The organism is Streptomyces sp. NPDC006430 (genome assembly GCF_040612395.1).
Classification (GTDB): domain Bacteria; phylum Actinomycetota; class Actinomycetes; order Streptomycetales; family Streptomycetaceae; genus Streptomyces.
On the sequence record NZ_JBEXQA010000023.1, the window covers coordinates 56,430 to 114,100 of the forward strand.

General features: G+C 71.6%; 43 protein-coding genes and 1 pseudogene (1 of these 44 only partly in view). 15 read left to right on the plus strand and 29 right to left on the minus strand.

Annotated features, from left to right (window positions below; genetic code table 11):
• From ABZZ20_RS26800 to ABZZ20_RS26810, 3 genes and pseudogenes are all read right to left on the minus strand, one after another.
• Positions 1 to 580, minus strand: the 5' portion of a protein-coding gene (locus tag ABZZ20_RS26800) for a cytochrome d ubiquinol oxidase subunit II (RefSeq protein ID WP_356873805.1). Its footprint begins 464 nt before the window's first position; the window shows 580 of its 1,044 coding nt (coding positions 1–580); it begins with the start codon at positions 578 to 580; the stop codon falls past the left edge of the window.
• Entirely contained in the window at positions 577 to 2,061 is a 1,485-nt protein-coding gene (locus tag ABZZ20_RS26805) for a cytochrome ubiquinol oxidase subunit I (RefSeq protein ID WP_356873807.1), read from the minus strand. The genes ABZZ20_RS26800 and ABZZ20_RS26805 overlap by 4 nt, the downstream gene beginning before the upstream one ends.
• Before the next feature lie 147 nt (positions 2,062 to 2,208).
• Positions 2,209 to 2,361 (minus strand): annotated as a pseudogene (locus ABZZ20_RS26810) (sugar dehydrogenase); the annotation flags it as partial.
• A gap of 379 nt (positions 2,362 to 2,740) precedes the next feature.
• Between ABZZ20_RS26810 and ABZZ20_RS26815 the strand changes: the two are divergent.
• On the plus strand, positions 2,741 to 3,034 hold the full coding sequence (locus tag ABZZ20_RS26815) for an SHOCT domain-containing protein (protein WP_356873809.1): 294 nt from the start codon (positions 2,741 to 2,743) through the stop codon (positions 3,032 to 3,034).
• 318 nt (positions 3,035 to 3,352) lie between these two features.
• The gene (locus ABZZ20_RS26820; RefSeq protein ID WP_356873811.1) at positions 3,353 to 3,778 is read left to right on the plus strand and encodes a hypothetical protein; all 426 of its coding nucleotides are present in this window, start codon (positions 3,353 to 3,355) and stop codon (positions 3,776 to 3,778) included.
• A 103-nt stretch (positions 3,779 to 3,881) separates the two neighbouring features.
• Here the strand turns inward: ABZZ20_RS26820 and ABZZ20_RS26825 are convergent, their stop codons facing one another.
• The 7 genes from ABZZ20_RS26825 to ABZZ20_RS26855 form a co-directional block, all read right to left on the minus strand.
• Positions 3,882 to 4,823 carry a 5'-nucleotidase gene (locus tag ABZZ20_RS26825; RefSeq protein WP_356873813.1) on the minus strand — a complete coding sequence of 314 codons (942 nt, stop codon included), beginning with the start codon at positions 4,821 to 4,823 and terminating at the stop codon, positions 3,882 to 3,884.
• Positions 4,824 to 4,992: 169 nt separating this feature from the next.
• Entirely contained in the window at positions 4,993 to 5,463 is a 471-nt protein-coding gene (locus ABZZ20_RS26830) for a VOC family protein (RefSeq protein WP_356873815.1), read from the minus strand.
• 22 nt (positions 5,464 to 5,485) lie between these two features.
• Positions 5,486 to 6,550: a histidinol-phosphate transaminase gene (locus ABZZ20_RS26835; protein WP_356873817.1), complete on the minus strand. Its 1,065-nt coding sequence runs from the start codon at positions 6,548 to 6,550 to the stop codon at positions 5,486 to 5,488.
• The gene (locus tag ABZZ20_RS26840) at positions 6,547 to 6,927 is read right to left on the minus strand and encodes a cupin domain-containing protein (protein ID WP_356873819.1); all 381 of its coding nucleotides are present in this window, start codon (positions 6,925 to 6,927) and stop codon (positions 6,547 to 6,549) included. The genes ABZZ20_RS26835 and ABZZ20_RS26840 overlap by 4 nt, the downstream gene beginning before the upstream one ends.
• Entirely contained in the window at positions 6,924 to 7,961 is a 1,038-nt protein-coding gene (locus ABZZ20_RS26845) for a class I SAM-dependent methyltransferase (protein ID WP_356873821.1), read from the minus strand. The genes ABZZ20_RS26840 and ABZZ20_RS26845 overlap by 4 nt, the downstream gene beginning before the upstream one ends.
• A 90-nt stretch (positions 7,962 to 8,051) precedes the next feature.
• On the minus strand, positions 8,052 to 9,179 hold the full coding sequence (locus ABZZ20_RS26850) for an FAD-binding oxidoreductase (protein ID WP_356873823.1): 1,128 nt from the start codon (positions 9,177 to 9,179) through the stop codon (positions 8,052 to 8,054).
• Positions 9,172 to 10,197, minus strand: coding sequence for a hypothetical protein (locus ABZZ20_RS26855; RefSeq protein WP_356873825.1), 1,026 nt, complete (start codon positions 10,195 to 10,197; stop codon positions 9,172 to 9,174). The genes ABZZ20_RS26850 and ABZZ20_RS26855 overlap by 8 nt, the downstream gene beginning before the upstream one ends.
• A gap of 376 nt (positions 10,198 to 10,573) precedes the next feature.
• Here ABZZ20_RS26855 and ABZZ20_RS26860 point away from each other — a divergent pair, with 376 nt between their 5' ends.
• Complete coding sequence (locus ABZZ20_RS26860; RefSeq protein ID WP_356873827.1) at positions 10,574 to 10,945, plus strand: hypothetical protein; 372 nt, start codon at positions 10,574 to 10,576, stop codon at positions 10,943 to 10,945.
• 422 nt (positions 10,946 to 11,367) lie between these two features.
• Here the strand turns inward: ABZZ20_RS26860 and ABZZ20_RS26865 are convergent, their stop codons facing one another.
• From ABZZ20_RS26865 to ABZZ20_RS26875, 3 genes are all read right to left on the minus strand, one after another.
• Positions 11,368 to 12,513, minus strand: coding sequence for an FAD-binding oxidoreductase (locus ABZZ20_RS26865; RefSeq protein ID WP_356873829.1), 1,146 nt, complete (start codon positions 12,511 to 12,513; stop codon positions 11,368 to 11,370).
• A gap of 257 nt (positions 12,514 to 12,770) precedes the next feature.
• A complete protein-coding gene (locus ABZZ20_RS26870; RefSeq protein ID WP_356873831.1) occupies positions 12,771 to 13,115 on the minus strand; it encodes a VOC family protein in 345 nt (114 codons plus the stop codon).
• Complete coding sequence (locus ABZZ20_RS26875) at positions 13,112 to 13,282, minus strand: ribbon-helix-helix domain-containing protein (protein WP_356873833.1); 171 nt, start codon at positions 13,280 to 13,282, stop codon at positions 13,112 to 13,114. The genes ABZZ20_RS26870 and ABZZ20_RS26875 overlap by 4 nt, the downstream gene beginning before the upstream one ends.
• Positions 13,283 to 13,361: 79 nt before the next feature.
• Here ABZZ20_RS26875 and ABZZ20_RS26880 point away from each other — a divergent pair, with 79 nt between their 5' ends.
• Positions 13,362 to 14,927 carry an MFS transporter gene (locus tag ABZZ20_RS26880; RefSeq protein ID WP_356873835.1) on the plus strand — a complete coding sequence of 522 codons (1,566 nt, stop codon included), beginning with the start codon at positions 13,362 to 13,364 and terminating at the stop codon, positions 14,925 to 14,927.
• Between the two features lie 143 nt (positions 14,928 to 15,070).
• Here ABZZ20_RS26880 and ABZZ20_RS26885 read toward each other — a convergent pair whose 3' ends face one another.
• The 11 genes from ABZZ20_RS26885 to eccD form a co-directional block, all read right to left on the minus strand.
• Positions 15,071 to 16,549 carry a hypothetical protein gene (locus tag ABZZ20_RS26885; protein ID WP_356873837.1) on the minus strand — a complete coding sequence of 493 codons (1,479 nt, stop codon included), beginning with the start codon at positions 16,547 to 16,549 and terminating at the stop codon, positions 15,071 to 15,073.
• Positions 16,546 to 19,419: a hypothetical protein gene (locus tag ABZZ20_RS26890; protein ID WP_356873839.1), complete on the minus strand. Its 2,874-nt coding sequence runs from the start codon at positions 19,417 to 19,419 to the stop codon at positions 16,546 to 16,548. Before ABZZ20_RS26890 ends, ABZZ20_RS26885 begins: the two co-directional genes overlap by 4 nt.
• Positions 19,420 to 19,489: 70 nt before the next feature.
• Positions 19,490 to 28,108 (minus strand): toxin glutamine deamidase domain-containing protein, encoded by an 8,619-nt coding sequence (locus ABZZ20_RS26895; RefSeq protein ID WP_356873841.1) that lies wholly within the window; start codon positions 28,106 to 28,108, stop codon positions 19,490 to 19,492.
• A 6-nt stretch (positions 28,109 to 28,114) separates the two neighbouring features.
• On the minus strand, positions 28,115 to 28,435 hold the full coding sequence (locus ABZZ20_RS26900; protein WP_356873843.1) for a hypothetical protein: 321 nt from the start codon (positions 28,433 to 28,435) through the stop codon (positions 28,115 to 28,117).
• Positions 28,432 to 28,896, minus strand: coding sequence for a YbaB/EbfC family nucleoid-associated protein (locus ABZZ20_RS26905; protein ID WP_356873845.1), 465 nt, complete (start codon positions 28,894 to 28,896; stop codon positions 28,432 to 28,434). Before ABZZ20_RS26905 ends, ABZZ20_RS26900 begins: the two co-directional genes overlap by 4 nt.
• 40 nt (positions 28,897 to 28,936) lie before the next feature.
• Positions 28,937 to 31,774, minus strand: a complete 2,838-nt coding sequence (locus ABZZ20_RS26910; protein ID WP_356873847.1) for an AAWKG family protein — start codon at positions 31,772 to 31,774, stop codon at positions 28,937 to 28,939.
• A gap of 61 nt (positions 31,775 to 31,835) precedes the next feature.
• On the minus strand, positions 31,836 to 32,315 hold the full coding sequence (locus tag ABZZ20_RS26915) for a type VII secretion system-associated protein (protein WP_356873849.1): 480 nt from the start codon (positions 32,313 to 32,315) through the stop codon (positions 31,836 to 31,838).
• 100 nt (positions 32,316 to 32,415) lie between these two features.
• Positions 32,416 to 32,736 (minus strand): WXG100 family type VII secretion target, encoded by a 321-nt coding sequence (locus ABZZ20_RS26920; RefSeq protein WP_356873851.1) that lies wholly within the window; start codon positions 32,734 to 32,736, stop codon positions 32,416 to 32,418.
• Between the two features lie 58 nt (positions 32,737 to 32,794).
• Positions 32,795 to 33,145 carry a hypothetical protein gene (locus ABZZ20_RS26925; RefSeq protein WP_356873853.1) on the minus strand — a complete coding sequence of 117 codons (351 nt, stop codon included), beginning with the start codon at positions 33,143 to 33,145 and terminating at the stop codon, positions 32,795 to 32,797.
• A 173-nt stretch (positions 33,146 to 33,318) separates the two neighbouring features.
• A complete protein-coding gene (gene eccB, locus ABZZ20_RS26930; RefSeq protein WP_356873855.1) occupies positions 33,319 to 34,824 on the minus strand; it encodes a type VII secretion protein EccB in 1,506 nt (501 codons plus the stop codon).
• A 26-nt stretch (positions 34,825 to 34,850) separates the two neighbouring features.
• On the minus strand, positions 34,851 to 36,254 hold the full coding sequence (gene eccD, locus ABZZ20_RS26935; protein ID WP_356873857.1) for a type VII secretion integral membrane protein EccD: 1,404 nt from the start codon (positions 36,252 to 36,254) through the stop codon (positions 34,851 to 34,853).
• Between the two features lie 315 nt (positions 36,255 to 36,569).
• Between eccD and eccCa the strand changes: the two genes are divergently transcribed.
• Positions 36,570 to 40,553 (plus strand): type VII secretion protein EccCa, encoded by a 3,984-nt coding sequence (eccCa, locus tag ABZZ20_RS26940; protein WP_356873859.1) that lies wholly within the window; start codon positions 36,570 to 36,572, stop codon positions 40,551 to 40,553.
• Positions 40,554 to 40,595: 42 nt separating this feature from the next.
• On the opposite strand, the gene ABZZ20_RS26945 is transcribed toward eccCa, so the two are convergent.
• Both ABZZ20_RS26945 and ABZZ20_RS26950 read right to left on the minus strand, forming a co-directional pair.
• Complete coding sequence (locus ABZZ20_RS26945; RefSeq protein ID WP_356873861.1) at positions 40,596 to 41,834, minus strand: S8 family serine peptidase; 1,239 nt, start codon at positions 41,832 to 41,834, stop codon at positions 40,596 to 40,598.
• 198 nt (positions 41,835 to 42,032) lie between these two features.
• Positions 42,033 to 45,359 carry a right-handed parallel beta-helix repeat-containing protein gene (locus ABZZ20_RS26950; RefSeq protein WP_356873863.1) on the minus strand — a complete coding sequence of 1,109 codons (3,327 nt, stop codon included), beginning with the start codon at positions 45,357 to 45,359 and terminating at the stop codon, positions 42,033 to 42,035.
• Positions 45,360 to 45,734: 375 nt separating this feature from the next.
• Between ABZZ20_RS26950 and ABZZ20_RS26955 the strand changes: the two genes are divergently transcribed.
• The 5 genes from ABZZ20_RS26955 to ABZZ20_RS26975 all read left to right on the plus strand — a co-directional run bounded on the left by ABZZ20_RS26955 (position 45,735) and on the right by ABZZ20_RS26975 (position 47,575).
• Positions 45,735 to 46,469: a carbonic anhydrase gene (locus ABZZ20_RS26955; protein WP_356873865.1), complete on the plus strand. Its 735-nt coding sequence runs from the start codon at positions 45,735 to 45,737 to the stop codon at positions 46,467 to 46,469.
• 96 nt (positions 46,470 to 46,565) lie between these two features.
• Positions 46,566 to 46,739, plus strand: a complete 174-nt coding sequence (locus ABZZ20_RS26960; RefSeq protein WP_356873867.1) for a hypothetical protein — start codon at positions 46,566 to 46,568, stop codon at positions 46,737 to 46,739.
• Positions 46,693 to 47,226, plus strand: a complete 534-nt coding sequence (locus tag ABZZ20_RS26965) for an ATP-binding protein (protein WP_356873869.1) — start codon at positions 46,693 to 46,695, stop codon at positions 47,224 to 47,226. Before ABZZ20_RS26960 ends, ABZZ20_RS26965 begins: the two co-directional genes overlap by 47 nt.
• Positions 47,223 to 47,417, plus strand: a complete 195-nt coding sequence (locus ABZZ20_RS26970) for a hypothetical protein (protein WP_356873871.1) — start codon at positions 47,223 to 47,225, stop codon at positions 47,415 to 47,417. Before ABZZ20_RS26965 ends, ABZZ20_RS26970 begins: the two co-directional genes overlap by 4 nt.
• Positions 47,417 to 47,575: a DUF6126 family protein gene (locus ABZZ20_RS26975; RefSeq protein WP_356873873.1), complete on the plus strand. Its 159-nt coding sequence runs from the start codon at positions 47,417 to 47,419 to the stop codon at positions 47,573 to 47,575. Before ABZZ20_RS26970 ends, ABZZ20_RS26975 begins: the two co-directional genes overlap by 1 nt.
• Before the next feature lie 99 nt (positions 47,576 to 47,674).
• Here the strand turns inward: ABZZ20_RS26975 and ABZZ20_RS26980 are convergent, their stop codons facing one another.
• The gene (locus ABZZ20_RS26980; protein WP_356873899.1) at positions 47,675 to 48,709 is read right to left on the minus strand and encodes a DUF6745 domain-containing protein; all 1,035 of its coding nucleotides are present in this window, start codon (positions 48,707 to 48,709) and stop codon (positions 47,675 to 47,677) included.
• Between the two features lie 102 nt (positions 48,710 to 48,811).
• Positions 48,812 to 49,138, minus strand: coding sequence for a hypothetical protein (locus ABZZ20_RS26985; RefSeq protein WP_356873875.1), 327 nt, complete (start codon positions 49,136 to 49,138; stop codon positions 48,812 to 48,814).
• A 190-nt stretch (positions 49,139 to 49,328) separates the two neighbouring features.
• On the opposite strand from ABZZ20_RS26985, the gene ABZZ20_RS26990 reads away from it, so the two are divergent.
• Genes ABZZ20_RS26990 through ABZZ20_RS27010 form a run of 5 tightly spaced genes read left to right on the plus strand, consistent with a single transcriptional unit; the run spans position 49,329 to position 54,713 of the window.
• Complete coding sequence (locus tag ABZZ20_RS26990; RefSeq protein ID WP_356873877.1) at positions 49,329 to 50,291, plus strand: STM4015 family protein; 963 nt, start codon at positions 49,329 to 49,331, stop codon at positions 50,289 to 50,291.
• A gap of 10 nt (positions 50,292 to 50,301) precedes the next feature.
• Positions 50,302 to 51,456 carry an STM4014 family protein gene (locus tag ABZZ20_RS26995; RefSeq protein ID WP_356873879.1) on the plus strand — a complete coding sequence of 385 codons (1,155 nt, stop codon included), beginning with the start codon at positions 50,302 to 50,304 and terminating at the stop codon, positions 51,454 to 51,456.
• 49 nt (positions 51,457 to 51,505) lie between these two features.
• Positions 51,506 to 52,312, plus strand: coding sequence for an STM4013/SEN3800 family hydrolase (locus ABZZ20_RS27000; RefSeq protein WP_356873901.1), 807 nt, complete (start codon positions 51,506 to 51,508; stop codon positions 52,310 to 52,312).
• Positions 52,309 to 53,745: an STM4012 family radical SAM protein gene (locus ABZZ20_RS27005; RefSeq protein ID WP_356873881.1), complete on the plus strand. Its 1,437-nt coding sequence runs from the start codon at positions 52,309 to 52,311 to the stop codon at positions 53,743 to 53,745. Before ABZZ20_RS27000 ends, ABZZ20_RS27005 begins: the two co-directional genes overlap by 4 nt.
• Before the next feature lie 5 nt (positions 53,746 to 53,750).
• Positions 53,751 to 54,713 carry an STM4011 family radical SAM protein gene (locus tag ABZZ20_RS27010; RefSeq protein WP_356873883.1) on the plus strand — a complete coding sequence of 321 codons (963 nt, stop codon included), beginning with the start codon at positions 53,751 to 53,753 and terminating at the stop codon, positions 54,711 to 54,713.
• A gap of 265 nt (positions 54,714 to 54,978) precedes the next feature.
• Here the strand turns inward: ABZZ20_RS27010 and ABZZ20_RS27015 are convergent, their stop codons facing one another.
• Positions 54,979 to 57,651 (minus strand): LuxR C-terminal-related transcriptional regulator, encoded by a 2,673-nt coding sequence (locus tag ABZZ20_RS27015; protein ID WP_356873885.1) that lies wholly within the window; start codon positions 57,649 to 57,651, stop codon positions 54,979 to 54,981.
• Between the last annotated feature and the right edge of the window lie 20 nt (positions 57,652 to 57,671).

Below are 57,671 nucleotides of genomic sequence, written 5' to 3' on the forward strand. Positions count from 1 at the left end.
AGTCGACGAGGTCCGCCGCGTCGAACCGTCGGGCGTCGGAACACAGGAACACCGCCCCGAGGAACGCGGTGGCCGCGATGGCCAGCAGACCCACCAGGATCGAGGTCGGGTTGGCCCAGGCGTCCGCGGAGGCCGGAGTACCGACCGCCACCCGACCGGAGGCGATGCCGCCGAGCACCGCCCCGAGGAAGAACGGCGTGAGCAGCGAGGCGACGGCGAACACCGCGCCGTAGACGCGTCGCCTGGCCAGTCGCCGGGTCGGCTTGCGCAGGGCGAACCCCGCGCCCCGCAGCACCTGGCCCACCGCTGCGAGGGCCAGCGGCAGCCACAGGGCGGCGAAGACGGCTTGGAAGAACGTCGGAAAGCCGGTCCACATCACGACGAAGACGAAGATCAGCCAGACGTTGTTGACCTCCCACACGGGCGCCATGGCGTGGTCGATCAGCCACCGGGGGCGTGCGCCCCGCTCCGCGCCCCCCGCGGTGAGGTCCCAGAACCCGGCGCCGTAGTCGGTTCCCCCACCGCAGGCGTACGCGGCGACGGCGAGCACCATGACCCAGGCGATGAGGTCGGCCATCATCGCGCACCCCCGGTGGTGCGGTCCGGTCCGTCACCGGGCGCCGTCCCGGAGACCGTGGCCGCGGGCTCGCTCCTGGGCCCGTAGGGTGTGTCGGCCTCGGGCCGCAGGGCTCCGAGCACGTCCTCGGAGCCCTCGTCGGCCGCTCTCCACCGGGTGCGCATCTTCAGTACGACGGCGAGGAACGCTCCGAACACGGCCACGTACACGACCACGACGATGCCGAGCATCGCCCACAGCGCTCCCGCCCGGGTACCCGTCACGGCCTCCGAGACCCGCATCTGCTGGTAGACGATCCAGGGCTGGCGGCCGACTTCCGTGGTGATCCAGCCGCATTCCACGGTGATCAGGCAGGCGACCCCGGCAGCGGCGGCGCAGCGGAAGAACCAGGTGCTGCGCGGCAGGTCCCGGCGGCGCAGCCAGCACCAGCCGTACCACAGCGCCAGCAGGATCAGCAGACTGCCGATGGTCACCATGATGTCGAAGGCCCAGTGGGCGATGGTCGCCTGAAGGGCGGTGGGTCGGTCCGAGGCGGGCACGGACGTCAGCCCGATCACCCGGGTGCTGGGTTTGAAGCCGGCGAGGATCGAGTCCAGTTGGGGGATCTTCAGCCCGCCGGAGATCGTCCCGTCGCTGTTCAACCGCCCGAACATGTACTCCGGCACGTGCGTGTCGGTGTTCCAGACGATCTCCGTGGCGGCGAACTTGATCGGTTGCTTGTGGAAGACGGCACGCGCGGTGGAGTCGCCGATCACGAATTGGACGGGCGTGAGGACCGCGGCGACGGTGAACGGCAGGGTGAAGCCGAGCCGGTGGTAGCGGTCCCGCCGGCCGCGCAGCCAGCCGGCCGCGTACACGCCGGCGACGACGTAGCCGGCCGTCATGAACATCGCGACGACGAAGTGCCAGTATTCCGGTCCGAACATCGGGGTGAAGATGGACTGCCGTACGTCGACCTCGACCACGCGCCCCTGGGCATCGAGGGTGAAGCCCTGCGGCGTGTTCATCCACGAGTTGGCCGCGATGATGCCGAACGCCCCCATGAGGGCCGCGAGCGGCAGCGGCACGCCCAGCCAGAAGTGCGTCCAGGGCTTCAGTCGGCGCCATCCGTACAGATAGATGGCGATCAGCACCGCCTCCAGGAAGAAGGCCCACGCCTCGACGCCGAACCCCAGACCGAAGACGTCGCCCCAGCGCCCCATCATCCCGGGCCACAACAGACCGAACTCGAACGACAACACGGTTCCGGTGACCACCCCGATGGCGAACTGCACGGCCATCACCGCCGACCAGCGCCGGGCGAGCTTGAGGGCAACGGCATCGTTGCGGCGCAGCGCGCGGTGGTGCATGAGCAGCGTGATGAACGGAAGGGCCACCCCGAACGGGACGAGAAGGATGTGCGCGGCCAGGGTGAAGGCCATCAATCCTCGTGCCGGAAGCATCTGGGGCGGGGTGTTCGCCAGTTGGACGGCTGTGCTGAGCATGTGTGCCTCAAGGGTCTGCCACGCCGGGTGGCGGGGTCTGGAGGGGATGCCGCGAGCCGGGGACGGCCGGTCCGGCAGGGCGGCGGGACGCCCTGCCGGGGCACGGTCCCGTACGGGTGTTCAGCCCCCGGTGGCGAAGCCGGGGAAGACGTAGTTGACCACCACGTCCGCTCCGGCCCGGCCGAGGGCGACGGCAGTGGCCAGGCCGATGCCCGAGTCGGCCCCGGTCACCAGCGCCCTCTGTCCCTTGAGAAGCTGCGCGGACGCGACTGCGGAGCCCACGTCGAACGTGCCTGTCACGATCCCTCCTTCGGCATGTGGACTGGGTTGCCGCCCGCGGGAGGTGAGCCGACGGGAAACCGACCGCCGTGTCACGGAGCACCAGACGAAAGCACTCCGGATCCCCCGGCGCGGGCACCGGCACGCCGGGCAGCACCCCTTTCGTACGACCGTGTCACACGCTCGGGCTACCGCCCCGCGCACCCCGCACGGGCCCCGCCGATCCGAGGTGCATGACGTTCTCCCGAATGGTGCAATGGCCGGAGAGATGCGCGAACCGTCGAACACTAGGGCGGATTCCCGTGCAGCCCCTCATGGCCCCCTCGAAACCGACGGGGCCGGGGCCGGTTCCCGGGGCCCTCCTCGGGGGCCCGGCCACGAGACAGGGAAGAGAACACACATGCCTGGTCTAATTCGCGGCGTAGCCCGCACCGCTGTGGTCGCCGGAACGGCAACCGCAGTGTCCAACCGCGTGTCGCGGCGACAGGCCGGCCGGTGGGCCCAGCAGGAGGCCCCGCCGGCCGCGGCGGAGCCGCAGCCGGCACAGGCGAGCCAGGCCGCGCCCCCGCCCCCACCCCCGCCCTCCATGGACAGCAAGATCGCCCAACTGAAGGACCTGGGCGAGCTCAAAGCGCAGGGCGTCCTTTCGGAAGCGGAATTCGAGGCCCAGAAGAGCCGCATCCTCAACTCCTGAGCCGAGCCGGTCATCCGGCCGGTCCCGCAGGCGCGGTACGCGTTCGAGACGATGCACACGTACGCCAGCCCCGAGGGCCTTAGCAGAGGACATCGGTCAGAGCGGCGAGCTACTCGACCACGTCGCGCAGGCGTTCACCCCTCGCTCCCCCACCTCGGCCGCCGGCACTCCCGGCGAAGCCCAGGGACTGACCGCCCGCCCCACGGGGGCGAACGGCCGCCGAGATGCAGAGCGGACCGCGGGGGCCGACATTGGAAGTGGCCCGACCAACTTGCGGGCAACCAGTGGGCATCGGCCCTCAACAGCAAGGAGCACGACATGACGACTCATGCGAACCCCACACAGGGCGGTACAGCCCGGAATTCAACCGGAATCGGCAGCGGCTGGCTGGTCTTCGCCGCCGTCATGATGATCGCCTACGGCTTCATGGCCATCTTCGCGGGGATCGCCGCCATCGCCAAGGACGAGGTGTTCGTCGCGACCCGCAACTACATCTACAACTTCGACCTGACCGGTTGGGGCTGGATCCACCTCATCCTGGGCATCGTCATCCTGCTCGCCGGGTTCGCCCTCTTCAGCGGAGCCACCTGGGCACGGATGGTCGGGGTCGTGCTGGTCGGCCTGGCCATGGTGGCCAACTTCCTGTGGCTCCCCTACACGCCGTTCTGGTCGATCGTGCTCATCGCCATCGACGTCGTCGTCATCTGGGCCCTGTGCAAGGCGCCCGGCCCGTCGGAGATCTGACGCCGCGTACGCCCCGGTTCGCGGCGGGACACGACCAGGGCGCTCACGGGCGCCCTGGAGCCGGTCGGAAGTCGCTCGCGCGGTCGGTCCGGAGCGGGAGGCGTCAGGGCGCGCCGCCCGCGTTCACCTTGCCGAACGGGACGTGCACGCTGGGGGTGTTCCGCGATGCGACGACCAGGTGGCTCATCTGGTCGTCGAAGAAGATGTGCGGCTTGAGGACACCGATGATCGCGCCCTTGTCGACGCCCCCCAGGAAGAAGGCGTCGTTCACCGTCACCCCCCAGTTCTCCAAGCTGCGCACGGCCCGCTCGTGGGCAGGTGCGTTCCGGGCGGTGACCAGGGAGACACGGACCCGGATCCGGTAGTCGGGGTCCTCCCGTCGCCTTTCCTCCTCGCGCTGCTGGACCCTGTTCACACCGGCCAGGAAATCGCGCAGCGGCCCCGGGGCGTGCGGCCTGCGCGCGTTCCTGCTCTCGTGGGAGCGGAAGGTGGCCAGTCCGCCCGTCTGGTAGATCTGTTCGGCGGCGTCGTCGGCGAGGACCCCGTCGAAGTCGAACGCGATCCTCAGGTCCTGGTCCTCGGCGTCGTCCGCGGGGGGCGCCCCCAGGACGTATCCGGCCGGAAGGCCCGCCGCGACGGCCTCGCGGACGTCGCTCTCGTTGGCGGACAGGAACAGCGACATGTTGAGCGCGGGCATGAACCGGTGGGGCGAGCGCCCCTGCATGAAGATGGCGCGGGTGATGGGCAGCCCCTTGGACTGGATGGACCTCATCACCCGCAGTCCGGTGTCCGGGTCGTTGCGCGACAGGACGATCACTTCGACCAGCGGGTCGTCGGCGGGCGTCAGATCGTTCAGCGACAGGAGCCTGCGGATGAACGGGTAGGCCACGCCGGGTGCCAGTGTGTGGTCCAGGTGTTCTTCCTGGTAGGCGCGGTAGCTCGCCTCCCCCTCCTCGCGGAAGACCGCGTCCGCCTCCGCCAGGTCGAACAGGGCGCTGGAGGCAACCCCGACCACGAGGCGGTCAGCGAGATCGTAGGGGGGCACGGCGTCTCCCTCTTCCGGACCGAACAGACGATCCCATTGTCACAGGTACGGAGGGTGTCGACTGCGGGGCGGCCGGAACGCCGGCGGCCAGCCGGCACGGTCGACCCCATGTGCTCCCACGGCGACGTGGGTGGTGGGGTCGACCGTGCGGACCGGCCTTGGCTCGGGCTCATCCACCGCCCACGGTGCGCATGTGCGCGTCGGCGCGGCGTTCGAACTCCTCCGGGGACACGTCCTCGATGTGCGTGGCGATCGTCCACCGGTGACCGAACGGGTCGAGGACCTGCCCTGCCCGGTCGCCGAAGAAGTGGTCCTGGACTTCTCGTTGCTGCTTCGCTCCGGCCCGAAGCGCGCGGGCGAAGGTGGCGTCGACGTCCTCGACGAACAGGTAGAGGGTGACCGGAGTACCGCCGATGGCGTGGGGGCCGAGCAGGCCGGCTTCCCGCAGCTCGTCGGACAGCATGACGATCGTGCTGCCTATCTTGATCTGTGCGTGCATGATCTTGCCGTTGGGAGCGGTGGAACGGGCCAGTTCCTCCGCGCCGAAGGCCTCCGCGTAGAAGGCGATCGCTTCGCTCGCCCCGTCCACGGACAGATAGGCCGTCAGCTCCGCGTATCCGTCCGGAATTGCATTGACCATTCTTTACCTCCCTGATGTTCGATTACTTGCCGGCGGTGAGCCGGTCGAGCGCGTCGAGGAACCGCCGCAGCTCGTCCTCCGTGCCGAGCGAGACGCGCAGGTGGCCGGGAAAACCGAACATGCCGGTGTCCCGTACGAGAATCCCGTGCTCCTTGGCGAGAAGGTTCTGCGCCTCCCCAGAGGCGTCGACCTGGACCGCGACGAAATTCGTCACGGACGGCAGGTAGCGGTATCCGCGCCGCTCCAGTTCGGCGGTGAACCACTGCCGCCGCCGAGCGGTGCCGTTCCTGATCTCGCTCAGGAACGGCTGGTCGGCGAGTGCGGCCAGCGCTGCCGCCTGGGCGACACGGTTGACGCTGAACGGAAGGACGTTCAGGGTCCGGCGGACCTCGGCGATGAGATCGGCTCGGCCGACCGCGTACCCGATCCGCAGGGCCGCCAACCCGTACGCCTTCGAGAAGGTGCGCAACGCGAGCACCGGAGCTTCCAGGTCGAGGAAGTCCCTCGTCTGCGGCAGGCTCGGGTCGCTGAACTCCTGGTACGCCTCGTCGAAGACCAGCGGCACTCCACTGGACTGCGCCGCGGCGATCAGAGTGACGAACGCGTCCCGTGGAAGCGCCGTTCCGGATGGATTGTGCGGATTGCACACATATCCGATGCCGCATCCGGGGAGCTTCTGCGCAAAACCCTCGACGTCGAGTTCGGCACCCCGCAGCGGCAGCGCGGCAGCCCCACGGCCGATGCGTTCGAGGGCTTCCGGGTAGCCGGGAAACGTGCCGGCGGCAACGAGTCCGGGGCGGGAGAGGTCGCCGAGCGTCAGCGCGGTCGCCAGCACCAGTTCGTCGCTGCCGTTGGCCACCGCGATCTGGTCCTCGGAAACGCCCCATTGCTCGGCGAGCGCCTTGACGAGGCCCTCGCGCTGCGGCGCCGGATAGCGGTTGACCCGTTCCAACGCTCCGGTCGCCGCGGCGACGGCCGCGGGGCTCGCACCGAAGGGGCTCTCGCTCAGGTGCAACCGCACCATCGTGTCCGCATCGGGCACGCTGGTGTTGTAGACCTTCGGCTCCGGGCGGTCGGGCGTACTCACAGCTGAGATCCCAACAGGATCCCGAAGCAGTAGCTCCCCACCGCCGCCTCCTTGGTGACGAAGTGGTGCTCGCTGCCCGCCGGAATGCGCATCGCCGCCGGCGAGGTCAGTTCGTGACGTACCCCGTCGAGGTGGACCTCGATGCGCGCCTGACCCGGCAGCGGCGAGACGAGCAGGTAGATCTCGTCGACCTCGTGGGTGTGCGGTGCGGCCACCGGCTTGTCCACGAGCGTGCTGAGCTCACCGCCCGCGATCTGCACCGGCATACCGCCGAACATGTCCGCGGTGAGGTAGAAGGGCGCGGGCTGGTGATGTCCCGCCACCGCGAGTGGAATGGGTAGGTCGGAGACGATTTCGGGGGCGGCCGTACGGCTCACGCTGCCTCCAGCACGAAGAGATAGGTGTGCGGCGCGCCGAAGGGCACCGCGCGACGGAGGCGCATGCCTCCCTTGTCGAAGAGCTCCTCGTACGCCTCACGGGTGTAGATGGGAACACCCATCAGGGCGTGGGCCAGTTCGAAGCCGCTGGAGAAGATCGGCAGGGTGTCCTCGCCGTTCCTCGGCCGCACCGTGGTGTCCCCCAGCAGGAACGTGTGCGCCTTGGGGAAGGCGGCACGCATCCGGGGAATCACCTGGTCCCGACGTTCCGGATCGACCAACAGGTCATGCAGGAACATGAAGCTCATCACGACGTCGGCTTCGTCGGCGCCCTCGACGCGCTGTTCGTTGAAGAGGATGTCCAGTACGTCCGCACACACGGGCTCGACGGTGCCCCCGAGGCCGTACCGTTCGACGGTGTCGGCCCCGAGTTCGGTGGCGGACTTGCTGATGTCGATACCGAGCCCACGACTTCCGGGGCGTGCCTTGACCAGCCGGGAGACCCGCTCGCTGACGCCGGCACCGAGGTCGACGAGCGTGCTGAAGTCGAGCGCGGAGACCTCCTTGTCCAGGATGTTCCGCATGAGCGCGGAGTCCGCCTGCGCCGAACCGAGTGCCACCATCCCCTCGTCGCGGTGGAGGTCGACGCCGAACCGGCGCTCCCCGCGGGCGACGGCGGCGGCGTTCGCGAACACGTCGTGATAGCCGCCGACACCCCAGGTGAAGAAGCCGATCGCCTGACGGACGTCCTCCCCGGTCCGGATCGCCCGGACGAGGTCACCACGCGATTCCAGGTAACCGAAGGATTCCGCGGCCCGGACGAGGGCGTGGAAGACGGCATGGTCCAGCTGGTTGTCCCGGCAGAACGAGGAAACGTCGACGGAACCGTCGTCCTGCAGTTTCCGGAACAGCCCGAGGCGCTCCAGTGCGTGCAACACGTGCGCGCAGATGAAGCCGTTGAAGGCGGTGTCAGGGTTCAGTGGGGTGGGTGCCTCGCCTTGCCAATGTGCAGTTGACGCTTGTACCAGCGACAATGGTCTACACCTCTCAGGAATGCGGCGGACGGGCCGAGAGTGGGCCGCCCGCCGCGAGAATGACCTGGATAGGACCTGGATAGGACCTGGTCAGAAGGCTTCGAGCCGGGCCAGGTTGGTGGCCAGCGAGTACGGGGTGAGGTCGACGCTCGGCTGGTGGCCCTGGTAGAGGTCACGGATGATCTGGCCGGCGACGGGCGCCTGCGCCAGTCCGTGGCCGGTGAAGCCGGCGGCGAAGAAGATCCGCTCGTGCTTGCCGTTGCCCTTGCCGATGATGGCCGACTTCGTCGGCGTGACGTCCAGGCTTCCGGTCCACGCGCTGTAGAGCTTGACGCCCTCCAGCTGCGGGTACCACTTCGGCAGCTCGTCGACGGCCGCCTGGTACCAGATGTCCCGCAGTCCGTCCTGCTTGGATATGCGCTCCAGGCCGACGAGGAAGGCCTTGCCCATTCCCATCGTCTTCAGCCCGGACACGGGGTGGAAGGTGAACGGCGAGTTGTGCACGTCGCGGTCGGTGCGGATGGCGTCAGTGTGCAGCAGTTCGGCGAACTGCCCCCACACCGGCAGGTCCAGGCCGGCCAGCTTGCCGACGTCGCCGCTCCACGGTCCGGCCGCGATGACGATCGCGTCCGCGGTGAAGTCACCCATCGTCGTGTTGACCACGCCGCTGTCGCCGTCCAGCCCGGTCACCGCGACGTTGGAGAACAGTCGTGCACCGTGCTGCTTCGCGCCCTCGGCGTATCCCTGGACGATCTTCTCCGGCTTGACGCGGTACGTGTCCGGGTTCCAGACCGCGGCCTCGATGGTGTCGGGGTCCAACCAGGGGTTGAGCTCGACCGCCTGCGCGGCGGTGAGCATTTCCACTGCCGCTCCGGCCTCACGGTGGTCCGCCAGGTCCGCCTCCAGCTCGGCCGCCTGCTGCGGGCTGGTCAGCACCGTCAGCAGCCCCAGGTTCTCCAGCCCGAGGTCAACACCCGTGGTCGCGGAGAACTGCCTGAATTCGGCGAGGCTGCGCGTCGCCAGCTCGGAGTCGTGCGGCTTGCGGGGGAAATAGGTTCGGAACGCGCGAGCGGTCTGCGACGTGGTCGCGGCACCGAACTGGTTCTTTTCCACCAGGACGACGTCGATGCCCGCCTTGGCCGCGTGATAGGCGATGGACGTGCCGATCACCCCTCCGCCGATGACCAGCATTTCCGCCGTGTTGTTCTGCTCAGACATTCGCACTCCTCGTAACGTTCGGACGGTAGGTCCAGGTGTCGCCCGTCAGGTCCCACGGGAACAGCTGAAGATTCCACGCACCGAGGGCATTGACGTACGTCGCCATCTGCGCCATCAAAGCGACGAAGTCTTCACGGGTGGTGATGACGTCGAGAGCGGCGACCACTTCCTTGGTGATGTCCCACAAGGTGTTCATTCCGCAGTAGCCGAGGAACTCGGTCGGCTTCACCAGAAGGATCTTGGCCAGCTCGATCAGCGACGGGAACGGCATGTCGATCTTCCGACCGGCGCGCACCAGGGTGGTGTAGTTCACGTAGCCCAGCGGGCGGGTCTCGCCGTTCACGGCGACCAGGGTCGTGAGGACCGAGTTCTTCGTCCCGGCGCCGGAGGTGGCCCGGGACTTGCCCTCGTGGATGTCGATCAGTTCATCGGTCGGGTCGACCAACACCCGCTCGGTTTCCGCGGCGATCCTCTCGATCAGCCCCCGGACCTGCTCGGACTCGACGGCAAGGCGCTGCACGCCGTGGCCGGCCGGCTCGTCCACCCGCCGCACCTCGGCGATCACGGGCACACCGTTGCCGTGCACCGATTCCCAGATCAGCTGACCGATCTTCGGCAGCAGGTCCACGTCCTCCGGGACGACCATGCCGATCGGCGAGGTCGGCATCGGCTCCGTGAGCTCGCCGTACTTGATGGTCAGGTGCTGCACGGGGGAAAGGAAAACCGTGCCATTGGGCTGAATCTTGCGATCCACCTTGTAATCCGGAACCGCGTGCAGCAGGTCGTGCGCCGGCGGCACGTGGTACATGCAGTCGCCGGCCACGAGAGCGTGACCCTGAAGGGTCCGGTACGGCAATGCCGCCCACAACGGCTCGACGAGTTCCGCGTTGCGTCCCTCTTCGAGTGTGATCCGAATCTTGGCGTCGATCGCCTCCCAGGCGATCTCAATTTGGCGCATTGTTCTCCTATCTCCTTCTATTTGGCCCCTGTCGCCAACGAGAGCGCATGACAGGTTCAAGGGGAGTCGGGATACCCGCAACGGCTACGCTGCCGTCGCGAACTGAATATATGAATTAAGACATTCGCTCGGTCGACAGGAGCGCGTTTTTTGTCAAATCACTGATTGTTTGTCACTTCGGATCGCTCGCCCGATTCAGGGAATGCAAAATTCCGGCACCGTCGCGACGGTACCGGAATTGTCGACTCAGTTAATCGAAGAACTAGCGGATTTCCCCTCACCACTGGTCACGGGTGGGACGGCCTCGTCCTGACTGGCTCGATCACGACGGTCGGTCTCCGCCGACCACTGCCTGGCCGTCATGCCTGCCGAGCCGGTATGGTCCGCTCTCTGACCAGCCGGTTCAGCGACTTCTGACACCTGGAGAGCGATTCCCATGACCAGCGGGCGCGCAACGACGACCCTGTGGCGCCCGACCGGCCCCAAGGAGCTGGACCTGGTCAGGGAGCTGAACTGGCGTGCTTGGCCGCCCCGTCTACCGGAGCAGCCGATCTTCTACCCGGTGCTCAACGAGGACTACGCCATCAGGATCGCGCGGGACTGGAACGTGAAGCACGACGGGGCCGGCTTCGTCACCCGCTTCGAGGTCGAGTCCGAGTTCCTCAGGCGGTATCCCGTCCAGCAGGCCGGCGGCCGGACCATCCTCGAACTGTGGGTTCCGGCGGAGGAACTCGACGCCTTCAACGCCCACATCGTTGGCGAGATTCAGCTGGTCCACGCGTTCCACCGAGAGGCGCAGGCCCACTGAAGGGGCAGACGGTCACCGTGTGACGTCTCGGTGTCGCTGGGGTGCTCACGGCGTCGGGGCCGCCCCGGACGGTCCCGGTCACCGGGCCGAGCCCGCCACCTTCGGCAGGCCGGCGCCCGTACTGCCGCGGGAAGGCGCGGATGCGTTCCGCTCAGGTCGGCGTGACGTCCCAAGCCCCCTGCTCGGGCACTGCGTTCGCCCTCCTGGTGGGAGCGGCCGGCGGCCGTACGGCCCCGAGGGGAACCCGGAGCCGCAGCCGCAACCGGCCGGACCAGCACGCGTCACCGCGTACGCACACGGAACCGGCACCGACGCCCGTGACCATGCGTACGAGCGTCCACGGCCGCGGCCGGCGTCGTCACGGCCCTGATCGACAACGGGCCGGGCCCGCGGACGCCGGCCCGTTCACTCGGGTCCGCGGGTCACGCCCCGTTGTGCGCCAACGAGAACGGCGTGATGTCGACGCCGGGGTGCCGCCCGAGATGGAGATCGCGGATGATCTTGCCGGTGGCGGGGGCCTGGCTGAGCTCGTGACCGGTGAAGCCCGCAGCGAAGAAGATCCGTTCGTGCCTGCCGTCCGCCCGTCCGATGAGCGCCGACCTCGACGGCGTCACGTCGAGGGTTCCCGTCCATGCGCTGTGCAGCGTGGCGTTCCGCAGTCGTGGGTACCAGTGCCCCACCTCCTCGACGGCCGCCTCGTGCCAGATGTCCCGCATGCCCGGCTGCGTGGAGAAGCGTTCGAGTCCCACCAAGAAGGACGGCCCCATCCCCATCGTCTTCAATCCGGCCGCGGGGTGGAACGTGAACGGCGTTGCGACGTCGGCGTCACCGACCGGATCGGTGCGGAACAGTTCGGCGAACTGGCCCCACACCGGCAGCTTCAAGCCGGCCAGCTCGGCGATGACGCCACTGTCCTGTCCGTCCGCGATGACGATCGACTCCGCGGTGAAGTCCCCCACCGTGGTGCTGACCCGGCCGGTGGACGCGTCCACTCCGGTCACGGAGGCGCCGGTGATCACTCGGGCACCGCGCTTCTGCGCGCCCTCGCCGTAGCCCCGTAGCACCTCGTCCGCCCTGAGGCGGATCATCTGCGGGCACCAGAGCGCCATTTCGACTCCCGCCGGATCCAGCCAGGGATTGCGCTCGACAGCCTGCGCGGCGGTCAGCAGCTCCAGCCGTACGCCGACATCGCGCTGCGCGGGCAACTCCGCTTCCAACTCGGCCGCCTGGTCCGGATCGGTCGCCACTACGAGCATTCCGGTTTCCGTCAGCCCCAGATCGGTGCCCGTGGCGGCTTCGAACGAACGGAAATCGGCCAGGCTGCGCGCCACCAGTTCGGAATCGTACACTCGCCCGGGATAATAGGTACGGAATGCCCCCGCCGTTTGCGTCGCGGTGGCGTCGAGCTGATCCCGTTCCAGCACAACGACGTCAACGCCCGCTTCCGCGCAGTGGTAAGCAACGGACATGGCGATCACCCCGGTACCGATGATCAGCAATTCAGCCGTCTTCTTCTGATCCGACATGCGCAATCTCCCGTGACGTGGCCTACTCGCGTCGGCCCGCACTTCGAACAGCGGAGTGCACTGGTGTTCGTTCGGCCGATGGACCGAATCTTGGGGAGTCGCGGCGGATCAGGTCAAAGAGGAGCAGCGCGGGTACGTCAGGTCAACCTGCGTTGCTCCGAGTTGACAAACGGTCCGTCCCTTCGTCGGCCATTGCGCCGAAGGGACGGACCATGGGGAACATGAGGGCAGCCGCACTACACGCGAGCGTTCCTCGGGTCACGACGACCCGTGGAGCGCCGGTGCCGGCTGCCCCGCGCTCACTTCTTGATCGGCGCCTGCAGGCTCCAGACGCGTCCGTCAGGGTCGCGCACCTTCATCTCCTGCGTTCCGTAGTGGGTGTCCTCGAACGGTGTGACCACCTCCACGGACGGATCGACAGTGAACTCGCCGGCGTCCGCCACCCGCAGCACGACCTGGACCTCGGGCTTCTGGTCCTCGGGAATTTCGGCGAGCAGGAGGTAGGCGCCATCGCCGTTACGGAGCATTCCCGATCCCTCCTCCGTCGAGAACTCGACGTTGTAGCCCAACGACTGGAAGAACTTGGCCGCCTTCCCCCAGTTATGGGTTTCGAGGTACACGCCTTCGATACCTTCGGTGGTCATGCCTGCTTTCCTTTCGGAGGTTCCTGATCGTGAACGGCGAGATACGTGCGCAACGCCTCGGCTACCAGGGCCGAGAGCGACTGCTCGTTCTCGATGGCATGGTGCTTGATCTGCCGGATGAGTTCCACCGGCAAGTAGACGTTGAACTGCTTGACTTCTGCACGCATGCTAGCATGCTAGCATGCGCTTCTTCGTTGAACCACGGTTGAAAAAAGAAGAGTTACGAGCCGAGGAGGGCTCCGAACGATGAAACGCCAATGGTGGACGCTACTGGTCGTGTGCGCAGCGACATTCATGTTGCTGCTCGACGTCACGATCGTCGCAGTCGCGCTCCCGGACATCCAGCACTCGCTGGACGCGAGCTTCAGCGGCCTGCAATGGACGACGGACGCTTATGCGTTAAGCCTGGCGGCGCTCCTGCTCACCTCGGGTTCCCTGGCCGACCAGTACGGTAGGCGGCTCCTGTTCGTCATCGGGTTGGCGATCTTCACCGCCGGATCGCTGCTGTGTGGCATCGCACAGGACCAGGTGACGCTGATCGCGTCCCGTGGGGTGCAGGGAATCGGTGGCGCGATCCTGTTCGCCACCTCACTCGCGCTGCTCGCCGGCACGTTCCAGGGCAGGGAGCGGGGCGCGGCCTTCGGCATCTGGGGAGCCGTCGCGGGTGTCGCCACCGCACTGGGCCCGGTGCTCGGCGGTGTGATCACCAGCGGGATCAGCTGGCGCGGCATCTTCCTGGTGAACCTGCCGATCGGCATCGCCGCGATCATCATCACGCTGCGCATGGTGGACGAGTCCCGTCCGCCACGCGCCTCTCGGATCGACTGGCTGGGCGTCGTACCGCTCACCGCGGGTCTGTTCAGCCTGGTCTACGCCCTGATCCGGGCCAGTGACACGGCGTGGGACGAGCAGGGTGTGCTGATCTGTTTCGGCCTGGCAGCGGTGTTCCTCGTGGCGTTCGCGGTGATCGAGTCGCGCGTGTCCGAGCCCATGTTCGACCTGAAACTGTTGCGGACCCCGACGTTCCTCGGCGGCTCGATCGCAGCGTTCGCGATGAACGCCTCGCTGTTCGCGATGTTCATCTACATCGTGCTCTACCTGCAGAACGATCTCGGTTACAGCGCGATGGGCACCGGCGCCCGACTCCTGGTCAGCTCCGGCTGCACGCTCGTCGCCGCCATGGCGGCGGGCCGGGTGATGAGCCGTGTTCCGACCCGGTGGTTGATCGGCCCGGGCCTGGTCGTGGTGGGCATCGGGCTCCTGCTCATGACGGGCGTCACCGCCGACTCCGACTGGACCCACCTCATCCCGGGGTTCATCGTCACGGGCATCGGCGCCGGAATGGTCAATCCGCCGCTGGCCTCGACCGCGATCGGTGTCGTTCCGGTGTGGCGCGCCGGAATGGCCTCCGGCGTGAACCAGACCTTCCGGCAGGTCGGCATCGCCGTCGGCATCGCCCTGTACGGATCGATGTTCACCGCATCACTGCACGACGCGCTGCAAGGCCGGCTCGCGAGCATCCCCGGGCTCCAGGGACGCACCGAAGAGGTCGCGGGCTCCATCCGCATGGGTGCTCCCGATCAGGCGATCGCCGCGGCCCCGCCGGAGTTCCGTGGACAGGTGGAGAACGCGATCCACGCCAGCTTCGCGACGTCCCTGAACGACTTGCTGTTCGCCAGCGGCATCCTGGCGCTGGTGGGCGGCGTCCTCGCCTTCGCCCTCATCCGCAGCAAGGACTTCGTCGCACCCCAGGGCCCCGGCCAGCCGGCCCGGCCCCAGACGCAGGAGACCGAGGCGCCTCAAGCGCGCTGACCACCCGGCGGCGGGCCACGGCCTCCCGACCGCCGCTCATTTCGATGCCGGCACTGCACACGACGTCTCCCGTCGTGTGCAGTGCTGCGTCCGGCTCCCCGGTGCCCCTCCCCCGCGCTCCCGGTTCCCGCCGCCGCCGATGGTCATCGGCCCTGGCAGTCCACCTTCGTCTGAGCGACGGCCACGTGCCGGTTCGTGTTGCCGCTGCCCCAGTCGATGCCCCGGTTGTCCACGGAGACTTCGATCTGCGGGGACGAGATCTCGTACGAGCCGCCGTTGACCCACCGGCCGGTGTTGGCGTCCTGGTCGATCGTGAAGGAGCCGACCTTCCCGCCCCCGCCCCGGACCGTGTAGTGGGCCGGGTCGCCGCCGACCATGGTCTTGTCGCCGGAGGACGGGATGTAGACGTACACGGTGCACCGGCCCGACTTCACGGCGCCCGTGGAGAAGGCCCACGTGGCGTAGTGGTCGCTGTCCGCCTTGGTGGCGGAGCCGCTCATCGGCATGGCGAGGAAGTCGCCGTCGCAGCCGTCGCCCCGCCACGCGCTGGATCCGTAGCGCCAGCCCTCGTCCCCGTCCTTGTACTGGCCCTTGGCGGTGAACCCGCCGCTGCCGCAGCCCGGGCCGACCAGCTTGCTGAAGACGGGCACGGTCGGCTGGGCCGGTTTGGCGGGCGGGGCGGGCGGCGCAACGGGGGTGTTCGCCTTGCCGGGGTCGGAGCCTGTCTGGGTGCCGCCGTTGTTGCCGGACTGCTGGGGGTTCTGGGGATTCTGGGGGTTCTGGGCAGGCTGCCCGCTGCCGTCGCCCTGGCCGGTGGGGGCATTGCCCTGCACGCCGCCGGACTGCGGTGCGCCGAAGGGCAGGTTGCCGTTGGCGGCGTCCGCAGCCGGGGAGCCGTTGGGCTGGGTGCCCGGCGCGGCGGGTGCGTCCCCGGCCGGGGCGGCCTGCGTACCGGGGACCAGGCCCGGGAGTGCGCCGTCGGGCCCGATGGGGCTGCCGTCGGCCCGGAGCCTGGACCTCGGCCCCGGCCCGTCGTCCGAGCCGGAGACGAGGAACGGTACGGCTATCAGCAGCAGGCCGGCCACCGCCGCGGCCGCCAGCATGGGCTTCCCCGGACGCCCGGGCAACGAGGCCAGCAACCCGCGCGGACCGGAACCGGAACCGTCCGTGGCTGTCGCGGCCGTGGCCGCGGTGACGGCCTCGGCCTCGGACCGGGACTCGGACTCCGTCCCGGCCGTTGCCTCGGACTCGGCCCGTGCCGAGGTGGTGGTCGCGGCGGCCGGTTCCGGTTCCGGTGTGGTCGCGGTCGTGGGCGTGGTCTCCGGGGCGGCCGTTGCCTCGGCTTCCGACTCGGCTTCCGGCTCCGCCTCCGCTACGACGGCAGGAGCCTGAGCCGACCCAGCCGCACCCGTGGCAGGGCCAGGGCTCGGGGCCACCTCGGCCGCCGTCGCAGTGGCCGTCGCAGTGGCCGTCGCAGTGGCCGTCGCAGTGGCGGGGACCGGCCGGGCCGCCGCCGGAAGAGCGCCCGCGCCCGGGTCGGCGCTGACGACGGGCAGCACGGCGGCGTGCAGCACCGGGTCTCCCCCGGTCGTCCCGGGGCGACCGCCTGCGGAAGGTGTCATGACATTGACCTGCTTTCCAGAGAACTGGCGGAAACCGGCACAGCGGCCGGTCCCGCGGGAAGGTACGAGCCGAGCGGGCCCGTGCACTGCTGGAGCCAGGCCGCGGTGGAGGGCGGGACACCGGTCCCGCTGCGTGCCGCGTCCTCCAGCCGGGCGAGCGCCTCGGCCGTGGGGAGGCCTCGGCCGGAGCCCGTCGCACCGGGCGGGGCCTCGTTGAGCAGCACCCGCCCGGGCAGTTCGTCGGTGGCCGGGTGGACGGCGCACACGTGGAGCCGGGTGCCGGGCAGGAGGACGATCCGCTCGGGCTGGCCGGCACCACCCTCCGCGGTGCCCAGGAGCGGGCCCGTACGGCGGCCCGAGGCGGTCCGGACCGCGTACCGGCCGGCCAGCGCGGGGAGCAACCGGTGGGCCGCGGCCGGCGGAAGGGCGGAGACCGGCTCCTGAACCAGGATCCAGCCGCCCGGCTCCTGGTCCGCTGCGGGATCGGTGTGGGGCTCCCAGGCCCGCAGGACCGGGCCGCGGAACACGGGCAGCCGGCGCAGCCCCGCGAACAGGCAGGCCCGGTAGGCCAGCACGGTCGGATCGTCCGACTCCGGTCCGGTGCCCAGGACCGCGGCGGCGAACGGGGCGTCGCCACCGGGGGAAAGGTAGAGGTGCGCAGCCGCCAGCTCGGCCCGGGCAGCCTCCTCGTCCCGCGTCCGAAGCGCGGGCATCTGGATCATGGCCCGGGAGACCGCGCCCGCGTGGCGTTCCCAGCCGGCGCCCATCGCCTCCCGGAAGGTACTCCGGTGGAGGTCCGTGCATTCCGGCACCGCAACCGGCTCCGCCGCTGTCGCCGTGGGCGGGCGCGGTGCGTGCCCCCGCACGGCGACGGGAGCGGCCTCCGGCGCGGGAGCGCTGCTCGTCACGGGCAGCGCGGTGGGCGCCGCTGTCGGTGCGGCAGCGGTGACCTGTTCCCCGTGCGCGCAGAGCTGCGGGGTCGCCAGTGCCTCCGACAGTGGGACACCACCGCGCCGGACAGCGGGCACGGCGCGCACCTCGGCCGCGTCAGCCCTACCCGGCACCGACACGAGCTCGGGCGCCGGGGCAGGAGCCGGCGACGTCGGTGCGGGCGTGGGGGCGGGGTTCGGTACCGGCACCGGGGCAGAGGCCGGGGCAGGAGCCGGGTTCGGCGCAGGGGCCGGGGCAGGGATCGGGGCAGGGATCGGGGCAGGGATCGGCGCGGGGAGTTGAAGGGGGGCCGGCGGGCCGGAAGTGGTGACCGCGGATGAGGTGAGTACGGGCAGGGGCCTCCCGGCCTCCTGGCCCGGTGGCACGGGAGGCCGCTCGCCCGGCCCGGGAGCAGGGGTCGGTGCGGATTCCGTGACCAGGGTGAGCCGACGGCTCGCCGCCAGGCGGCTCAGGGCATGCCGGTCCCGGTCGTCCAACGGCCCCTCGACGGTCAGGACGGTCCGCTCGCGGAAGTCCGGTTCCAGCGCGTCCAGTACATCGGTCAGGGCGGGCCAGAAGGTGGGGTCTTGGCAGGACCCCGCACCCGCACCCGCACCCGCACCCGAAATGACGAGGACCGGCGCAGCGGGGTCCACCGACCGGGGCCGCGGCTGCGGCCGTGACACCGCGGCGTCGGCAGTGCCGAACCACAGGCCCCACCGGGTCAGTTCGAGCTGCCAGCCGTCGCCGAGGTCCAGCCGGGTGTCGCCCGCAGGGCGGGATCCGTGCACCGGCGGTGTGTACCACGCCGTCGGCTCCTCGGGCGGGCGGGAGCCGTCCTCTCGTACCGGTCGGCAGGTCACGGAAGCGACGAAGGGCCGCCAGGCCCGGGAGGCGTCCGGGCCGGAGACCAGCACCTGCGTGCGCCGGGCCGTGATCAGTGGCGGGCCGGTGAGCACTTCGACCGTCCCGTCCAGCAGGTCGGCCACCGCGCGGGCGGACGCGAGCAGGTCGCGGTGGTCGCCGGGGGCCAGCCGCAGGGCACGGCGGGACGCGACGGGCAGGCTGGTGAGGAGAGCGGCGATGTCCCGCGCGGGCACGGGCGGATGGGTCGGGCTGCCGACGAGCAGGGTGGGGCGGATGGGGTCTGCCGGTACGGCGAAGGCCAGGTCACCCGGCTCCGGGGCCGGTGCCCGCCGCGGGCGCAACAGGAGTCCGGCGGGAATCTGTTCGGCGATGCTGTCGCCGAACTCCCGGCTTCCGACTCGGGCGAGGCCGGGCTGCCAGTCCGGGGCGGGGTGCCGCTGACCGAGGGCGGTGGGCGGACGGTCCGGGTCGCACCGCCACCAGCCACCGCCGGGGGTGGCGGGGACGGGAACGAACAACGTGCCGCCCGGGGTGACCACGGCCGCGGCGTCCGGTGCCACGACGGAGATCCGCCAGGCGTCGGCGAGTTGCTGGGCGAGCGAGGACCGGTGCGGGTCGTCCGGAGCGGTGGCTGCCGCAGCGGACATGACGAGCCGCACGACGTCGGCGCCCCCGCACTCGTCCCCGGTATCCCCCTCCTCGCCCGCATCCCCCGGACCCGTCAGTCGGCGCAACTGCGCGCCCAGCGCGGGCCAGAGCGCGTCCGCCGCCGTATCGGGGACCGCGACCAACAGGGTGGGCATGCCGGGTACCGGCTCCACGCGGGCAGCCAGTGCGCGCAGCGCTGCGGTGTGCTCCTCACCGGCCGCGGGGTCAGAGAGCAGCACCGTGTCCCCCACCCGGTGCGTACCGGGCGGCTCGGTGTCGGTGGTAGGCACCTCTGCCCCCTCGGCGCGGCCGGGTCCGTCGGCGCGGCCGGCCCCCGGCGGACGTCCGAGCGAGGCCGGCGGCAGCGTTCCGGCGCGTCCGGCGGAGCCGAACCAGCGGGGCAGTGCGGGGCGCCGCCGGGTCATGCGGGGCCCTCCTGTCCGGCAGGGGCCGTCCGGGTCCCCCGGTTGTCGGTTGCGGAGCACATGGGGGGATTCACACCTCTTCCACCTTGATCACTTCGTAGTACTCCTGCCGGACCACCCCGTTCTTGTCCTTGACGTCCTTGGCGATGACGTCCCGCGAGATGATCTTGAATTCGGCGCCGGGCAGGAACAGGACCTCTTCCTCGGACTCGGTGACGGCGAAGGGATGGATGTCGCGGCCGTGTTGGCCGTTCGGCGTGATGTCGAGGAGCACCTGATGGAACATCATCTGTGAGCGGGTGCTCGCCGAGAAGTTGAGCGCCACCTCCCTCGACCGGCTGGAGCTGGCGAAGAAGTCGTAGGAGAAGCGCTCACCCGAGTAAGTGGAGGGGATGGCCCGCCTGAGCAGGGTCAGGAGGCCGTTCTGGGTCAGGGCTCCGGCCGCCCAGTCGCCGCGCCACAGGGTCGGTCCCGTGTAACCGGGAAGGTTGCGCAATGCCTCACCGAGCATGTCGGCGTGCCAACTGGCTTCCTTGACGATGTCCGGCATCTTCCGGCGGAGCGTGGCGTGGAGCTCCTCCCGGATCTCCGCCATCCGCTCCGGGCCGTTCCCCTTCTTCGCCAGGTTGCGGTACTCCCTGATGGAGTTGCGCACGACGTCGTCGGAGAAGAACAGCTGGACGCCCTTGCTGGTGCCGCCCTCCAGGCGCTTGTCCAGCAGTTCCTTCAGCTTCCCCTCCATCCTTCCCCTGAGCGAGAGGATGGGGGCGGCCTTGCCCAGGGTCGCCTCGACCGCGAGGTTGATGAACTCGTGGTCCGGGCCGGTGTAAGCGCGCAGGGCCAGGGCATGGGCCTCGGAGAACGAGGCACGCAGTGCGGCGGACGTCATGTTGTTGCGGGACATCCAGTCGGAGAGGACCGTGCCCTTGTGCCTGACCCCCTCGTCGAGCTCGTCGAAGACCGTGGCGATGTGATCGAAGTCGTCGTCGCCGAGGACCTGGAACCCGCCCTGTTTCTGCTCGCGGCGGGCGTACTCCCGGTAGACGGTCTCGTGCGGGAGCAGCCCGTGGGCGCCGCGGACGGCGTTCACGTCCTCCCACTGCTTTCGTTCGTCCGCGTCCAGGCCGTTCGGGAGGGGGCGCAGCTCCAGGTCGCCGGTGAGTGAGCGCAGTTCTGCCAGCGAGAACCCCGGCCCCAGGGCGGTCAGGCTGTGGTACATCGAGGCCGCGTCGGTCAGGTCGAACTTCTGTCCGTCCACGCCCTCGAATCCGGCCATCTGCGCTCCGCGCAGGATCTCGTACAGGGAATGGTCGTTGTGCAGACCCATCCATCCGATCAGGCCGATGACGAAGTCGGCCTGGCTGACGCCGGGGACGTCGAGCCACTGGAAGGCGCTGAGCATGCGGGTGGTGGTTCCCGAGATGCCGGCGATCGTACGGTTGCCGCGCTCGGCCATCTCCCGGGACCAGCCGGCGTCGGCGTCGAGGGTGTAGCGTGCGGCGCCTTCGATGAAACGGACCGGGGCGTCCGCGACGTCCGGGGAGAGCGTCGTCGGACGCGTCATCTCGGTGATGACGTGCACCCTCTCGAAGGTGTACAGCTGCTCCCCTGCCTCGGACAGTCCGGACGGCTCTGCCTCGAACTTCACGTCGACCGCGCCGGGCAGTTGCATGAGCGCCTCGACGTCCGGGAGGCCGTTCTCCAGGGTGGGCGCGTCGCCGGCGAGGAACTCCCGGTGGTGGAGGCCGATGATCTCGGAGACCTCCTGGTGTTCCCTGAGGTACGCCAACTCGCGGCTGCTGAGGACGGCCTCGGCGTTCAGTCGGGCCACGGTGAGCTTGTCCGGGGCCCATACCTGGCGGTAGTCGGGACGCGCGGTGCGGTGGGACTGACTCGCGATCATGTCGGTCAGGTCGGAGACGCCGCTGCGGAAGGGGATCAGGTTGCCGAGGGCGAAGGGGTCGCCCTCGACGAGGCGGGCGTACTGCGGACTGAAGAACCGCGCCAAGGTGTGGAAGGCCGACCTCTTCCAGCCGAAGAGGTACTCGCCGTACTCCTCCAGCGCCTCCCTCTTCAGCCCCAGGCGTTCGGCGCGCTCCCAGTCCTTCTGCTGCATGATCTCGATCAGAGCCTTCTTGAGACCCCGGTGTTCCGTGCTGCCGGGCAGGCCTTCCGCGTTGAAGGGCTCGTAGTAGGCCGCGTTGTAGAAGGCGGTGTACTGCTCCCGCGGGTTACCGGAGGCGAGCATGTCCCGGGCGTCCGCGGAGGTGAGCCCCGAATGGTTGATCTGACCGGCGCTGGTGGGATCGTCGTTGAGGAAGGCCTTGAGCCCGGGCGCGATGCCCTCCGTTCCGGGGGCGGGGGCATCGGCGTCCGTGCTGGTGGTGCCGTAGTACGTGTTCAGGACGGTACTGAGCTTCGTGAGCGCTTGTGTGACGGCGTTGTTCGGGCCACCGCTGAGCTCGTAGGCGCGGCGTGCCACCAGCCGCTCGAACCGGGCCGCGGTCTCGTTCCACTCGGGGACGTCCAGGCCCGGCCTGCGGTCGAAGATCCGCCCCAGGCCTTGGCCCTCCGTGCCGGGCAGCATGCCGAACTCGTGGGCGGGGGCGCCCGTTTCGTGATCGTGGTAGAGCGACTCGTCGTAGTGGCCGTCGCCCTTGAGCATTCCGCCGTCGGCGTCGCGGACGTGGGCCCAGACGGAGGCGTCGGCGCCGACCTCGGGAAGGATCTCCGTGGCGGGACCCTGGGCGTCGCGGACGTCGTGCCGTTGCGGGTCGACGAGCTGGAGGCGGCCGTCCGCACCGTGGAGCACCGTCATGGCGTGGCCGACCTCGCCGCCGCGCGCGACGAGGACCAGAGCACGGGTGCCGGGGCCGCCGTCGTGTACCAGGGTGAGGACGGAGTCCAGGCCTTGCGGGCCCGCTCCGTAGTGCCAGGCGGGCCCCTGGGAACGCCCTAGGGCCCAGACGGCGAGCCGCTCGGGGGTGCTGCCGGGCAGGGTGCCGGTGGCACGGGGGTTACCGTCGAGGGTGTCCCACAGCGCGAGGTTGGCTTCGAGGCAGTTCGCGGTGGACTCGGTGGGGTTGATCAGCCCGAGGAGGTCGGTCGTCACCGGCGGGAGTGCGCCCTCGGGCAGGTGCAGGGCGGCCACGTGGTCCGCGACGGCCCGGTGCTGTTCCGGGGTGGGAGGGACGAGGCCGCGGCCGGTCAGGTCCCGGTCGCTCTGGGGTCCGTCGCTGAACGGCCTCTTGTGCCCTGTCGGTTCGCCGTTGTCGGAGGCTTCGTGGACGTCGGGGGCGTCGGTCTCGGCGCGCCGCTTGGTGCCGCCCGGTACGTCCGGTGCGTCCGGCACGGCCGGTCGCGGAGCCGGTGCTCCGCCGCCCGTGATCGTGAGGAAGGCGTCGTCCGCGAGGGAGACGTCTGCGTGGTGCTGCGGCGGGGCGTCGGTGGGCAGCGCCGAGGAAAGGGTGTGCGTGCTCCAGGCGCTGCCCAGCAGTTGGGGCGCCGCCTCCGGGAGCGGGAAGACGCCCATGGACATGGTGGTCAGGTCGGCGTCGGTTTCGAGCCTGCTCTCTTCGGTGGTCCCGCGCTCGAAGCGGGCGGTGCCCGCCCCCCAGCGGTGGACGGAGCGCAGGGCCGCGGCGGTGTCGCTGAGTTCGCTGGAGTCGTTGAACACCGCGATGCCGCCCTCGCGCAGGGCGGAGTTCTTCAGCATCATGCCGTGTGCGACGACGATCTGCAGGTCCGCCCGGGGGAGCGCCGGGAGTGCCTCCGTTTCTCCACGGGCGCGTCCGTTGTGGTGGTCGAGGCAGATCTCCAGGGCGATCCTGCGGCCGCCGACCGTGAACACGGCCGTGTCCGTGACCGATTCTCCGGCGCTGTTGAAGTCCCTCTGAAGCTTGGCGGCCGCGGCTTCGGCGGCGGCCGCCGTCGCCTGGTCGAGGTTCCTGCGCTCTTCGCGGTTGGGCGTGTACCCGGTCACGTCCGATCCCTCGCGCAGTTTGGTCGTCTCGTGGACCAGCCGCCCGTTCAGCGCTGCCGCGGAGCCCGCCTTGAGGACCGTCCCGTTGCCACCCGGTGCGGGCTCGGACCAGACCGTCGATCCGGGGACGATGAGCAGTCCGGGGTGTTCGGCACTCAGCGCGACGGCGGCCGTGACGATCATTTCCTTCTCGCCCCGGGTGAAGGGGATGCCGGGCCGTTTGAAGTACCACTCGGGGGCGGTGAACACGCCGAGGACCGCGTCCGGGTTCTCCTGCCCGGCCAGTTCCGTCCGGAACTCGGCCGCCGCCCTGCTCACTTCCCGACGGAGCATTTCGATGCGGACCTGGGCCTCGGTCGCGTTGGGCATCGTCGCCCGGACCGTCTCGTGGGTCGCCTGTGAATCCCGGGTGAACGCGCCGTTGACGTCGGTCACCGCGCCGGCCGCGTGGACGGACACCCGGTCGTACGCGGTGCCCGGGGGGAGCGGGGTGTCGAAGCCGGGTACGGCCCGCCGCTGTTCCAGGGTCAGGCGCGTGCGCTCGGCATCGATCGACCTGTGCAGGTCCGACACCACGTCCGCGCGTGAGCTCCCCACCGGACCGCCCCTGAAGGGACGCTTGGTGGCCTGCCACTCCTCGATGCCGTGCTGCACCGTGCCGAGCGCCGCCAGGCGGGTCGGACCGCCGGAGTCGTGGTAGGCGGCCAGGGCCTGGTCGATGGCCGCCAGTTCCTGCGACCGGCTGCGGCCGAACTGGCCCGAAGCGTCCTTCCACTGCTTCACGGTGGGCGGGCCCTCGGTCCACCGCTCCCCTCCGGCGCCGAGCCGTGCCGCGTCGCCGGAGAAATCGGGACCGACACTTTCCGACTCGAAATCACCTCGCGTGGGCAGGAGTTCCAGCCGGTCGGGTGCGGAGGCGAGCCGGGCGAGGCCGCCGGTCTGGCCGTCGAGGAAGACCACCCGGTCGCCGTCGTGGACCACGTTGACGACGTGGGCGACCGGGTCGCCGGCCGCGCCGATCACGACCATGCCGCGGGCTCCGGGCCCGGCCTGGTGCATCAGGTCCGTCAGCTGCGCGTACGAGGTCACCGGGAGCGGCGGCCTGCCCTGGTAGTTGGCCAGGTGCTCGGCGGGGCTGGCATCGCTCGGCGGGGCTTGGTGGCCGACCCCCTCGGCCAGTGACAGGTCGGTCGCGATCGCGGTCAGCAGGCAGTTGGTACGGGCTTCGGGGTTGCTGTCGCGGTACGGATTGACCTCCCCGAGCCAGGGGTAGTCGCGGGCCACCAGCTGCGCGTGGGCCTGCTCCTGCGCCGGGTCGTGGAAGACCGCGCCCGGTACGTCGGTGCGACCGCCCGGATGGGCGGTGCCGATCAGCTCGCCGGCCTGGCTGCTGGTGGTGACCGTCGTGGTCGTGGTGGTGGCCGGAACGTCGTCCGGGGTGAACACGAGGCTTCCGTCGAGCGCCCGCTTGAGGACCTCGTGGTAGCCGTCCGCCGCCATGCCGTCGGCGCGCCGGGGGCGGGTGGCCTCGAAGGTCTCCGGGTCGGTGTTCAGTAGCTTGTACGAGCCGTGTTCGGCGAGTCCGTCGAACGCCTCGTTCTTGAAGGCTTCGCCGAACAGCTTCTCCTTGGTCGGCTTGACCCCCAGCGTGGTCAGCGGGTGGAGTTCGACCCGCTCGCTCCACTCCTTGCGCGCGCCGGTGTTGACGTACGCGTCGAGGTCGAGGAGGGAGCGCGGCGCTGCGATCTTCGCGTAGGTGCCCTTGATGTTGTTGCTGTCGATGTCCTGGTGGATGGCGAACGCCTTGACCTTGACGTCCGTCCGTCCGATCGACGTGAAGTACTCGCCCAGCAGTCCCTCGGCGGCGAAGAGCGAGCGGCCGCTCTGGGTGTAGTCGATCAGGACCAGGTCCTTGCCCGGGGGTATCTCGGGGAGGAACTCGGCGAAGTGCTCGAAGAGCATCCGGCGCTGGTCGAAGCTGGGCGGGGCCGCGGGCTCGCCGGTGGGCGAGACGGCCGCGGCGTAGTGGATCCCCGTGAAGTCCGTGGGACCGGGGCGGAAGTCCGACAGCGGCATCGAGGAAGCGCTCACCTCGGGACCGGCCAGTTGGAGCGCCGCGATCACCGCGGCCGGACTGCGGCCCAGCCCGAGGAAGACGTGCTCGGCGGGCGGGTAGCGCCCGGTGATCGTACCGGCCAGCTCGTTGACCGCCTCCAGTACCTTCTGCTGGCCCGCGACGTGCTGTTCGGTGGACCACGCGGCCAGGTCGGCGCGGAACCGCGCGGCCTCGTCGTGGCGGTAGACCAGATCGACGTCGGTCCGGTAGAGGAAGGTGGGGAGGGCGTCGAGGATACCGCCGCGTCTGACCTCGATGCCGGATTCGACGAGCCACTGCTCCGCCGACCGCGGGGTCAGGCCGATCCGGCCCTCCGGCGTGTCCCGGTGGACGTTCGTCGACGGCTCGTACGTCACGAACTCCGTGAGGGTGTCGTTCCAGCGGCCCGAGTTGGTGAGCGGTCTCCGCTCGGGGGGCGCAGCGGCGGGCACCGGGGCGGGCGCGGGCGCGAAGTCGGTCGCTGCACCGAGCAGGGTGCCCGTGGGTGCGGCGGGCGGGTCCGTGGAGGCGGTGACCGTGGCGGTGGCGACCTGGGTCGGGGGCGGGGGTGGGGGCGGGGCCGTGGTGCCGTCGCCCACGTCGAGGTACTGGAGCTCGCCGTCGTCGTCCGTGCCCGTGTCCGTGCCGGTCTCCGTGGGAGTGGGCGTGGGCGTACCGGGGTCCGGAGCCGTGTCCGGGCTCCCCGCCGACTCGGTGGCCGGCCGCTCCGGAACGGGGACGTCCGGTGTGGTGGAGCCGGTGGAGGTCTCGGTCGTCGAGGTGTCCGTCGTCGAGGACGTGTCGGTCGTGGCGACCTTCTGCCCCGGGGTGTCCGTACCGGTCGTGGTGGTGGTGCTGCGGCCGTCGGCCGTGGCGGTGCCCGTACTCGCCGTCGGTGTGGGGGCTGGGCGGGGGCCGCCGGGCGCGGTGGCCGACGGCTGCGCCGCACCGGTCGTGGTCGTGGCGGCGGGCGGGGCCGAGGCGGTGACGACCGCGGTCGGCGCCACGGGGACGGGTCCGGCCGGTGTCCCGGGCGACTCCGGGCTCGCGGCCTCGTCACCGGTGCCGGTGGCGCTGCGGCTGTCGCTCCCGCTGTCGGCGTCCTCGGTACCCCAGTAGGTGTCCCAGTCGGCGTCCGTCACCTCGTCGAGGGGGAGCACGGACAGCGTCTCCTCGACCGTGCTCGGCTCCGCGCCCGCGTCGTCGTCCTTCGTCGCCCCGGCGGGGCCCTCGGCCGTCGCTTCCGTCGTGGCGCCGGTGCCCGCCGTCTTGCCGCCGACGGCTCCCGGGTCGAGCTTGGGGGGTGCGCCGTTCGCTTCCGGGGGCGCGCCGAAGACCTTCTCGCGGAGCCCCAGGCCCATGCGTTCGCCGCCGGCCTCCGCCAGGTGCCCGAGCCGGCCGCCGACGACCCCGGAGCCGAAGGTCAGCCAACTCGTCTCGAAGGCGTGGTCCTCGCTGAAGATGGCGTTGTAGACGCCTTCGGCAAGTACCCCGCTGGCGCCCTCGGTGAGCCCTTGCCCCAGGTGGTTGCCCAGGCCGCGCAGCAGGTCCCGGGCCATGTTGTCGGGCAGCCCCCGGGCGAGGGCCTTCATCAGGTCGGCGCTCAGGATCCCTTCCAGCGGGTCGAGCGCGCCGCGCAGGCTCTTGGTCAGCCCGGGCTTCCCGAAGTTGTCGATCAGTTCCCTGGCCCACTTCTCGCCCGCCTCGCGCGCGAGGGTCTTCTGGGCGCCGGTCCCCACGTGGTCGGCGAACGCCTTGCCGATGTCCTTGACGAGCGTGTTCTTCGCCGCATCGCCGAGCGGGCCGTTCCCCCGGGTCAACGCCCCGCCGAGGACGTCCGCGAGATCCTTGCCGAGGGCCTTGTTGCCGCCGGCCTTGCCGATGACGTCGGCGAGGTCCTTGGTGACGCCCTTGCTGAAGAGGTTCCCGAGTCCCTTGCCGAAGAGACCGCCCAGGCCCCCCATCGGCAGTGAGATGAGGCCCTGGATGGCTCCGAACTTCATCGATTCGAAGAGGGAGTTGGTGTCGAACTCGTCCCGCGTGCCCTCCATGAGCTGGATCCACTGGATCATGCTGTCCATGGCGGCGCCCATGCCGACGCTGATGATCTCGTGCATCACGATCATGCCAATGACGCGGGCGATCAGGCTCTGCATGAAGAACTTGGCGACGGCCTCCCCCGCGAGGTATTCGAGGATCGACGCGCCGCCGGTGAAGAAGGCCAGTGCCAGGGCGATGGCCATCTCCAGCAGCAGTTCGATGCACTGGGCGATGATCATGTACTTCGCGTACTGGATCTGGGTGGCGGTCTCCGAGGTGAACTCGGCGATCATGGCCGCCTGACCCGACATCGCCTTGATGTAGTCGATGCCCTTGCTGTCGATGAAGGGCGCCATGGCGTCCCGGTACTGCTGCGCCGCAGGCCCCGTGAACGAGTTCGCGGTGTAGTTCACGCAGTCGTTCAGGATCTGGGGCAAGGCCTCCAGTCGCTGCGTGAGCTCGTGGTGCACCTGGGCGAGGTGGAACATCTTGTCCTCGTCGCCGTCCGGCATCTTCGAGCCGGTCAGCAACTCCATGAAGGGCACGATGTCCTTGGGTACCTGGATCGCCATGGGGCGTTACTTCTTCCCGCCGTGCTGGCCGATCGTGTGGTTCACGTTGCTCTGGGTCCGCTGGAACTTCTCGGCGCCCTCGAACACGCTCAGGGCGCTCGACTCGACGGCGGTTCCGTAGCTGACGACGCCTTCGGCCAGGAGGACCCCGGCCTTCTCGTACTTCAGACGGAAGGCCTCGCCGATCTCGTCGGTGCCGGCGTACTGCGACCAGCCCCTGGTTCCCTCCCGGAAGTCCGCGATCATGTCGTGGACGTAGGCGGAGACGTCGCTGGTCGTCACGGAGCCCGACTTCATGTGGTACGTCGAGGCGTTGAGCGTGCTCATCGGTTCTCCCTCTCGTCGTCTTCGGTGATCTCGTCGGCCAGCCCGGGGCGGGCGGCCGTGCCCGGCGCGGGCGGACGGACCGGCGGGACCGGTAGTCCCTCCTCCCTGAGCCGGCCGAACAGCCGGTCCCAGTCGAGTCCTTCGCCCTCCCCGATGCTGCGACCGCTCAGCGGCCGGAAGGCCTCCAGCACCTGTCCGCGTACCTGCGCGCGGGCCTCGGCCATGGTCTGCATGAGGACGGCGGCGAGTTCGGCGGGCGGCAGGGAACGGTACTTCGCGTTGAGGAAGCGCAGCCCCGTGACGTTGCCCTGCGCGTCGACGGTCACCTCGACCGACCTGTCCTTGGCGGTGACGGTGACGCTCGTGCTGCGGAACTCGCGCTGCAAGTCCATGATCTGCGCGCGGCGTTCCTCGAACTCGGCCATCGACCGCGCGATGCGGTCCTCCATGGGATTGCCCACGTGGGTACCTCCGGTGGTGTGCTGGGGTGGTGGGAAGGGGTCAGCGGCCGATGACGGCGGGGGCGCCGCCCTCGTCCGTGCCCCAGACGTCCTCGTCGGCCGACAGCCAGGTGACGCGCTCGCGCTCGTCGTTCTGGGCGCCCGCACCGGGCGCGCCGCCCGCGCCGGCGGGCGGCGGCATCATCGGGGCGCCCATCCCGGATCCGGCGGAGGTGGTGGCGGGGCGGGCGCCCGCCGCGAGAGCGGCCTGCTCGGCGGCGGCGAGGGACGTGCCCGGGCGCGGGCTCTGCGTCGCGGTCGAAACCGTACGCCCGGTCGGCAGGGTGCCCGGTTCGGCCAGGGAGCTGCTCAGTCGCTGCCCGGAGACGCCCACGCCGCCCGTGCTGCTGCCCGTACCCCCGATGCCCGCGCCCAGGCTCACCGGGGCGCCGAGCGTGCCGCCGATCCGGTCGGCGCCGAGGGGGTGGGTGCTCAGTCGGGTGGTCAGGGGTCCGCTGGTCGTGACCCGGCCGTCCGGGCCGGTGCTGTAGGTGCTGCCGTCCCGGTAGGTGGTGGTGACCGTGCCGTCGGAGAGCTTCTTGGTGACGGTGCCGTCGGGGTACGTCGTGGTGGTGGAGCCGTCACTGCCGTAGCGGACGTTGGGGCCGCCGGAGCCGCTCTGGCCGTCCGCCTGCCCGAGGTGGGTGGTGGTGTTCCGGCCGGAGGAGTCCTTGGTGGTGAGCGTGCCGTCCTGCTCCAGGACGGTGCTGGATCCGTCCTTGTAGTGGGTGGTGACCTTGCCGTCCTTGCCGACCTCGGCCGTACTGCCGTCGGCGTAGCGGATGGTGGAGGTGCCGTCCCGCAGGTCGGAAACGGTCCTGGTGCCGTCTGGGTCGGTGGTGGTGACGATTCCCTTGTGGGGGTCGACGGTGGTCTTGGTCCCGTTGATGTGGGTGGAGGTGGTGCTGCCGTCGGCGTTGAAGGTGGTGGTGCCGCCGTCCGGGTTGTGGATCACCGTTCCGGGGGCGGGGCGGGTGACGGTGCTGTGTCCGGAGGCGTCGGTGGTGACGAGCTTGCCGTCCTTGGTGTGGGCGGTGCTGCTGCCGTCCTGGAAGTGCGTGGTGGTCGTGCCGTCCTTGGTGACGGTGGTGCGGGTCCCGTCGGGGTAGGTGATGGTTTCGCTGCCGTCCTTGTGCAGCACGGTGGTGCTGCCGTCGGGGTTGGCGGTCGTGGTCGTGCCGTCCTTCTCGACCATGGTGGTGGTGCCGTCGGGGAACTTGGTGCTGCGCGAGCCGTCGGAGGGGTTGTACGTGGTGAGGCTGCCGTCCGGGTTCCGCACCGTACGGGGGCCCCCGCCGGCGCCGCCGCCCGGGCCGAGCGGGTTCGGGGGCATCACCGGGACCTTGGGGCCCGTCACGACCTGGCGCCCGTCCGGGTAGGTCGTCACCACCGTGCCGTCGGGGCGGCGGGTGGTGGTGCTGCCGTCCGGGTTGCGGGTGGTGAGGCTACCGTCGGGGTTGAGCGTCGGCGGGCCGCTGCCGTTCTTGCCGTCCGGGCCCTTGATGCCGTTGCCGAGGCTCGTCTTGGGGCCGGCGCCGCCCCCGTTCCCGCCGATGCCGGGGCCCGCCCCGCCACCGTCCTTCTTCTCCTCCAGCTCCTTCTTCTTCTCGTCGAGCTCGTTCTTCTTATCTTCGAGCTCCTTCTTCTTCTCCTCCGTCTCCCGCTTCTTGGTGTCGTTCTCCACGTCGCTGGTCAGGGAGTTGATCACGGCGGGCTTGAAGCCGGAGGCGGTCGCGGAGGTCTCCGAGATCACCTCCTTCCAGACGGCGTTGAGCTGCTCGAAGAGGGGGCCCATCTTGTTGTCCAGCGAGGCCCTGACGTTCGCCTGCCACTTCTCCACGGCCAGGTTGGCGATGGTCGTCCAGGTGGACATCTCCCCGAGGTTGCCCCACGGGTTGGTGGACTTGAAGTCGGCGGAGCTCGTGTAGGAGATGTAGCTGCCTTCGTTCATGTAAACGGCCTGCTGGGACACCTTCGGGTAGTTGTTGGCCTGGATCCAGGTCAGGATTTCCTGGAGGAGGTACTGGGTCGTGGTGGTCTGGAGGTAGTGAGACTTGCCGTCCCTGTTGTTGATCCAGGCGCTCCAGAGGTCGTGCATCCCCTTGACGCACGCCACCAGGGCGGCCTGTGCCTTGATCAGGGAGTCGCCGTACTGGGTCGTGCTGGTGTACCCGCCCACCCCGGCGCCCGACGCCGTCCAGCCCGCCGGGTGCATCTGCTTCTCGTAGCTCTGGTAGGCCGTGTCCAGGTCGTCGATCAGGTGCCGGAAGAGTCCTGCCGCGTTGCCCTGCCAGATCGCGTCCGGCTCCCCGAGGGACTTCGACCACTCGGCGAGGACGGCCGCGTGCTGCTTGAAGAACTCTCCGGCACGGTCGAAGGCCTTGGCGGTGCGCTCGAAACTCAGGGTGTCCACCTCGTTGCCGGGTTCGACGCGGTAGGTGCCGCGGGTGAATCCGGCCGTGGTGTGCGTGGAGCCGTTGAGCGTTTCCAGGGCGTGGCCGTGGCTCCAGTTGTAGATCCCCGCCATGCCGTCGTCACCGAAGTGCTTGCCGTCGGCGCCGCTGAACGGGAAGTCGATGGTGATGGTGTGCAGCTTGCAGTTGTCGATCCGGTTCCACTCCCCGTCGGGCTCCGAGCAGTACGCGAGTACGAAGGCGTGCCCCCCGACGTCGGCGCCGACCGCCGTGGGGAGGCCAGTGGTGATGGAGACCTTCATCCAGGGGATCTCCGGACTGCCGTAGATCTTGGAGACGTCCTCCCGGGTGGGACCGGAGAAGCCGGTGAGCAGCTTGACCGCGATCTCCCAGTGGCTGGGTTCGCCGGTGAGTTGTTCGGGCATGGGTGCTGTGCTCCAGGGAGGGGGCGGGCGGGCGCGGCGGGGTCCGGGCGGTCCGGTGCGTTCAGGGAGTGACGACGACGGTGGGCGGCTTCTTCGGTGCCTGCCGGGTGAGTTCCTCGTCCACCAGGTCCATGATCTTGAGGAACTCGGCGCTCTCGATGGAATCCAGGCTGGACCCCTGGGTGTTCTTGAGCTTCTGCCAGGTCTCCTTGAGGTCGGTGCCCATCTTGCCGAAGAGGGCTTCCTGGCCCGACAGGACCAGTCCGATGGCCTCGGCCGCCTTCTGGGTGTTGGTCACCATCTGGAGGCCGGCGGCGCCCTTGTCCGCGCGGGCCATGAAGCCGAGGACCAGCGGAGACCCGGCGCTGATCAGCTGGTCCGCCTTGAGGCGCTCGCCCACGTGCTGCATCGACAGGACGACGTCCGGCTCGGTGCCGGTGTCCTTGCCCATGGCCACGAGGTCCGTGTGGAAAGCGGCGACGTCCTTCTCCTGGAAGTCCTGGAGGGCTTGGGCATCGAGGTGCGTCAGATTCGACTGCATGACGTACTCCTGGCAATGGCGGACGGGGAGGGGCAGCGGGGACGGTGCGGGGTGCGGGGTGCCTGAGGCCGCCACGCGGGACGCGGCGGCCTGCGGGGCGTCAGCCGATCTTCACCGAGCTCCAGAGCTGTTCGAGGCCCTGTTCGGTGTACTTGTAGCTGTCGGAGATCTGGCCGAGCAGACCCGCGTGCGAAGTGAGCATCTGCTCCAGCGCCTTGACCGCGTTGTCCCAGGCCTGCTGCTTGGACTCGTAGGCCGCCGCATCGGTGCCGGACCACGTGGTCTTCAGGGAGTTGAGCTCCTGGTCGAGGCTGGCGATGGTCGCCGCGATGGCCTTGGTCTGCTGGACCATGTCGTCGGCGGAGTTGTTCATGGAGTTGTAGTCGACGTGGATGTATCCGTCGGTGGTGTTCCCGGTCATGCGGGCCTCCGTAAGGGGGTGGCGGATCGATTCGGCACGGTCGTAAGGGACACGGACGTCAGCCCGTGATGGCCTTGAAGGCCGCCTCGGCCCGGCCGAACGCCGAGTCGATCTCGGTGTTGGTCGAGCCCTGCTGCTCGTTGTGCTTGGCGAGCGTCTGGTTGAGGGTGTCGACCATGCTGTCGAGGTTGCGCAGGATCACGTCGACCTGCGCGTCCCACGCCGTGAGCAGCTTCTGGAAGCCACCGCCGTCGGAGCCCTGGTAGCCGGAGCCCAGCGCGTGCTGGGTGGAGTTGACGTCGGTGCGGATGCGCATGATGCCACTGAACGCCTGTTCCAGGGCCATGATGCCGTTGCGGGTGGAGGTGACGGACGACTGCTGTCCGTTCACGATGCCCGGGTCTGCCATGGAGGGCTCCTTCACTGCTCGGGGGATCACTCGTGCGACCGGGAAGAGTCCGGAACGTGAGCCCCCGTTCCACTTGGATTCGAGTTTTTTCGTTCAACTGCCATGCAATTCGGTCAAGTTGAACGAACAGTTTCGGCCAGGACGAGGGGTGACCGTTTCGTCCGCCACTCCGGTCAGCTCCGGCACTCGTCCTGGGCGGCCGGAGCCTGCGGGGGCATGACCGTTCGGGCCGCGATCGCCGGGTCCAGGACCGGCCCCGACGGCAGCATCGCCAACAGTCGCGACGGCACTCCCTGGGGCCGGGTCCCCTCGTATCCCAGGGCCCTGACGGACCCGTTGGGCAGCCGGTACTTCACCCCGGTGTCGGTGACCAGGAACAGGGTGCTGCCGATGGTGCCGCCCCCCGCGCCCAGTGCCTGGACCAGGGCCCCGCCACCGGCCCGTACGGACACCTGGTCCACCGGCAGGCAGGCGGGTGCGGTGCCCAGGGCCACCGCGGCGGCCCGTTCCGGGCCGGGGGCCGCAACGGGCCGGTCGAAGGGAACGACCGTCAGCCCGACCCGGGGGTTGGCGCCCTCCGGCTGCACGGTGACGCAGAGACCGTCCCCGGCGCCGGGGACCGTGAGCCGGGGCGGTACGGCGGGCAGCCCGTCCGTGCCACCCGGTCCCGCCACCGCGCCGGCGGCTGCCCCTGCGGCCAGTTGATCGGCGCCCAGCGGCAGGGCGGTCGCGGACTTGCCCCCGTACGCCTGCGCGACGGTGCGGGGGTCGCCCAGCAACAGCGCGGCCGTGGTGGCGGAGACCGGACGCAGCCCGTCACCGGTCATCAGGTGGTACTGCTCCTGCCCGCCGGGCGGCCGGACCGCGAAGACCTGCCCGACCGTGGTGGCGGTGGCGCCCAGCGGACGACCCGCCGTGCCCCGGCCGGGTACGTCGGGCGCGCTCAGGTCGGGCCCCGCGGGCATGCTGTCGAGGAAGGCCCCGCTGACCGGGCGCGCGGTGGCGGACGCGTAGCCGAGTGCCTGGACGCCACCGTTCGCGGTGTCCAGGCGCAGCCTACGGTCGTGCCACAGGATGTGCCGGGTGCCGTCGGGCCCGGACACCAGCACCGCCTCGTCACCCGGGTCGCGGCCGCCCGCCAGCGGATCGGCGCCGTCCGCGGGCGGACCGATCCGCAGCGTGGTGCGGGCCTGGACCGCCCCCGACGGGTCGGGGGCGGTCGTCGCGCAGACCAGCCAGAGTCCCCGGTTGAGGTCCTTGGCGGCGGGCAGGGTGCCCGGGGCGCCCGCGATGCCGATGGGCAGGCCGTGCGGGATGCCGGTCAGCGCGCGGACGGTCACCGACTTCACCTTGGGCTGCTCACCGAGGATCAGCCGGACCGACGCGTAGTCCTGGACGGGCCGCAGCGCGCCCTCCAGGAGCAGGTACCGGTTACCGGTCTCCTTCTCCACGATCACGGCCCGGCCGTCGCGCCAGCTCTGGCCGCCGCCGGGCGAGATCATCCCGTACAGCAGGAAACCGACGGCCAGCAGCAGCGAGACGGCGATGCCGACGCCGAGCCCCCGGGTGGTCCGTCCGGCCGTGCTCTCCGGGGCGTCCGGGTCGGCCCGGAGCATGCCTGCGGTGAGCCTGCCGACGACGAACATGTGCGCCTGTACCTGGTCACGCCTGGACTGCACGGCCCCTCCTTCCCTCGGTCATCCGGTCAGCTCCCGAGGCCGCGGAGGGCGCCGAACACGCCCAGGACCCAGAGCGCGAGCGGCAGCAGCGCAACCGCGGCGAGGGTGTGCAGCAGGTCGGCCGCGCGCCCCCAGTACGGGACCACCCGCCGCCCGGGGACCGTCCAGGAGGCGATCGCGGCCACCGCGGCCACCGCCAGCAGGATTCCGATCAGCGCGGGCCGCGTCCCCGGGGAGGCGCCCGCCGCGACGACGAACGCCAGCAGCAGTCCGCCCCCGACACCGGGTACGAGAACGGCGAGCCGGGACCAGGCGCCGCCGATGCCGCGGGCGTGCAGCAGCAGGACCAGGGCCAGCACCCCCGCGGTGATCAGGGCGGGCGGGCCCGGTCGGTCCAGCAGCAGTCCGGCCAGGCAGCCGGCGCAGACCAGCCCGGCCGCGGCGAACAGCGCGGTGAGCCATTCCTCGGCCAGTGCGGCGCGGACGGCGACGAGTTCGGTGTCGTGCGGGTCGATGCCCTGCTGGAGCTCGTCGGCGTTGGTCGGGAGCGGGGGCAGTCGCAGGCCCGCGAGGCGCGCCGACAGGGCGGGCGCCATGGCGCCGAAGACCACGGCGAGCACGGCGGTCATGCTGGCGGCGTGCGAGGCGGGGATGTCCATCAGCAGCATCAGCGCACCCCAGGCGACCCCGGCGAGAGCCACGACGGCCGAGGAGGTCAGCAGCGGTACGTAGGCGGCCACGGCCGCCACCGCGAGTACGGCGCCGCCCGCGCCCGCCGCGGACCCCGCGAGCACCTGGGCGCCCAGCAGGTGTTCGGCGGCGCCCGCTCCGTGCCCGCCGGACGGGAGCAGGGCCCCGGCCAGGGCCAGGTAGGGGGCGGCCATGACGCCGAGGGCGGCTCCCGCGGCCGCGTCCCCGACGGCCCGGCTCGCCGAGGCGGCACCGGCCAGGACCAGCAGTCCGGCGACGGCGGCGAGCACGGCCCGTACCTGCCGGTCCCCGCCGGGCAGGGCCAGGGCGAGCAGTCCGGCCGCCAGCACGGCGACCATGACGGCCCGCAGCACGATCCGGCTGTGCCGCTCGGTCCAGGCGTGGCCGCGGGTGCCGAGGCTGGTGGCGATGCCGTCGACCAGGTCGTCGAAGTGCACTTCGGGCAACTGGTCGGCACGGGGGCGCAGATGGAGGACCTCGCCGTCGCGCAGTTCCAGCGACTGGACGGTGGCCTCCTCGTCGAGCGGCGGGGCGCCGAGCCGCTGGAGCACCCAGCCGCCGTGGTCGAGCCCGCTCTCCTCCAGGCCGTCGCCCCCGTAGGTGACGAGGGTGGGCAGCAGGTCGGCGATTGGCACGGTGACCGGTAATGCCAGGTCGAGGACCCTTTCGGGGGTCCGGACCGTGAGCCGGCAGAGGCCGGCCGCCGGAGATTCAGTCATGGGCACGCCACACTTCGATGAGGGGGACTTCATGCAGGAGGAGGGACGTGACGGCGGTGCGGTTGCCTCGCACCCCGGCGATCATCGGACAACATCATTGCAGGATGGTGTCTTGGGACACTAGATCGCATACGGTGGGCCATCTGCCCCACCGTCCCGCCCTGTTGTGACCGCGGGATCCCGGCGTGACCGCAGGATCCCCGAGTGACCGCAGGATCCGCCGCCGCGACGTGACCGGTCCGGCGCGGAGCCGGTCCGACATGCCGCGCGTGAGCGCCCCGGGCCGGCCTCATCACAGCCCGAGGAGCACTTGCGTTGAGCACGGTCCTTTTCCGGCGCCCGGCCCGCCGCCGCGGCCCCGACATGCCCCAGGGCGAGATGAGCCTCCAGGAACCGCCCACCCTCCCCGAGGCCCAGCCGAACTCCTCGGCCCTGTGGATGTACCTGCCGATGGGGCTCACGTCGGTGGCGATGCTGCTGATGTTCGTCCGCCCCGGCGAGGCGACCGTCATGAGCTACATGGCCATCGGCCTGATGCTGATCTCTTCGGTGGCGATGGTCGTCGGCCAGCTGGTGCGCACCTCCGGCGACCGCAAACGCAGGCTGCGCGGTGAACGGCGCGACTACCTTCGCTACCTCGCCCAGAGCCGCCGCCGCGTCCGGCGCACCATCGCCGAACAGCAGCGCGCCCTGGCCTGGCGCCATCCGGAACCGGCCGCGCTGTGGGCCCTGGCCCGCACTTCCCGACTGTGGGAACGCCGGCCGTCCGACGACGACTTCGCCGAGATCCGGGTCGCCGTCGGGGAGCAGCGGTTGTCGGTGCGGCTCGCCCCGATGTCCACCAAGCCCGTCGAGGACCTGGAGCCGCTCTCCGCACACGCGCTGCGCAGCTTCATCCGCGCCTACGGCACCGTGCCCGACCAGCCCATCGCCCTCTACCTGAGGGCTTGGTCCCGGGTCCTGCTCCGCGGCGAGGAGGACCATCGCCGGTCGCTGGTACGGGCGGTGCTCGCGCAGCTCGCGGTCTTCCACTCCCCCGAGGACCTGTGGATCGCGCTGTGCGTCAGCGACGAGCGGCGCGCCGACTGGGACTGGTTGAAGTGGCTGCCGCACGCACAGCATCCCGAGGAGCACGACGGCGCGGGACCGGCCCGGCTCGTCGGCGCCACCCTGGCGGAGCTGGAGGACCGGATCGGACCGGAGTTCACCGCCCGGCCGCCCTTCGATCCCGAGGCGCTGCCGACCCGCGAGGAGCCGTACACGGTCCTGGTCGTCGACGGGGGCGCGGTGCCCGCCGGGCCCCGCGCGGACGGTCCCGGATACCGCAACACGGTCGTCATCGACGTGTCCGGCACCCTGTCGTGGAAGCCGGGCCGCACCACGCTGCGGCTCGACGTGAGCGACGGGAGCGTGGGCCTGGTCCGTACCGACCGCGAGCGCAAGGAGCAGACCACCACGCTGGGCCGCCCCGACGCCCTCGGCCCGGTGGCCGCCCGTACCCTGGCCGCCCTGATCGCGCCGTACCGGATGGGGCTCGCCGTCGACACCGGCGAGCCCATGGCCGCGGACACCGAGCTCACCACCCTGCTCGGCATCCCGGACCTGCGCCGCCACGAGCCCGCGACGCTCTGGCAGCGCCGCGTGGACGGCGCCGACCGGCTCCGGGTGCCCATCGCGATCGGCGAGGACGGGACACCGGTCGAGCTGGACATCAAGGAGTCGGCGCTCGGCGGCATGGGTCCGCACGGCATGCTCATCGGCGCGACCGGCTCCGGCAAGAGCGAGCTGCTGCGCACCCTCGTGCTCGGTCTCGCCCTCACGCACTCCTCGGAGAGCCTCAACTTCGTGCTGGTGGACTTCAAGGGCGGCGCCACCTTCCTCGGGCTCGACGGCCTCCCCCACACCTCCGCCGTGATCACCAACCTGGCCGACGAGTCCGCGCTGGTCGGACGCATGCAGGACGCCCTGCACGGCGAGCTGATGCGCCGCCAGGAACTGCTGCGCAGGGCGGGGAACTTCACCTCCGTCCTGGAGTACGAGAAGGCCCGCGCGGCCGGGACCCCGCTCGCGCCGTTGCCCTCGCTGTTCATCGTCGTCGACGAGTTCAGCGAACTGCTGGCCGCGCACCGGGAGTTCATCGAGCTCTTCGTGATGATCGGCCGGCTCGGCCGCAGCCTCGGCGTACACCTCCTGCTCGCTTCGCAGCGGCTCGACGAGGGCCGGATGCACCAGTTGGAGAGCCACCTCTCCTACCGGATCGGGCTGCGGACCTTCTCCGCGATGGAGAGCCGCGGCGTGCTCGGTGTCCCCGACGCCTACCACCTGCCGCCGCAGCCCGGCAGCGGATACCTCAAGAGCGGGGTGGAGGCCCTGACCCGGTTCCGCGCCGCGTACGTGTCCGGGCCCTACCGCGGCAGCAGGCTCGGCGCCATCCCGCAGGCCCGCATCGCGGGGCGCATCGTGCCCTGGACCACCGACTGGACCGTGCCCCGGGACCTGCCCGTGGCTCCCGAACCCGATCCGCATCCGGCGCTGCCCGGAACCGAGAGCGAGACCGAGACCGGGGAGACACTGCTCTCCGTGGCCCTGGAACGGCTCGCCGACGCCGGACCGCCCGCGCACCAGGTCTGGCTCCCGCCGCTGGACCTGCCGCCCACCTTGGACCAGATCCTGCCGCCGCTGGAGCCCGATGCCGAGCACGGGCTGACGGTCACCTCTGCGCAGGTACGGGCCCGGCTGACGGTCCCCGTCGGCATCGTGGACAAGCCCTTCGAGCAGCAGCGCGAACTGTTCACCGTCGACCTGTCCGGTGCGGGCGGGCACGTCGGCATCGCGGGCGGCCCGCAGAGCGGCAAGAGCACCCTGCTGCGCACGCTGATCGCAGCGCTCGCCCTCACCCACAGCCCCCGAGAAGTGCAGTTCTACTGCCTGGACTTCGGCGGCGGCACGCTGGCCGGGTTGAGCGGCCTGCCCCACGTGGGCGGTGTCGCGGGCCGGTTGGACAGCGAACGGATCGGGCGCACCGTCGCCGAGGTCACGGCCGTGCTCAACCAGCGCGAGCTCTTCTTCGCCGAGCAGGGGATCGACTCGATGGCCGGCTACCGGCGCCGGCGGGCGGCGGGCGAGTTCCCGGACGAGCCCTTCGGGGACGTCTTCCTCGTGATCGACGGCTGGTCCACGCTGCGCAACGACTTCATGGACCTGGTCAACGTGGTCAACGGCCTCATCGGTCGCGGCCTGAACTACGGCGTCCACGTGGTCATCACCACCGCCCGCTGGGCCGAGCTCTCGCCGGCCGTCCGTGACCAGACCGGCACCCGGCTCGAACTCCGCATGGGCGACTCCATGGAGTCCCACATCGACGTGCGCAAGGCTGCCACCGTGCCGCGGATCCCCGGCCGCGGGCTGACTGCCGACAAACTGCACTTCCTCGGCGCGCTGCCGCGCATCGATGGGTCTGCCGACCCGGAGGACCTCTCGGAGGGGGTCGCAGCCTTCGTCGAGGCGGTCGCCGAGAGCTGGGACGCGCCGCCCGCACCGCGCGTGCGAATGCTGCCGACCCTGCTGTCCGCCGCGGAACTGCCCGCCCCGGAGGGCGACCTGCGGATCGCCATCGGCCTGGACGAGGAACGACTCGCCCCGGTGTGGCACGACTTCGCCGAGAACCCGCACCTGATCGTCGTGGGCGACAACGAGAGCGGCAAGACCGCGATGCTGAGACTGGTCGCCAAGGCGATCACCGACCGCTACACCCCGGCGGAGGCCAAGGTGCTGGTGGTCGACTACCGGCGCGGTCTGATCGAAGCGGTCCCCGAGGAGTACCGGATCGGGCACGCGGTCTCCGCCGACCCGCTGCGCGAGCTCCTCGACGGCACGGGGCGGGCGATGACGACCCGACTTCCGGGCGAGGACATCAGCCCGGCCCGGATGCGGCTGCGGGACTGGTGGACCGGGCCGCGCGTGTTCGTCCTGGTCGACGACTACGACATGATCAGTACGACCGCCATGCGCAATCCCTTCGATCCGGTACTGGACCACCTGCCGCTCGGCTTCGAGGTCGGTCTGCACCTGGTCGTCGCGCGGTCGGCGGCGGGCGCCGGTCGCGGCCTGAACGACGCGCTGCTGCGGCGGATGCAGGAGGTCAACACGCCGGCGCTGTTGCTGTCCTGCCCGGCGTCCGAGGGTTACCTCTTCGGCAACGTCAAGCCGCGTACGTTGCCGCCGGGGCGGGCGATCCGCGTGGCGCGACGCAAGACGAGCCTGGTGCAGCTGGCCCTGCCGGACGACCCGGCCTCCTGACGGCGCCCGGCCCGCCCCCGGGGGGCGGGCCGGGCCGGGATGCTAGGGCGCGGACGGTCCTGCGCTGCCGCCGGGGCGCCAGCGGCGGGCCCGGCCCCGCGGGACGACGGCCATGAGCAGGAGCGCCGTGAGCAGTACGGCCCCGGCGGCGCCCGCCACGAGGACGGCCGTGCGGCCCGCGCCGTGACCGGTGGGGCCCTCGGGCACCTCCAGGGTCCGCGGCGCGGCGGCACTCTGCCCGGCTCCGGCTCCGGTCGCGGGGGCGGAGCCGGAGACGGCCGGGCGGCTGGCCGACACGGCGGCGTAGACGTCCAGGGCGGGTTGTTCTCCGGGGTAGGCCGTCGCCAGGAGGCGGGCACGCACCTCGGGGCCGGTGAGGGCCGGGTGGTACCCGCGGACCAGGGCGGCGGCGCCCGCCACCACGGCGGCGGCCTCGGCGCTGCCCGAGGCGGTCCAGTGGCCCGCGCCGCGGGGGCCGATGCCGACCATGACGTCACCGGGGGCGGAGAGGTCGGCCCGCTCGGGCCTGGGCGCGTTCTGCGGGCGGGCACCGCCTGGGCCGGTGCCCACGACGGCGATGACGCCGGGCTGGGCCGCCGGGTAGACGCGCACCGGTGCGTCGCGGGGGCCGGTCGCGTTGTTCTCCGGCGCGGCGGTGGCCACGACCACCGCGTCCTTCTCCAGGGCGTGACTCACGGCGGCCCGCAGGGCGGGGTCGTCCGTCGTCACGAAGGCGCCGACCGCGATCACCCCGGCGCCCGCGTCGGCGGCCTGCGTGATCGCCGCGGCGAGCCGCCCGCCGTCCGTCTCACCGCGGGGTCCGGTGCCGCGCGCGGCCAGGATCCGTGCCTGCGGGGCGATGCCGGAGAACCCCTGGCCGGGGACGGGCCGGGCCGCGACGAGCCCGGCCAGGAAGGTGCCGTGGCCCACGCAGTCGCTGCCGCCGTCCCCGAGCGCGGTGACCCGGCCGGACAGTGCGGGCGCGGTGGTGGACACGCCGGTCCCGACCACTGCGACGGTCACCCCGGCGCCCTGGTGGAGCTGCCCCACGTGGCCGAGGTCGAGGGCCTGCTGGGCCCAGGGCACGGCCGTGACGACGGTGGGCGACTCGGCGGTGCACGGCTTGTCCGGGGCCACGGCCGTCGGTACGGGCGGCAGGTCCACCCCCTCCGCTGCCACGGCCGGCGGCGCCGCGACCGTGGTGAGGGCGAGCGCGGCGAACGCCGAGGCGGCTGCCGCAGCCCTGCGTCGACGGTGGGCGGGCAACGGGCGGGCTGTCACGGGGACCTCCTCAACTCTCCCGCGGAGACCGGCGGGACGTCGGGCCGATGGCGGGAGCGGGCCGTAGGGGCAGGACCCGAAGGGGACGGGCCGAAGGGGCAGGACCCGAAGGGGACGGGCCGAAGGGGACGGGCCGAGAGCGGGGCGGGGTGCCGGACCGGGCCGGCCCGTACGCAGCCCCGCTCCCCCGCGTCCGGATCAGCGCCTGGCTCCGGCGGCCGGAATGTCCTCCACCAGCAGCAGGCGCAGGTCGTCGACGCCCGGGTCGGCGAGGGCGGCGACCCGACCGGCCTGGCGGGTCATCATCGCCTCGACGGTCTGGCGCGCCAGCCGGGCGTTGCCGAACGAGCGGCCCCGCGGAACGGCGTCGAACAGCGCCAGCAGCGCGCCCTCCGTACCCGGGCCGCACTCGTAGCCGCCGGCCAGTGCGTGGTTGCGGACGATGGTGACCAGTTCCGCCGAGCTGTAGTCCTCGAACTGGACGTGCCGGGTGAAACGGGAGGCGAGACCGGGGTTCGAGGCCAGGAACCGGTCCATCTCCTCGGTGTATCCGGCCGCGATCACCACCACCTCGTCCCGGTGGTCCTCCATCAGCTTCAGCAGGGTCTCCACCGCTTCCCGGCCGAAGTCGGCGCCGCCGCCCGCGGAATCGGGCGTGAGCGCGTAGGCCTCGTCGATGAACAGGACCCCGCCGCGGGCCCGGTCGAAGGCCTCCCGGGTCATCTGCGCGGTGTGGCCGATGTACCGGCCGACGAGGTCGGCCCGGGACACCTCGACTAGCTGGCCCCGGGGCAGGACGCCGAGGGAGGCCAGCAGCTCCCCGTAGAGTCGGGCCGTGGTGGTCTTACCGGTGCCGGGCGGACCGGCGAAGACGAGGTGGTTGCTGATCCGGGACACCGGTAGTCCGGCCTCGGTCCGGCGCCGGGCCGTGGCCAGCAGGTTGACCAGGTCGGTGACCTCCCGTTTCACGGCCGCGAGTCCGACCATCGCCTGGAGCCGGGCGAGCGGCCCGTCCGCGTCCTCGGCGTCGTCCCCTGCGGGTTGCGCGAGATCCACGCCGACGTCCTCGGCGGTGAGCCGGGTCAGGGCCTGCTCGTCCGCGTCGTGCAGTTCGGCGAGGCGGAAGGCCTGCCGGTCGACCATCTCCTCGAAGACCTTGCGCGCGGTGCGGCCGTTGCCGAAGACCGCGTCGCGGGGGATCCGGTCGAAGCACACGACGAGGGCCTCGCGGGCGTCCGGCGCGAGTTCGTAGCTGTGCGCGGTGCACATGCTCTCGACGATGGTCACGAGTTCTTCGGTGGTGTAGTCGCTGAACTCGATGCTGCGGGTGAACCGGGAGGCGAGACCGGGGTTCGAGGACAGGAAGGACTCCATGTCGGGGGCGTAGCCCGCGGCCACGACGACGACGTCGTCGCGGTGGTCCTCCATCAGCTTCACGAGCGTGTCGATGGCCTCCTGGCCGAAGTCGGCGCCCGAACCCTTGCCGTCGGAGAGCAGGGTGTACGCCTCGTCGATGAACAGGACGCCGCCCAACGCCCGGGTGAAGGCCTCGGTCGTCTTGATCGCGGTGCCCCCGATGACCTGGGCCACCAGGTCGGCCCGCGACACCTCCACCAAGTGCCCGGAGCGCAGCACGCCGAGCTGGGCGAGGACGCTGCCGTACAGCCGTGCGACGGTCGTCTTGCCGGTGCCGGGCGGCCCCGCAAAGACCAGGTGGCGGCTCATCGGGGGCAGCGGGAGCCCCAGGCTGGCCCGGCGCTGGGCGAGACGGTTGAGGTTGATGAGGGTCAGTACCTGCTGCTTGACGCCCGACAGGCCGATCAGGGCCTCCAGTTCACCGATCGGCCCCTCCGAGGCGCGACCCGGCACCGGGGCGGGCACGGATCCGGCGGGCAGTCTGCCCTCCACGCCCCGGGCCTCCTCGGGCGAGCCCCAGATGTCCGGAACACCGTTGCCGGAAGTGTCGAGTCCGTCCACGGTCACGCGGTCCCCGGCCACGGTCTGCCGCAGCCCGCTGTCCTTGTTGTCGCGTACGACGCAGGCGCTCAGCGCCACCGGGCCCGCGCCCTCGATCCGGATGCCGTCGCCCTCGTTGGCGGAGGCCTCGCAGGTGGTCAGTGAGGCGCGCCCGCCGGAGGCGACGCGGATGCCGTGGGTGCCGGACTTCTCCACCCGGACCCGGGTCGCGGCGAGTTCGCCGCCGTCCTCGACCTCGATGCCGCCGCCCGTCGCGTTCTCCACGGAGCAGTCGCGGAGGCTGACGGTGCCCTCCGGGCCGACCGAAACGCCGCAGCCGCCGGGCTCACTCAGCACGGTGCCCGCCACCGACAGGGTGCCCCGGTCCGCCACCCGGAGGGCGGCGCCGCCGGGCCGGTCGATGCGGCTGTCCTCCAGACGGCCGCGGCCCCCGGCGAGCACCTCGATCGCGGGCCCCGCGCCACCTGCGGTCCGGGTTCGGCGCAGCAGCGGGGCCGCGCCGGAGGTCACACGGACGGCGGCCTCCCCGGCCTCCTCGATCTCCAAGTCGTCGAACTCCGCGGTGGATTCCTCCTCCAGCAGCACCCCGACGCCCGCACTGCGGTGGACGCGTATCGCGGTGAGGACGGGTGCGCCGGCGCCCGCGACGCGGATGGCGGCGCTCTCCGCGGCGTGGAACGCGCTGTCCTCGACGGTCCCCCGGGCCCGGTCGGTGACCAACAGACCGTGGCCGCGGGTGCGTTCGCTGCGGCAGCGGATCAGCTGGGGTGCGGCTGCGGCGGAGAGGACGAAGCCGTGGCCTGTGGTGCTACCGACGGTGACGTCCTCCAGGAGGGTGCGGCCGGTGGCGGTGACGTAGACGCCGACGACCGCGTCGTGCACCTCGGTACGGAAGACCCGCAGGGCGCTGTCGCCTTCGAGGGCGATGGCGGGCTTCTCGGTGCCCGAGATCCGGCAGTCCTCGACGACGCCCCGGCCTTGGCCGTTGGCGAGGATGCCGTTGCCGCGCGCGTCACGGACGGTGCAGCGGCGTACGGTGGCGCTGCCCTGTTCAGCGATCACGACGGCGGAGGTGCCGAGGTTCTCCATGACGCAGCCTTCGAGGAAACTCTCCTCGGTGGAGGTGGTCACCACGGCGGCGCCGACGGCGTTGGAGATGCGGCAGTTGCGCAGGGCCAGGGAGCCGGTGCCCCGTCCGAGCAAGGCGGTCCAGGCGGCGCCGGTGACGTCGCAGCCGTCCATGGCGATCTGCCCGCGGGGGGCGTCGGCGACGGGGAGTTCAGCGTCGTGGCCGCGCAGGGTGAGGTCGGTGAGTTGTACGGCGTCGGTGAGGAGGGTGAGCGCGGTGCCGTGGCGGGGCGCGATCTGTACCGTTCCGGGGCCGTCCGCGGCAACGAGGGTCACCGAGCTGGTGACGGTGAGGCGTTCCTCGTAGGTGCCGCTGCGGATGCGTAAAACGGCGCCGGGGCGGGCCCTGTGCAGGGCGTCACCGATGGTGCGGAAGGCATCCGGCCGGTCGGGGCCGACGGTGAGTACCTGACGTGACACGGTGATTCCTCCCCGGCCCCTTGCCGGGAGTCGGCAGGAGGGCAGGCCAGTGGATGCGGTTGCTGAGTATGACCGTCATGCCGGGCGTGGGGTTCCACTCGCCGGGCTATCCGCCCGGCCGCGCCCCCCCGCGCGGGGGCCAGCGTAACTGATCTACGCCGGGCGAGGCGGGGCGCACGCGATCCCTGCACCGCTTCCTGATCAAGCATCATGCTCGCTCAGGGCAGCGGTGGCCACGTCCTGCCCGCCCGCCCGTCGGGTCCGCGGGCTGGGCAGGTGTAGTGATCGAACCCATGCCCAAGACTTCCCCAAGGTCGGACCAAGCCTGCAGCGGCATCCCTCGCACCCGCTCGGACGCGCCTAATTTGTCGCTGCATGACAGCTGATGATGAGCAACGCGCACTGCTGGGGCGCCGGCGCTTCGTCCGTACCGCACTGACGGGATCGGTGGTGGTGACCACCGGGCTGGTGTCCGGTAGTGCCGTGACCTCGAACGCGACCCGCGCCGACGGGAGGGGAGCACGGCCCACGACTCCCGAGTCCGCACTACGGGAGCTCGCGGCCGGGAACGCCCGCTGGCGCACGTTCCACGAGCGCAATCCCGACCGCACCCGGGCCGTGCGGCAGACGTTGGTCGCCGGACAGCGCCCCTTCGCCGTGGTCTTGGGCTGCGTCGATTCCCGGGTCCCTCCGGAGCTGGTCTTCGACCAGGGCCTGGGTGACCTGCTGACGGTGCGCTCGGCGGGCTCCGTCCTCGACGAGGCGGTGCTCGCCAGCATCACGTACGGGGTTCTCGAACTGGGCATCCCGCTGATCGTCGTCCTGGGGCATCAGTCGTGCGGGGCCGTGACCGCCGCCGTGCATGCTACCGACGACGGAGAGCATCTACCCGGTCACATGCAGTACCTGGCCGACCAGATCCACCCGGCGATCGACCACAGCCTTCGGGGGACGGCGCGGGTGGACGCGGCCGTCACGGCGAACGTACGGTTGGTGCGCTCCCGCTTGGCCACCGAATCCGACCTCGCCCCCAGGATCACGGCGGGCGGGCTGGCCGTCGTCGGGGCCCGGTACGAACTGACCAGCCAGCAGGTCCACCGCATCCCCTGACCCCCACCCCCGCGACGTGCCCGGCGGCCCCGCACAGGCTAGACTTGCAGAGTTATGCAATTTACAAGTTATTGATTCAGTGGACGGGGTTTCGGTGTGGCCGGGTTCGAAGAAGCAGCGCTGGAACGGGTCCGGGTGGCGCGGGTTCGTCTCCGCACTGCGCAGGAGGCTGACGACGCCTTCGAGGAGGCGCAGGCCGCGGAGGAGCTGGAAGACGCCCAGCGTGTGGCCCACGATCACGGCCTGGCCACCGAAGGGGACGGTCGGTGAACCGGACGGCGTCACCGGCTCGGCCGTGGCCACGGTGATGGCGCGGCATCCCAGCGGGCAGCCGGCACCGCCGCAGGTGCGCAAGCACGCGTGGACGGTTCCGCTGGCACCGGGCTCGGTGCGGGCCGCGCGCGAGCGCACCGAACGCTCCCTCGTCCTGTTCGGCCTGGAGGGCACCTCCTCCCTGACCGGGGCGGTGCTCCTGGTGGTGAGCGAGCTCGTCGCCAACGCCTCCCGCCACGCCCAGCACTCCCCCGACGCCGAGATCACCCTCCACATGACCGATCACCTGCTCGTGGTCGCCGTCGCAGACCTGGACCCGCGCCCCTTCACACTGGCCGACGCCGGCCGGGCCTCCGGGCAGGGGCTGCGCACGGTGGCCGACCTGGCGCGCACGTTCGGCGGCGACGTCCGTATCGAGCCCGCCGCCGGCGGACGCGGCAAGACGGTCGTCGTCCGCTTCATCCTGCCGGAAGGAACGCCGTGACCAGCAGCAACCGAGAGGCCGTCCGGCTGTACGAGATCACCTACCTCGGCACCGGCCCGGAGCCGTACGTCCGTACGGTCGAGGCCGGGAAGGTCGCATCCGCCATCGAGCACGCCGGCGAACACGGCATGCAGCTCCTGGTCCGGCCCTGTACCCACCCGCACGATGCCCCCGGGAAGGAAGACGCGTGATGACGCACGACCCCTCTGCCCAAGAACGGGCTGCCGACCACGAGAAGTGGAAGGAGAAGGGCGTCGCCATGCGCGCCTTCTTCTACGTCTTCGGCACCCACGTGTTCGCGGGGTTCATCTGGCTGCTCTTCTACCTGGGCCAGCACGCCCAGAAATGAGACCAGCACCGGCCGGGGCACCGCGCGGTGCGCCCGTGCGAGGGCCGAGGTCGGGGCTGCCCACCGGCGTCGGGCTCGCCGGGGCCGAGGGCCGCCGCGTCAGGTCTCCCGCAGCGGCGAGTACGCCTCCGCGTCGAGTCCGAAGGTCCAGGCCACCCCCTGCCGCGCGGTCCGCGTGTCCGGCGGTACCCGCAGCCAGTACGTACGGCTCGTGCCGTCCGGCTCCGGCGTGGTGTTGACCACCTCCACCATCACGACGTCCTCGTCGCCCGCCAGCGGCGTCCGCCACAGGACGCCCGTCGCGTCCCGGTGCACGGGTTCGGCACCCGATTCGGTGAGGTAGCGCTCGTAGCCGTAGTGCTCCAGCATCACCCGGCGCAGCTCCGCGTTCTCCTCCTCGCGGATGCGCGCGGGCGTCAATACGTCCAGCCCGGCCAGGAAGTCTGCGGGCACGGGCATCCCCCGCCACGCGTACAGCGCGAAGCCGTCCGGGAACGCGAGGGCGGGCCCATCGCCGCGGTCCAGGCGACCCGCTTCGTCCCGGTGCAGCGCCACCGGGCGCTCGCACACCACGGCCAGCCGCTCGTACGGCCACCACCAGCCCGCCGCGCGGGCCACCGCGGCGAGCCCCTCCAGCGGTGTGCCCCCACCCGTGTCGAACGCGCAGAGCCAGGCCGCGTCGTGCTGGCCCAACACGGCGTCCAGTATCAGCAGCCGGGCTTCCACCTCCTCCGCGGCGTCCTGCGCCAGCTCCTCGACGAGCCCGGTGCGGATGCGGCCGGCCAGCCGCTCGATGTTCTCCCACAGCCGGGCACCCGTCAGGTCCCATCTGCGGCCCCACCCCCGGGGACCCAGCCGCGCGTGCAAGCGGGCCCGCTCGGCCGCCCACGGCGCGCTGCGGACCGTCTCCCGCACGCTCCGGCCCCGCACGGCCGTCCCCCACGGGCCGTCCGGATCGCCCAGCAGGCCCACCGCAGCCCGCGGCGAGTCCGCCCATACGATCCGCTCGGGTTCGGGCAGCCCCGCCGCCCGGTAGGCGAGACGCACGCCCGCCTCCGCCGCCGTACGGTCCGCGGGCCCGACCGCCGCCGCAACCGCCCGCCACCCATCGACCCCGTGACCTGCACCGGTCACGTCCAACACGTCCACCACGTCAGGCCTCTCCGCCCCGCCCGCCTTCTCCGTCCCCACCTTCAGGGCCCCCTCCGTCGCACTCACCGCATCTGCCTGCGTCACTCAGTCCGCCACGATCCGCACCGAGCCCGGTACGTACTCCCGCTGCCGGACCACCCGGTACCAGCCCTTCGGCAGCGGTATCGCGGCGTGCTCCTCGTGCACCACCCGCCCCCCGTCGGGCAGATGCAGCAGCAACGGCGCCAACGGACCCGGCTCCCGCACCAGTCGGCCCGGCCCCAGCACGGCGTGCGCGTGCCCGGTCACCTCGCCCAACGCCAGTACGAGCCGCCCGCGCCCGTCCCGCGGTTCCGAAGGCGCGTCCGCGGCGTACGACGGCACCGCCGGTTCGTCGAGCGGCACGATGAGCACGTCCCCCTGCCGGTACATACGTGTCCCCTTCCCACGCGCCGCCCGGTGCGCCGCGTCCTTCTCGACGTTACGGCGGGGCTCTGACAACGGCCCTCCACCCGCCCTGCCTCGGCCGTTGTCAGCGCCGCTTGCTACAACTTGCAGGCGCATCGGACGCGGCACACCGGGACACAGCACCGGACGAGACAGGCGAGGAACGGCGGGGACCATGAGTTACGCGAGCCATCTGCGGGAGTCGTACGGACTGCCCGTTTTCGACTTCCCCGGATCCGACGACGAGAAGGGCACGGACCGGCTCCCCGAGGCGGACGCCGTCGCATGGCGGGTGTCCTCCGACACCTACGACGCGGACGAGGTCTGGCCCGCGGTGTTCGCCCGGTTCACCGCGGCCGTCGACACCACCCGCGTCCGCGCGATCGTCGTCGGCGCGTGGGAGGACGCCTACGACAAGGGCCCCGAGGAGATCATCGCCGCCCTCCTCGCCGCCCGACCCCAGCTGCCCGCCCTGCGTGCGCTGTTCCTCGGGGACATGGAGTCTGAGGAGTGCGAGATCTCCTGGATCAACCAGGGCGACGTCGGCCCGCTCCTCGACGGGTTCCCCGAACTGGAGGAGTTCGGCGTCCGCGGCGGCAGCGACCTCGTCATCCCTCCCTTCGCGCACCAGCGGCTGCGCTCCCTCACCGTCCAGACCGGCGGCCTGCCCGGCCGGGTCGTCCGCAATGTCGCCGCCTGCGACCTGCCCGCCCTGGAGCACCTCGACCTCTGGTTGGGCACCGCGAACTACGGCGGCAACTGCACGCTGACCGACGTGGAACCCGTCCTGGGCGGCGAACGCCTGCCGAGCCTGCGTCACCTCGGGCTGCGCAACAGCGACATCCAGGACGAGATCGCCACCGCCATCGCCTCCGCGCCCGTCGTCGCCCGGCTGGCGACCCTCGACCTGTCCATGGGCGTCCTCACCGACCAGGGCGGCGCCGCGCTGCTCGGCGGCCAGCCCCTCACCCACCTCGCCGCCCTCGACCTCCACCACAACTACCTCAGCGACCCGCTGAAGCAGCGCTTCCGGGACACCCTGGAGAGCGCCGGCGTGCGGCTGAACCTCGACCGGGGCCACGCCAACGAGGACGCGTGGGACGGCCGCGTCTGGCGCTACGTCGCCGTCGGCGAGTAGCACGGCGGACATGACGGAGCACACGCCCCCGCGCTGGGCGGTCGTCGGCAACCCGGAGAACCGCCGCGTCGCCCTGTTCGCCCGGGCCGTCCGCGACGCCGGGCTGCCCGCGCCCCGCATCGTGCCCTGGACCTCCGTCCTACGCGAGGGCGGTGGCGCGTTCGCCCCCGACGAGCTCGTACGCCTCGACTCGCCGGGGGAGAACGCCGAGGTGGACCGGGCCCTGCGCGGTCTGGACGACCCCACCCGGGTGGAGGGCGGCGCCCGCTGGTACGCGCGGTTCACAGCAGCCGTACGGAGCCTGACCGGCGGCGTACGCCTCGACGACCCCGACGAGCTGGCCGTCCTCTTCGACAAGCGGAACTGCCACCGCGCTCTGGAGGCCGCCGGGGTACCCGTACCCCGGTCCCCGACCTCCGGCGGCGGCACGCCGGTGCGCGGCTGGGACGACGTACGCACCCTCATGGACGCGCACGGCATGCCCCGCGTGTTCGTGAAACTCGCCCACGGCTCCTCCGCATCGGGCATCGTCGCCGTCGAGAGGGCCGGCCGGGGCCGCATCCGGGCCACCACCTCGGTCGAAACGGCCGAGGACGGACATCTGCACAACTCCCTGCGCGTGCGCCGCCTCACCAGCGAACGGGAGACCGCAGCGCTGGTCGACGCACTCGCCCCCGACGGGCTGCACGTCGAACGCTGGTGGCCAAAGGCCTCCCTGGACGGCCGCGCGGCCGACCTGCGCATCGTCGTCGTGGCCGGCCGGGCCACCCACGCCGTGGTCCGCACCAGCCGCTCGCCCATGACCAACCTCCACCTCGGCGGGAGCCGCGGCGACCTGTCCGCCGTGGTCGAGGCCGCAGGCCCCCACTGGGCCGACGCCCTGGACGTCTGCCAACGGGCCGCGGCCTGCTTCCCCGGCACCCTGTGCGTCGGCGTCGACCTGCTTCCCGCCGTCGGCTGGCGGCGGTTCGCCGTCGCGGAGGTCAACGCCTTCGGCGACCTGCTCCCCGGCCTGACCGGCCTGCCGGGCAGCGGAGCCGAGGGCCTCGACACGTACGCCGCCCAAGTCGCCGCCGCACCGCCGTACGCACGGCACCGCGCACGCCAGCACCAGCACCAGCACCAGCACCAGCACCCGAGGAACCACCACAGTGCACCAGCCTGAGCCCGGCCCGTTCCCGGGCACGACCGAGCGGGACATGAACGAGGTCGACATGAACGAGGTCGTCGGCCGCGACGACCTGCTCCTGCTCACCCTGGACACTCTCCGCTACGACATCGCCACCGAACTGGCCACAGCCGGACGCATCCCGCACCTGGCCCGCCACCTGCCCGGCGGCGCCTGGGAGGAGCGGCACGCCCCGGGCAGCTTCACCTACGCTTCCCACCAGGCGATGTTCGCCGGATTCCTACCCACCCCGGCCGCGCCGGGACCACACCCGAGGCTGTTCGCCGCGCGGTTCGCCGGCAGTGAGACCACCGCCGGACGCACGTACGTCTTCGACACCCCCGACCTGGTCTCCGGCCTGGCCGCAGCCGGGTACCGCACCGTGTGCGTGGGCGGCGTCGGCTTCTTCAACAAGCAGGGCGCGCTGGGCGACGTACTCCCCGGGATGTTCCAGGAGAGCCACTGGGAGCCGGAGTTCGGCGTGGCGTCCCCCACCTCCTTCGAGGCGCAGGTCGAGCGGGCCGAGCAGATCGTCGGCTCCCTCCCCGCGGAGCAGCGGCTGTTCCTCTTCCTCAACGCGTCCGCTCTGCACCAGCCCAACTGGTTCCACCTGCCCGGCGCCAGCCGGGAGGCGGGGGACAGCCGCGCCACCCACGCCGCCGCCCTGGAGTACATCGACCGCCACATCGGCCGGCTCTTCGCCGCGATGAGCTCCCGCCGCCGCTGCTTCGCCATCGTCTGCTCCGACCACGGCACGACCTACGGCGACGACGGCTACACCGGCCACCGCCTCGCCCACGAGGCCGTGTGGACCGTGCCGTACGCCCACTTCTTCCTGGAGCCGTCCGCATGACCGCCGCCACCTTTGCCACCAGCACCGGGACCGCGACCGGCGCGACCGCGGTGCCCACCGCTGCCACCGCCACCCCCACCGAGGCGGTCACCGGTCCCCGCGTCCGTCCCTACCAGAGCTACGTCTACGCCTACCCCCACAAGACCTCGTACCGCCCACTGGCCGACCGGCCCGCCCTGCGCGACCTCTGGCACGGCGAGGACAAGAGCGCTCTCTCCCTCTACCTCCACATACCGTTCTGCGAGGTCCGCTGCGGCTTCTGCAACCTCTTCACCCGCATCGGCGCGCCCGACGGCCTCACCGGCCGCTACCTCGACGCACTCGACCGCCAGGCCGTTGCCGTCCGCGAGGCCCTCGACGGCGCCGGCGCCGGCGACAGCCCGGTCAGGTTCGCCAACGCCGCTTTCGGCGGCGGCACACCGACCTTCCTCACCGCCGACGAGCTGACCCGGCTCTGCGACATCGCCGAGCGGCGCATGGGCGCGGACCTGCGCGCCGTCCCCCTTTCCGTCGAGGCCTCGCCCGCCACCGCGACCGCCGACCGGCTGGCCGTCCTCGCCGAGCGCGGCGCCACCCGCCTCAGCATCGGCGTCCAAAGCTTCGTCGATGCGGAGGCACGGGCCGCCGTGCGCCCCCAGCGCCGTGCCGACGTCGAGGCCGCGCTCGGCCGGATCCGCGAGGCGCGCATCCCGGTCCTCAACATCGACCTCATCTACGGTATCGACGGCCAGACCCCCGCCACCTGGAGCACCTCCCTGGACGCCGCCCTCGCCTGGGCTCCCGAGGAGCTGTACCTCTACCCGCTGTACGTCCGTCCGCTGACCGGCCTCGCCCGGCGGACCGCGCACACCGACACCGAGTGGGACCAGCAGCGCCTGAACCTCTACCGCCAGGGCCGCGACCACCTCCTCGACCACGGCTACGAACAGGTGTCGATGCGCATGTTCCGCCGGGCCGGCACCGCCCCTCAGGGACCCGACGACCACGCCTGCCAGACGGACGGCATGATCGGCCTCGGCTGCGGCGCCCGCTCCTACACCTCCGCCCTCCACTACTCCTTCGACTACGCCGTCGACATGGGCGAGATCCGGGCCATCATCGACGACTACACGGCCACCGACGACTTCGGCCACGCCGCGCACGGCAGGTACGTCGACGGCCGCGAGGCGCGCCGCCGCCACCTGCTCCAGTGCCTCCTCCAGGCCCACGGCATGCCGCTCGCCGACTACCGCGAGCGCTTCGGCACCGACCCGCACGAGGACTTCCCCACCGAACTCGCCGCCTTCGCCGCCCGCGGCTGGCTCGAAGAAGCCTGGACGGAGAGCGGGGAACTGCGCCTGACCCCGGAGGGACTCGCCCACTCCGACGCCCTCGGCCCGGCGCTCTTCTCACCCGCCGTACGCGCCGCCATGGCCGCCTACGATCCGAAGTAGCCGCCGTGGACCTGACGATCCTGTACCGCGGTCCGCTCGCCTCCTGCGACTACGACTGCCCGTACTGCCCCTTCGCGAAGCGCCGCGACACCCCCGCCCAGCTGCGCGCCGACCGCGCGGCCCTCGACCGCTTCACCGCGTGGGCGGCGGCTCAGCAGGGCGACCGGCTCTCGATCCTCTTCACCCCCTGGGGCGAGGGTCTGGTCCGCTCCTGGTACCGCCGCGCCCTCGTGGACCTCTCGCACCAACCGCACATCGAACGCGTCGTCATCCAGACGAACCTCAGCTGCCGAACCGACTGGCTCGCCCAGGCCGACGCGGCCTCCGTGGCCCTGTGGTGCACGTACCACCCCGGCCAGACGCCCTACGCACGCTTCCTGTCGAAGGTCGAGGACCTGGTCGCCCGGGGCATCCGCCACAGCGTCGGCATCGTCGGCCTGCCCGAGAACCTGCCCCACGCGCGCCGGCTGCGCGCGGACCTGCCCGACCACGTCTACCTCTGGGCCAACGCCGCCGAGGGCCACACGTACACCGATGCCGAGGCGGACGACTGGACCGCCCTGGACCCGCTCTTCCCGTACAGCCGCCATCCCCACCGCTCGGCCGGACTGCCGTGCCGCACGGGAGAGTCGGTCATCTCGGTGGACGGCGAGGGCACGGTCCGCCGCTGCCACTTCGTCCGCACCGAGCTCGGCAACCTCTACGACGGCACCTACCGCGCCGCCCTGGTCCCCCGCCGCTGCCCCCTGGCCGTCTGCGACTGCCACATCGGCTACGTCCACCTGGAGACCCTCCCCCTCTACGACGCTTTCGCGGGCGGCGTCCTCGAACGCATCCCCGCGCCGCCGGCACGCCAACTCCCTCGGCGACCTCGTGGCCTTCCTGCTGTACGCCTCCTACCTGGTGCTGCCCCTGTCGTCGGTGTTCCGCGCGGTCGGCCTGATCCAGCGCGGGACGGGGGGAGTTGACGTCGAGCCAGGCGGCGGTGGACTCGCGTACGCCGACCTCGATCCGGCCGGCCGCACTCTGCAGGGCTGAAGGCCGGCAGACGCGCAAGCCGGCCGGCCTGGTCCGGGCCGGCCGGCTTGCGCGTCTGCAGGGGCCGTAGGGGTGAGGGACGGCCCGTTGCGGCGCCGCATGTGGGGGGTTGGGGGCTGCGGCGCCGCCCGACGTGATGATGTCGTGATCACGCGCTCTCGGCCTATCCGGAGGCGTGGATTCACGGATACGCAATCAATGCGGCGCCGCCAGGTCGAGGGCCTGGGCGAGCTGCTGGCGGGAGTGCACGCCGGTCTTCTGGAGGGCCCGGGCGACGTGCTGTTCCACGGTGCGCGGGGAGAGGTGCAGCGTGGCGGCGATCTCCCGATTGGACATGCCGTGGGCGGCGAGTTCCGCGACCTCCGCCTCGCGCGGCGAGAGCAGGTCGCCGTACCCGGGGCGGCCGGGGGCGCGGCGAGGCTCCGCGGTCTGGTGACGGCGCAGGTCGGCGCGGGTGCGTGCGGCGTCCCAGGTCGCGCCGAGCGCGTCGAAGGCCGCGGCGCGGTGGGCGAGCGCGGCGACGACGGGTCCGCTGTCGTCGCCCGTGGCGAGGGCACAGCGGGCGGCAGCTGCCGCGGTGAGGGCCTCGTGGTACGGCCGGGGTAGCGCACTGTAGGCAGCGGCGCTTCTTTCGTAGTACGCGACGGCCTCGGCGGTCTGCCCCGTGTGTTCGGCGAGGACGCCGCGGGTCCATGCGAGGGCGGCCTCGGCCGATGGTGCGTCGCGGCCCTCCAACCCGGTCGCGAACTCGTCGACCATGGCGCGGGCGGTGAGCTCGTCTCCAGCCCGCAGGGTCGCTTCCAGCGCCCAGGGGGCGAGTTCGGCGGCCCAGGCCCAGATTCCCTTGTTCCGCAGCCGTTTCCACGCGGCGGCGGCCTCGGTGGCCGCTGCGGCTGTGTCGCCGTGAGCGAGGGCGAGCCTGATGAGGGCGCCTGAAGCGGTGGCCGAGATCGGTACGGGGCCGGTGTCGAGGTCGGCGGCCCCGGGGCCGGTCAGGCAGTCCACGGCGTCGGCCCACTCACCACGGGAGAGAGCGAGCAGGCCGAGGACCATCCGGGCGTCGGAGACCAGGTAGGGCATGGTTTCGGCCTCGGCGACGAAGGCGCGTCCGCGGTCGGCGAGTCCGGCCCAGTGGCCGGTCGCCCAGTCGAGTACGAGGGTGCAGCCCCGGCCGGTCTGCTCGGCGTAGGCGGCGCCGCTGCTCGCGGCCAGGGCGACGCCCTCGGCGAGCAGAGCGCGCGAGGTGTCGTAGTGGCCGAGCCACACCGCCGCGTCCGCCGCGTTGCACAGGCCGCGTGCGGTCTGCTGCCGGCAGCCGATGAGCTCGCTGTCACGGGGCAGGCGTGCGATGAGTTGCCAGGCCGCCGGGTCCCCGGTGTTGAGCAGTACGCTCACCCGGTTCGCGGCGACGGCGGCCTGGACCACGGGGTCGCCCGACTCGTCCGCGACGGCCACGGCACGTTCGATCCAGGTGACGTTCTCGGCGAACGACGCGTCCGGACCGTACGGCATCGCGAGCGCCGACATCGCCCGCGCCAAGGGAACCGGCCGGCCGGCCAGGTCTCCCACCGCGCGGGCGAGTTCGGCCCGCCCCTCGATGACCTGGCCCAGCTGGTTGCACTGCAGGAGCCCGAGGTCCAGGCGGATCTCGCCCCGCACGTCGGGTGGCAGGCCGGGATCGGCCACGATGTGCCGGAGCACCTCCACCGTCTGGTCGGAGCGCAGACCCACCACGGCGCAGTGGGCCAGCAGCATGGTGAGCCGGGCACGGGCCTGCTCGGGGACCGGACCGGTCGCCAGTGCCGATTCCAACAGGACCACGGCACGCTGCTGTTCCCCGGTGCCCTCGAACTGTCGGGCGGCGCGCTCGACGGCGTGCAGCCAACCCCGCTCGTCGCCGCAACCGCGTCGGTGGCCGGCCACGCGCTCCCACGGCACGGGCTGACGCCCGGCGAGCAGCTGCCCGGCCCGGCGGTGCAGCGCCTCGCGGACGGGACCGGTCACCGAGCGGCGGACGGCAGCGGCGGCGAGGGGCGAGGCGAAGCCGTACCGGCCGTCGCCGCGTTCTTCGAGGGCGGCGGCACGCAGGGCGGCGAGAAGGGCGGCGTGTCCGGCGTGCCGGGCCAGGCCGGCCACGGCGGCGAGGTCGCGGGATGTGGCGGACTCGTCGAGCACGGCGGCGGCGTAGACGATCTGCCGGTGTTCTGCGGGTACGGCGGCGGTGCGTCGCAGGGTCAGGGCGGCGAGCCGGGGCGGGGTGTCGAGCAGGCCGGGGCCGGGAGCGAGCGGGCCGGTGGCGGGGGTGTCCGCGGCCAGCCGGTCGAGCAGGTCGACGACGGTCTGGGCGATACCGCCGGAGGCATGGTGGAGCGCGTCGACCAGGGCGGGCGTACAGCGGTCCGCGCCGAGTGCGTCGCAGGCCATCCGGCGGACGTCCGTGACATCGAGCGGGCCGAGGGCGTGTCGTACGACCATGAGGGCGGCCGGGAACTCGGTTTCCGGTCCGAGAACCAGTCCCGGCTCGGCGAGCTCCTCGGGGCGGTAGCTCAGGACGCACACGAAGCGCGCGGGCGGCTCGGCGAGGAGGGCGCGCAGGTCGGTCGTCTGGGAGCCCGCTGCGCGGTGCACGTCCTCGACGACGAGCAGAACGGGTCGGCGGTCGGGCAGCGGACCGTCGAGGGCCGACCGGTGGACCGCGCCGGGCAGGGCCGCCTTGAGCCGCTCCAGCAGGCGGCTCTTGCCGGTTCCTGCAGCGCCCTCGACCAGCAGCAGTACGGGCCGACCGGGCCCGTCCGTGTCGAGGGCGGAGGCGAGCAGCCTGCACAGCGCGGCCTCGGACTCCAGCGCTGTTCCGGCGGTTCCCGACACGGTTCGTCACCCCGTTCTCG

Coding starts and splice junctions, on each gene's coding strand:
- ABZZ20_RS26975 (WP_356873873.1), top strand. CDS start 47,417: ATGACGCACGACCCCTCTGCCCAAGAACGGGCTGCCGACCACGAGAAG.
- ABZZ20_RS26955 (WP_356873865.1), top strand. CDS start 45,735: ATGACAGCTGATGATGAGCAACGCGCACTGCTGGGGCGCCGGCGCTTC.
- ABZZ20_RS26925 (WP_356873853.1), bottom strand. CDS start 33,145: ATGGCAGACCCGGGCATCGTGAACGGACAGCAGTCGTCCGTCACCTCC.
- ABZZ20_RS26815 (WP_356873809.1), top strand. CDS start 2,741: ATGCCTGGTCTAATTCGCGGCGTAGCCCGCACCGCTGTGGTCGCCGGA.
- ABZZ20_RS26900 (WP_356873843.1), bottom strand. CDS start 28,435: ATGAGCACGCTCAACGCCTCGACGTACCACATGAAGTCGGGCTCCGTG.
- ABZZ20_RS26985 (WP_356873875.1), bottom strand. CDS start 49,138: ATGTACCGGCAGGGGGACGTGCTCATCGTGCCGCTCGACGAACCGGCG.
- ABZZ20_RS27005 (WP_356873881.1), top strand. CDS start 52,309: ATGACCGCCGCCACCTTTGCCACCAGCACCGGGACCGCGACCGGCGCG.
- ABZZ20_RS26995 (WP_356873879.1), top strand. CDS start 50,302: ATGACGGAGCACACGCCCCCGCGCTGGGCGGTCGTCGGCAACCCGGAG.
- ABZZ20_RS26860 (WP_356873827.1), top strand. CDS start 10,574: ATGACCAGCGGGCGCGCAACGACGACCCTGTGGCGCCCGACCGGCCCC.
- ABZZ20_RS26895 (WP_356873841.1), bottom strand. CDS start 28,108: ATGGCGATCCAGGTACCCAAGGACATCGTGCCCTTCATGGAGTTGCTG.
- ABZZ20_RS26920 (WP_356873851.1), bottom strand. CDS start 32,736: ATGACCGGGAACACCACCGACGGATACATCCACGTCGACTACAACTCC.
- ABZZ20_RS26830 (WP_356873815.1), bottom strand. CDS start 5,463: ATGGTCAATGCAATTCCGGACGGATACGCGGAGCTGACGGCCTATCTG.
- ABZZ20_RS26850 (WP_356873823.1), bottom strand. CDS start 9,179: ATGTCTGAGCAGAACAACACGGCGGAAATGCTGGTCATCGGCGGAGGG.
- ABZZ20_RS27000 (WP_356873901.1), top strand. CDS start 51,506: ATGAACGAGGTCGTCGGCCGCGACGACCTGCTCCTGCTCACCCTGGAC.
- ABZZ20_RS26990 (WP_356873877.1), top strand. CDS start 49,329: ATGAGTTACGCGAGCCATCTGCGGGAGTCGTACGGACTGCCCGTTTTC.
- ABZZ20_RS26820 (WP_356873811.1), top strand. CDS start 3,353: ATGACGACTCATGCGAACCCCACACAGGGCGGTACAGCCCGGAATTCA.
- ABZZ20_RS26880 (WP_356873835.1), top strand. CDS start 13,362: ATGAAACGCCAATGGTGGACGCTACTGGTCGTGTGCGCAGCGACATTC.
- ABZZ20_RS26875 (WP_356873833.1), bottom strand. CDS start 13,282: ATGCGTGCAGAAGTCAAGCAGTTCAACGTCTACTTGCCGGTGGAACTC.
- eccD (WP_356873857.1), bottom strand. CDS start 36,254: ATGACTGAATCTCCGGCGGCCGGCCTCTGCCGGCTCACGGTCCGGACC.
- ABZZ20_RS26870 (WP_356873831.1), bottom strand. CDS start 13,115: ATGACCACCGAAGGTATCGAAGGCGTGTACCTCGAAACCCATAACTGG.
- ABZZ20_RS26885 (WP_356873837.1), bottom strand. CDS start 16,549: ATGACACCTTCCGCAGGCGGTCGCCCCGGGACGACCGGGGGAGACCCG.
- ABZZ20_RS26805 (WP_356873807.1), bottom strand. CDS start 2,061: ATGCTCAGCACAGCCGTCCAACTGGCGAACACCCCGCCCCAGATGCTT.
- ABZZ20_RS26915 (WP_356873849.1), bottom strand. CDS start 32,315: ATGCAGTCGAATCTGACGCACCTCGATGCCCAAGCCCTCCAGGACTTC.
- ABZZ20_RS26910 (WP_356873847.1), bottom strand. CDS start 31,774: ATGCCCGAACAACTCACCGGCGAACCCAGCCACTGGGAGATCGCGGTC.
- ABZZ20_RS26890 (WP_356873839.1), bottom strand. CDS start 19,419: ATGACCCGGCGGCGCCCCGCACTGCCCCGCTGGTTCGGCTCCGCCGGA.